The sequence below is a fragment of the Streptomyces erythrochromogenes genome (assembly GCF_036170895.1).
GTDB classification, from domain to species: domain Bacteria; phylum Actinomycetota; class Actinomycetes; order Streptomycetales; family Streptomycetaceae; genus Streptomyces; species Streptomyces erythrochromogenes.
This window is the reverse complement of the sequence record NZ_CP108036.1, coordinates 7,433,153-7,489,157: the sequence shown is the minus strand read 5'-3', so window position 1 is coordinate 7,489,157 and position 56,005 is coordinate 7,433,153. Positions and strand designations below refer to the sequence as shown.

At 73.2% G+C, this 56,005-nt stretch carries 48 protein-coding genes and 1 pseudogene (1 of these 49 only partly in view); 13 read left to right on the top strand and 36 right to left on the bottom strand.

Annotated features, from left to right (window positions below):
- Window positions 1-2,444 carry the 5' portion of a DNRLRE domain-containing protein gene (locus OHA91_RS34225; protein ID WP_328740642.1) on the bottom strand. The gene continues 295 nt to the left of window position 1, outside the view, so only the first 2,444 of its 2,739 coding nucleotides appear in the window; its start codon is at window positions 2,442-2,444; its stop codon lies off the left edge, out of view.
- A 193-nt stretch (window positions 2,445-2,637) separates the two neighbouring features.
- Window positions 2,638-2,771 (bottom strand): annotated as a pseudogene (locus OHA91_RS39930) (XRE family transcriptional regulator); the annotation flags it as partial.
- Between OHA91_RS39930 and OHA91_RS34220 the strand changes: the two are divergent.
- Complete coding sequence (locus OHA91_RS34220) at window positions 2,736-3,164, top strand: hypothetical protein (RefSeq protein ID WP_266504146.1); 429 nt, start codon at window positions 2,736-2,738, stop codon at window positions 3,162-3,164. The pseudogene OHA91_RS39930 and the gene OHA91_RS34220 sit on opposite strands and share 36 nt — an antisense overlap.
- Here the strand turns inward: OHA91_RS34220 and OHA91_RS34215 are convergent.
- Window positions 3,088-5,031 carry a glycoside hydrolase family 5 protein gene (locus tag OHA91_RS34215; RefSeq protein WP_328740641.1) on the bottom strand — a complete coding sequence of 648 codons (1,944 nt, stop codon included), beginning with the start codon at window positions 5,029-5,031 and terminating at the stop codon, window positions 3,088-3,090. The genes OHA91_RS34220 and OHA91_RS34215 overlap by 77 nt on opposite strands.
- 258 nt (window positions 5,032-5,289) lie before the next feature.
- Here OHA91_RS34215 and OHA91_RS34210 point away from each other — a divergent pair, with 258 nt between their 5' ends.
- Entirely contained in the window at window positions 5,290-5,592 is a 303-nt protein-coding gene (locus tag OHA91_RS34210; protein ID WP_030818290.1) for a hypothetical protein, read from the top strand.
- A 187-nt stretch (window positions 5,593-5,779) separates the two neighbouring features.
- Window positions 5,780-6,241 carry a Crp/Fnr family transcriptional regulator gene (locus OHA91_RS34205; protein WP_031157176.1) on the top strand — a complete coding sequence of 154 codons (462 nt, stop codon included), beginning with the start codon at window positions 5,780-5,782 and terminating at the stop codon, window positions 6,239-6,241.
- A gap of 32 nt (window positions 6,242-6,273) precedes the next feature.
- Here the strand turns inward: OHA91_RS34205 and OHA91_RS34200 are convergent, their stop codons facing one another.
- Window positions 6,274-8,724, bottom strand: coding sequence for an ABC transporter permease (locus OHA91_RS34200; protein WP_031157174.1), 2,451 nt, complete (start codon window positions 8,722-8,724; stop codon window positions 6,274-6,276).
- Window positions 8,718-9,455: an ABC transporter ATP-binding protein gene (locus OHA91_RS34195; protein ID WP_031157171.1), complete on the bottom strand. Its 738-nt coding sequence runs from the start codon at window positions 9,453-9,455 to the stop codon at window positions 8,718-8,720. The genes OHA91_RS34200 and OHA91_RS34195 overlap by 7 nt, the downstream gene beginning before the upstream one ends.
- A 327-nt stretch (window positions 9,456-9,782) precedes the next feature.
- Here OHA91_RS34195 and OHA91_RS34190 point away from each other — a divergent pair, with 327 nt between their 5' ends.
- On the top strand, window positions 9,783-10,226 hold the full coding sequence (locus OHA91_RS34190) for a subtilase-type protease inhibitor (protein ID WP_031157169.1): 444 nt from the start codon (window positions 9,783-9,785) through the stop codon (window positions 10,224-10,226).
- A 74-nt stretch (window positions 10,227-10,300) separates the two neighbouring features.
- Here OHA91_RS34190 and OHA91_RS34185 read toward each other — a convergent pair whose 3' ends face one another.
- Genes OHA91_RS34185 through OHA91_RS34175 form a run of 3 tightly spaced genes read right to left on the bottom strand, consistent with a single transcriptional unit; the run spans window position 10,301 to window position 12,587 of the window.
- Window positions 10,301-11,155, bottom strand: coding sequence for a GNAT family N-acetyltransferase (locus OHA91_RS34185; protein WP_328740639.1), 855 nt, complete (start codon window positions 11,153-11,155; stop codon window positions 10,301-10,303).
- On the bottom strand, window positions 11,152-12,126 hold the full coding sequence (locus OHA91_RS34180; RefSeq protein ID WP_328740638.1) for an ATP-grasp domain-containing protein: 975 nt from the start codon (window positions 12,124-12,126) through the stop codon (window positions 11,152-11,154). The genes OHA91_RS34185 and OHA91_RS34180 overlap by 4 nt, the downstream gene beginning before the upstream one ends.
- A 20-nt stretch (window positions 12,127-12,146) precedes the next feature.
- The gene (locus OHA91_RS34175; protein WP_107064821.1) at window positions 12,147-12,587 is read right to left on the bottom strand and encodes a hypothetical protein; all 441 of its coding nucleotides are present in this window, start codon (window positions 12,585-12,587) and stop codon (window positions 12,147-12,149) included.
- A gap of 162 nt (window positions 12,588-12,749) precedes the next feature.
- On the opposite strand from OHA91_RS34175, the gene OHA91_RS34170 reads away from it, so the two are divergent.
- Window positions 12,750-13,487 (top strand): SIR2 family NAD-dependent protein deacylase, encoded by a 738-nt coding sequence (locus OHA91_RS34170; RefSeq protein WP_266504125.1) that lies wholly within the window; start codon window positions 12,750-12,752, stop codon window positions 13,485-13,487.
- Here OHA91_RS34170 and OHA91_RS34165 read toward each other — a convergent pair.
- From OHA91_RS34165 to OHA91_RS34105, 13 genes are all read right to left on the bottom strand, one after another.
- Window positions 13,484-13,966, bottom strand: coding sequence for a VOC family protein (locus OHA91_RS34165; RefSeq protein ID WP_031157158.1), 483 nt, complete (start codon window positions 13,964-13,966; stop codon window positions 13,484-13,486). The genes OHA91_RS34170 and OHA91_RS34165 overlap by 4 nt on opposite strands.
- A 125-nt stretch (window positions 13,967-14,091) precedes the next feature.
- Window positions 14,092-17,667 carry a CDP-glycerol glycerophosphotransferase family protein gene (locus tag OHA91_RS34160; protein ID WP_328740637.1) on the bottom strand — a complete coding sequence of 1,192 codons (3,576 nt, stop codon included), beginning with the start codon at window positions 17,665-17,667 and terminating at the stop codon, window positions 14,092-14,094.
- A gap of 189 nt (window positions 17,668-17,856) precedes the next feature.
- The gene (locus OHA91_RS34155; RefSeq protein ID WP_031157154.1) at window positions 17,857-18,231 is read right to left on the bottom strand and encodes a hypothetical protein; all 375 of its coding nucleotides are present in this window, start codon (window positions 18,229-18,231) and stop codon (window positions 17,857-17,859) included.
- A 104-nt stretch (window positions 18,232-18,335) separates the two neighbouring features.
- Window positions 18,336-18,755 carry a roadblock/LC7 domain-containing protein gene (locus tag OHA91_RS34150; protein ID WP_030759670.1) on the bottom strand — a complete coding sequence of 140 codons (420 nt, stop codon included), beginning with the start codon at window positions 18,753-18,755 and terminating at the stop codon, window positions 18,336-18,338.
- Window positions 18,756-18,826: 71 nt separating this feature from the next.
- Complete coding sequence (locus tag OHA91_RS34145; protein ID WP_037633781.1) at window positions 18,827-19,618, bottom strand: hypothetical protein; 792 nt, start codon at window positions 19,616-19,618, stop codon at window positions 18,827-18,829.
- A complete protein-coding gene (locus OHA91_RS34140; RefSeq protein WP_031157149.1) occupies window positions 19,615-20,028 on the bottom strand; it encodes a hypothetical protein in 414 nt (137 codons plus the stop codon). The genes OHA91_RS34145 and OHA91_RS34140 overlap by 4 nt, the downstream gene beginning before the upstream one ends.
- A gap of 160 nt (window positions 20,029-20,188) precedes the next feature.
- The gene (locus tag OHA91_RS34135; protein ID WP_031157147.1) at window positions 20,189-20,431 is read right to left on the bottom strand and encodes a helix-turn-helix domain-containing protein; all 243 of its coding nucleotides are present in this window, start codon (window positions 20,429-20,431) and stop codon (window positions 20,189-20,191) included.
- Window positions 20,432-20,547: 116 nt separating this feature from the next.
- Window positions 20,548-21,168 carry a DUF6461 domain-containing protein gene (locus tag OHA91_RS34130; protein WP_031157145.1) on the bottom strand — a complete coding sequence of 207 codons (621 nt, stop codon included), beginning with the start codon at window positions 21,166-21,168 and terminating at the stop codon, window positions 20,548-20,550.
- Between the two features lie 57 nt (window positions 21,169-21,225).
- Entirely contained in the window at window positions 21,226-21,786 is a 561-nt protein-coding gene (locus OHA91_RS34125) for a TetR/AcrR family transcriptional regulator (RefSeq protein WP_328740635.1), read from the bottom strand.
- 147 nt (window positions 21,787-21,933) lie between these two features.
- Window positions 21,934-23,892, bottom strand: a complete 1,959-nt coding sequence (locus OHA91_RS34120) for an APC family permease (RefSeq protein ID WP_051893732.1) — start codon at window positions 23,890-23,892, stop codon at window positions 21,934-21,936.
- A gap of 51 nt (window positions 23,893-23,943) precedes the next feature.
- The gene (locus OHA91_RS34115; protein ID WP_328740633.1) at window positions 23,944-25,428 is read right to left on the bottom strand and encodes a helix-turn-helix domain-containing protein; all 1,485 of its coding nucleotides are present in this window, start codon (window positions 25,426-25,428) and stop codon (window positions 23,944-23,946) included.
- 170 nt (window positions 25,429-25,598) lie between these two features.
- Window positions 25,599-26,054, bottom strand: a complete 456-nt coding sequence (locus OHA91_RS34110; RefSeq protein ID WP_031157136.1) for a (2Fe-2S)-binding protein — start codon at window positions 26,052-26,054, stop codon at window positions 25,599-25,601.
- A 21-nt stretch (window positions 26,055-26,075) separates the two neighbouring features.
- Window positions 26,076-28,304, bottom strand: a complete 2,229-nt coding sequence (locus tag OHA91_RS34105; protein WP_328740632.1) for a xanthine dehydrogenase family protein molybdopterin-binding subunit — start codon at window positions 28,302-28,304, stop codon at window positions 26,076-26,078.
- 491 nt (window positions 28,305-28,795) lie between these two features.
- Between OHA91_RS34105 and OHA91_RS34100 the strand changes: the two genes are divergently transcribed.
- Window positions 28,796-30,217, top strand: coding sequence for a PP2C family protein-serine/threonine phosphatase (locus OHA91_RS34100; RefSeq protein WP_031157131.1), 1,422 nt, complete (start codon window positions 28,796-28,798; stop codon window positions 30,215-30,217).
- Between the two features lie 189 nt (window positions 30,218-30,406).
- On the opposite strand, the gene OHA91_RS34095 is transcribed toward OHA91_RS34100, so the two are convergent.
- Window positions 30,407-31,906, bottom strand: a complete 1,500-nt coding sequence (locus OHA91_RS34095; RefSeq protein WP_031157128.1) for a DNA-binding protein NsdB — start codon at window positions 31,904-31,906, stop codon at window positions 30,407-30,409.
- Between the two features lie 229 nt (window positions 31,907-32,135).
- Between OHA91_RS34095 and OHA91_RS34090 the strand changes: the two genes are divergently transcribed.
- From OHA91_RS34090 to kstD, 3 genes are all read left to right on the top strand, one after another.
- A complete protein-coding gene (locus OHA91_RS34090) occupies window positions 32,136-33,260 on the top strand; it encodes an aminoglycoside phosphotransferase family protein (RefSeq protein ID WP_031157126.1) in 1,125 nt (374 codons plus the stop codon).
- Window positions 33,261-33,392: 132 nt separating this feature from the next.
- Window positions 33,393-33,785 carry an MmcQ/YjbR family DNA-binding protein gene (locus OHA91_RS34085; protein ID WP_266504102.1) on the top strand — a complete coding sequence of 131 codons (393 nt, stop codon included), beginning with the start codon at window positions 33,393-33,395 and terminating at the stop codon, window positions 33,783-33,785.
- Between the two features lie 124 nt (window positions 33,786-33,909).
- Window positions 33,910-35,703 carry a 3-oxosteroid 1-dehydrogenase gene (kstD, locus tag OHA91_RS34080; RefSeq protein WP_328740631.1) on the top strand — a complete coding sequence of 598 codons (1,794 nt, stop codon included), beginning with the start codon at window positions 33,910-33,912 and terminating at the stop codon, window positions 35,701-35,703.
- Between the two features lie 69 nt (window positions 35,704-35,772).
- On the opposite strand, the gene OHA91_RS34075 is transcribed toward kstD, so the two are convergent.
- The 9 genes from OHA91_RS34075 to OHA91_RS34035 form a co-directional block, all read right to left on the bottom strand.
- Window positions 35,773-36,273 carry a hypothetical protein gene (locus OHA91_RS34075; RefSeq protein ID WP_030960903.1) on the bottom strand — a complete coding sequence of 167 codons (501 nt, stop codon included), beginning with the start codon at window positions 36,271-36,273 and terminating at the stop codon, window positions 35,773-35,775.
- Window positions 36,274-36,349: 76 nt separating this feature from the next.
- On the bottom strand, window positions 36,350-37,111 hold the full coding sequence (locus OHA91_RS34070) for a maleylpyruvate isomerase family mycothiol-dependent enzyme (protein WP_328740630.1): 762 nt from the start codon (window positions 37,109-37,111) through the stop codon (window positions 36,350-36,352).
- 31 nt (window positions 37,112-37,142) lie between these two features.
- A complete protein-coding gene (locus tag OHA91_RS34065) occupies window positions 37,143-39,998 on the bottom strand; it encodes an ATP-binding protein (RefSeq protein WP_031157117.1) in 2,856 nt (951 codons plus the stop codon).
- Between the two features lie 172 nt (window positions 39,999-40,170).
- Entirely contained in the window at window positions 40,171-40,587 is a 417-nt protein-coding gene (locus tag OHA91_RS34060) for an ACT domain-containing protein (protein ID WP_328740629.1), read from the bottom strand.
- A gap of 162 nt (window positions 40,588-40,749) precedes the next feature.
- Complete coding sequence (locus tag OHA91_RS34055; RefSeq protein WP_370466718.1) at window positions 40,750-40,977, bottom strand: DUF397 domain-containing protein; 228 nt, start codon at window positions 40,975-40,977, stop codon at window positions 40,750-40,752.
- Window positions 40,978-41,109: 132 nt separating this feature from the next.
- Window positions 41,110-42,321, bottom strand: coding sequence for a thiolase domain-containing protein (locus OHA91_RS34050; protein WP_328740628.1), 1,212 nt, complete (start codon window positions 42,319-42,321; stop codon window positions 41,110-41,112).
- Window positions 42,318-43,391 (bottom strand): thiolase domain-containing protein, encoded by a 1,074-nt coding sequence (locus OHA91_RS34045; RefSeq protein WP_031157110.1) that lies wholly within the window; start codon window positions 43,389-43,391, stop codon window positions 42,318-42,320. The genes OHA91_RS34050 and OHA91_RS34045 overlap by 4 nt, the downstream gene beginning before the upstream one ends.
- Window positions 43,391-44,371, bottom strand: coding sequence for a Zn-ribbon domain-containing OB-fold protein (locus OHA91_RS34040; protein ID WP_031157108.1), 981 nt, complete (start codon window positions 44,369-44,371; stop codon window positions 43,391-43,393). The genes OHA91_RS34045 and OHA91_RS34040 overlap by 1 nt, the downstream gene beginning before the upstream one ends.
- Before the next feature lie 337 nt (window positions 44,372-44,708).
- Window positions 44,709-45,509: a crotonase/enoyl-CoA hydratase family protein gene (locus OHA91_RS34035; RefSeq protein WP_266504079.1), complete on the bottom strand. Its 801-nt coding sequence runs from the start codon at window positions 45,507-45,509 to the stop codon at window positions 44,709-44,711.
- Between the two features lie 187 nt (window positions 45,510-45,696).
- On the opposite strand from OHA91_RS34035, the gene OHA91_RS34030 reads away from it, so the two are divergent.
- Window positions 45,697-47,349 carry an acyl-CoA synthetase gene (locus OHA91_RS34030; protein WP_328740627.1) on the top strand — a complete coding sequence of 551 codons (1,653 nt, stop codon included), beginning with the start codon at window positions 45,697-45,699 and terminating at the stop codon, window positions 47,347-47,349.
- 68 nt (window positions 47,350-47,417) lie between these two features.
- Here the strand turns inward: OHA91_RS34030 and OHA91_RS34025 are convergent, their stop codons facing one another.
- Window positions 47,418-48,266: an alpha/beta fold hydrolase gene (locus OHA91_RS34025; protein ID WP_328740626.1), complete on the bottom strand. Its 849-nt coding sequence runs from the start codon at window positions 48,264-48,266 to the stop codon at window positions 47,418-47,420.
- Between the two features lie 116 nt (window positions 48,267-48,382).
- Between OHA91_RS34025 and paaK the strand changes: the two genes are divergently transcribed.
- On the top strand, window positions 48,383-49,687 hold the full coding sequence (paaK, locus tag OHA91_RS34020) for a phenylacetate--CoA ligase PaaK (RefSeq protein ID WP_031157099.1): 1,305 nt from the start codon (window positions 48,383-48,385) through the stop codon (window positions 49,685-49,687).
- Window positions 49,688-50,135: 448 nt separating this feature from the next.
- Complete coding sequence (locus OHA91_RS34015; RefSeq protein WP_158714887.1) at window positions 50,136-50,672, top strand: hypothetical protein; 537 nt, start codon at window positions 50,136-50,138, stop codon at window positions 50,670-50,672.
- 397 nt (window positions 50,673-51,069) lie between these two features.
- On the opposite strand, the gene OHA91_RS34010 is transcribed toward OHA91_RS34015, so the two are convergent.
- The 3 genes from OHA91_RS34010 to OHA91_RS34000 form a co-directional block, all read right to left on the bottom strand.
- Window positions 51,070-52,302 (bottom strand): hypothetical protein, encoded by a 1,233-nt coding sequence (locus OHA91_RS34010; RefSeq protein WP_031157095.1) that lies wholly within the window; start codon window positions 52,300-52,302, stop codon window positions 51,070-51,072.
- On the bottom strand, window positions 52,299-53,210 hold the full coding sequence (locus OHA91_RS34005) for a hypothetical protein (RefSeq protein WP_266504065.1): 912 nt from the start codon (window positions 53,208-53,210) through the stop codon (window positions 52,299-52,301). Before OHA91_RS34005 ends, OHA91_RS34010 begins: the two co-directional genes overlap by 4 nt.
- Before the next feature lie 161 nt (window positions 53,211-53,371).
- Window positions 53,372-53,839: a hypothetical protein gene (locus OHA91_RS34000; RefSeq protein ID WP_031157091.1), complete on the bottom strand. Its 468-nt coding sequence runs from the start codon at window positions 53,837-53,839 to the stop codon at window positions 53,372-53,374.
- Window positions 53,840-54,078: 239 nt separating this feature from the next.
- On the opposite strand from OHA91_RS34000, the gene OHA91_RS33995 reads away from it, so the two are divergent.
- Window positions 54,079-54,267, top strand: a complete 189-nt coding sequence (locus tag OHA91_RS33995) for a DUF6381 family protein (protein ID WP_031157089.1) — start codon at window positions 54,079-54,081, stop codon at window positions 54,265-54,267.
- A 940-nt stretch (window positions 54,268-55,207) separates the two neighbouring features.
- Here the strand turns inward: OHA91_RS33995 and OHA91_RS33990 are convergent.
- On the bottom strand, window positions 55,208-55,753 hold the full coding sequence (locus tag OHA91_RS33990; protein WP_328740625.1) for a flavoprotein: 546 nt from the start codon (window positions 55,751-55,753) through the stop codon (window positions 55,208-55,210).
- Between the last annotated feature and the right edge of the window lie 252 nt (window positions 55,754-56,005).

The window sequence follows — 56,005 nt, the reverse complement described above, 5'->3', positions numbered from 1 at the left end:
CCGGCGCCGCTCATCGTGCTCGTCTTCACGCTGAGCACGGCCGACTTCAGCACCGTGCCCGCGGGCGCGGCCGGCAGGTCGAAGCGCAGGTAGCTCGCGTAGAAGGAGGTGCCGCGCACCGCGAGCGAGGAGGAGGTGCCGTAGTTGGTCGCGGGTGCGCCCGCGTTGGCGTAGGTGTCCTCCGCGGCGGTGACCTGGACCGCCGAGTCGGCCGGGGCGGTGGCCAGGGCGTAGTGGTTCTGCACCTGCGCCGCGCTCAGGACGGTCGGGTAGACGGCGCTCTCGTCGAGCTGTCCCGCCCACAGTTCGCTGGTCGGGCGGTCGGGCCAGCCGCCGAGGCTGTCGCCTCCCGCGTGCCAGTAGCCGGAGTAGTTCTCGTGCGTGGTGACGGCCAGGGTGCCCCGCTGGACGCCGTCCACGTAGAGGGTCATGCCGCCGGGGCCCTGGGTCGCGACGACGTGGTGCCACTGGTTGTCGTTGTACGCGCCGGTGGTGGCGATGGTGCGGGTGACCCCGGTGTAGGCGCCGAACACCACCCGGCCATCATTGGTCATGTAGATGTGCTTGTCGTACTGGTAGCTGCCGCGGTCCTGGTTGCTGCCGAAACCGAAGAGTTTGCCGCCGCGGGTGGTGCCCGTCTTGAACCAGGTCTCGACGGTGTACGCGCTGCCCACCGTCTGCCGCCTGTCCGCGTAGATCCGGGAGTCCGTGCCGTTGAAGCCGATCGCCGTGCTCGCGCCGGAGACCGCGCCCGGCGTCTGCCGCAGGGCGGGCGCGTTCATGTGCACGCCGTTCTGGTTGCCGCCGGCCGAGGAGTCGGCGGCATAGGGCAGGATCGCGTCGTCGTAGCGCCAGTAGAGCTGGGCCCCGTCGGCGCGGACCTGGTTCGGGTAGCTCTCGGGGGCCGTGGGGACGGTCACGCTCGCCGTGGCGGACAGGGCGCTGGTGTTGCCGGCAGCGTCGGTGGCCGTCACCCGGTAGGTGTACGACTGGCCCGCCGCGACGGTGGTGTCGGTCCAGGAGACCTGCGGGCGCTTGAAGAAGAGCGAGTCGGCAGCGACCGTGGCGACGGGTGCGGCCGCGCCGTTGCGGTAGACCCGGTAGGTCAGCGCGCTGTCGTCGAGGTCGAGGCTGGTGCGCCAGCGCACCTGGACCTCGCCCGGCTTGAAGCTCGCCGCACTCGCCACGGGAACGGTGGGTGCGCCGGTGTCGCCGGTGGAGGCGAACCGTGTCAGGCTCTGCTGCGCCGCGCCGTTGACGGTGGTGAACTCACCGCCGACCCACAGGTACTGCACCCCGTTCTTCGAACCGACCGCCATCACGCGCGGGCCGATGCCCTCGCCGATGCCGTCGTTGGTGTCGGGGGACCAGCCCAGCTTGCCGATGCCGGTGGTCGGCTGGGCGAGCAGGTGGTGGCGCTGGCCGTCGGGGAACTCCCCGACGCCGGCGCAGTCGTGCGCGTGCGAGGCGCTGTAGAGGACGTTCTGGTGGGGCAGGACGGCCTGGGTTGCGCCCAGGCAGGTGTCGCGCCAGCGCTGGCCGAAGCCCGGCAGGTCGAGCGCGATCCGGCCGTCGAAGACGCCGCCGCCCGTGCCCTCGTTGGCGGTGTAGAAGCCGGTGGCGTCGGTCGCGATGTCCTTGACGACGGAGTTGGTCTCGATGAAGCCGGGGTACGACTTGGTGAGCGCGCCGCTCGCCGCGTCGACGACGGCCAGCGCGTGGGTGTTCGTACCGTTGACAGTGAAGAAGTCCCCGCCGAGGACCACGTTCTCGCCGTCCGGGGTGACCTCGACGGCGCGTCCGGGCTCGTCGGCGTCGGCGGTGAAGGGCTTGAGGGCTCCGTCGGCGGCGCCGACGGCGGCGAAGCGCTGGCGGGGCTGGCCCGCGACGGTGAGGAAGTCGCCGCCCGCGTAGACCGTGTCGCCGGTGACGGCGAGGGCGCGGACGGTGGCCGCGAAGGCCGGGCGGAAGGCGGTCTTCACCGTGCAGCTCGCCACGTCGATCGCGGCGAGGCTGGAGACGGCGGTGCCGTTCACCGCGCCGAAGTACCCGCCGGCGTAGAGGGTCGTCTTGTCCGGTGAGAGGGCGAGCGCACGGACCGTCGCGGTGCCGGAGGCCACGGTGAAGGAGAGTTTGCAGGAGGTCGGCGCGCCCGTCGCGGCGTCCAGTGCCACGAAGTTCACGGCCTGTTGTTCGCTGCCGGCGCCGCCCGCGGGCGGGCGCACGCTGGAGAAGGTGCCGCCGGCGAATACCTGTCCGCCGGCCTCGGCGAGGGCCCATACGATGCCGTTGGGCTGCCAGGTGGACAGTGCGTCGGCGGTGAAGGCGACGGGCGGCGTGATGGCGGCCGCCTGCGGGGCGAGGACGAGGCCCAGCCCCGCTCCGGTTGCGGTCAGGGACAAGGACAGGGCGAGAGAGACCGCCGGCCTACGGGATCTGCGCATGAACCCCCCAGTTGAGTGTGCGGTGCGGCCGGAAGGCGCCACTGGTGAGGCATGGCCGGAAACCGCCGAACAGGTGTCCGCGACGATGCTTACGGGCGCACCTTAGATCGGTTCGGCGCTCCGTTCACCTCACTTGGCGCATTTCGGCGACGAGATCGCGCCAGAACCTGGGGCGGCCGGCACCTCCTCGGCATCATCCCCGCGGCTTGGCGCGGACGTGCATGCGCTCCCCTGGCGTCCGAACAGACTGAGGATCTCCACGGGACGTCCCTCGTCCGCGCTGGTGAACCAGTGGGGCAGCCGGGTGTCGAACTCGGCCGCCTCGCCGTGCTGACCGCCGGGTGCGCGGTGTTCCAGACGGCGAACAACACGGCCGTCATGGCGGAGGTGCCGCCGGACCGGCGGGGAGTCGTCTCCGGCGCCCTGGGCCTCGCACGCAACCTCGGGCTCGTCACCGGCGCCTCCGTCATGGGCGCGGTGTTCGCGCTCGCGGCGGCCGCGGGCGACGTCGCGACGGCCTCCCCCGCGGCCGTGGCCGCCGCCACCCGGATCACCTTCGCGGTGGCGGCGGCCCTGGTCCTCCTCGCTCTCGCCGTCGCCGCGGGCGGCCGGGGCCGGTCCGGCGCCGCCCGCACGACGGACCTCACCCCGCCTCGGGACCCGGCAGGGGACGGCACAGCAGCGCGGCCGGGGACGGGCGCGCAGCGACCCGGGTCGTGAAGGCGATGCCCGCCGCGTATTCCGTGGGCAGGCACTGGCCCTTGTAGTGGCCGAGGGCGTAGTCGCCGCCGGGGCCGCCGGGCGGGCGGTTGTCGCCGCGGTCGAACCAGAGCGTCCGGCCGGCCGCCGGGAGGGCGGTGCGGGCCGGGGCGCACAGCGCGGCCGAGACCCGCTCCCCGCGCAGGCTGTAGCCGGTGAGGAACTGCCCGGCCGGGCACTGGAACTTCGTGTATCCGCCGGCCCAGTCGCCGCCCGCAGGCACGTACCGCTCGTCGCGGACCACCGTGTGCCCGCCGGTCGGGGCGCGCAGGCCGGAGGTGGTGCACAGGCCGCGGCCGCCGGTGTGGGCGAGGCCGGTGAGGCGGGAGCCGTCGGGGCAGACCGCCTTGCGGGCCCCGCTGTCCCAGTCTCCGCCGGCCCGGGTGAGCAGTGAGGCGTTGTGGTCGCGGTGGTCGGTGGTCAGCTGGTACCAGGCGGTGGTGGCGGGGACGGGGCCGGTGCGGCCGGGGGCGGTGAGGAGGCCGGACCAGCGTGCAGTGCGCCAGTCCCCCGCGTCCAGGACTCCGGAGCGGCGGCCGGCCGCGTCGTAGCGGAGCATCGCCCAGGTGTCGCCGCCGGGGGCGCCCTGTGCGTCGGTGCTCCAGCCGACGAGGGGCCAGTACGCGAAGTCGGCGTCGTTGCGGGCCAGTTGTCCGGTGAGGCGGTCGAACCAGGTGCGCGGGGCGGCGCCGGTCTCGTCGGCCCCGATGCCGAACTCGCTGATCCAGACGGGGGCGGTGAAGTGCGCGCCGGTCTCCGCGGAGACGAAGAAGGCCTGATCGTAGAGGGTCTGTTCGAGCTGTGCCGCGCTCATGTCCTGGTAGCGCAGGTCGCTGGTCTCGCCGATGCCGGTGGCTCCGCTGTGGTGGGGGCCGGTGTACCCGTAGAAGTGGGCGGAGTAGACGAGCTTGCCGGAGGCGACCAGGGTGTGCGAGAGGGTCCGTACGGGGGTGAGGGTGGGGCGGCCGTGCGGGAAGCCGTCGATCGGCAGGCCGAACCAGTTGATGCCCTCGACCACGATCAGCAGGTTCGGGTTGGCCTCGGCGAGGATGCGGTCGGCGGCCTCCTGGGCCGCGGCGTGCCAGTCGTGGTTGTCGCCGAGGCCCCAGTTGGGGTCGTCCCAGACGTCTCGGCGGACCTCGTTGTAGAGGTCGGCGCCGACCACGCGCGGGTTGTCCCGGTAGCGGCGGGCGAGGAAGACCCAGTCGTCGGCCCACTGGGCCGTGGAGCGGCCGCTGTTCCAGCGCTCGTTGCCGTCGAGGCCGCAGCACCAACGGGTGGTGACGGTGTGGTTGTTGAGGATGACGGCGAAACCGCCGTCGGTGAGGGCGGCGACCACGGCGTCGAAGACCTGCAGGGGGGTGCGTCCGCGCAGGGCCGGGTTGGCGGCGACGGCCGCGTCCGGGACCGGGGCGGTGGTGCGCAGCATCTCGTTGGAGAAGGGCAGCCGGATGCTGTTGAGGCCCAGGGCGCGGAAGTCTGCGAGCAGGGTGGGCAGCGGGACCCGGTCGAGGCCGAGCGGGATGCCGTTGGCATTCTGGCCGCTGTGGTGGGTGGCGGGGTCGTTGCGGTCGCCCGAGCCGTTCCAGGAGCCCTGGGCTCCGTCCCAGTTGCCGGAGCGCAGGCGGAACCGGTCGCCCTGCGCGTCGACGACGTACCGGCCGCGCGTGGAGAGCGGAGGGGTCCAGGCCTCGGCGGCGTCGGCGGTGGTGACGGTCTCGGACGCCGGGCCGGCGGGCCCGGTCGGAGATGCCTGGGCGGCCTGGGCGGGCACGGCGCCGGCCGTGAGCAGGAGGGCGCACAGGGCAGCGCGTAACAGGCTCTTCATCTCGCTCCTACCGGGTTCGGCCGCCCGGCCGGGCGGTTGCCGCGGGTCAAGTTACCGGTGGGTCGCCGTCGGGGGAAGTCGAACGCCCGCACGCTTTCGGCGGTGCTGCGCCGCTGTGGCGGCCCGGTCCGGAACCGCCGGATCCGGCCGCCCGCGCCCGCTCACGCAGGGTCACCCTGCGGAAACCGCCCCGCGTCGGGCCGCGCCCCTCTACCGTGCCCTGAGGGAACGGGGGCTGGGCAGCGGAGGGCGGGGCGGATGAACGACGAAGAGGACATGCGGCTGGCGGGGATGACGCCTGAGATCTCCCGGCGCACCCTCGTCATGCTGCGCGGCCTCGCCGGCCTGGAGCCGCCGGAACAGGTCCCGGAGGAGGCCATGGTCGTGGCCGACGCGGTCCTGGCCGAGTACGGCACCGACGGGCTCCGGGTCCTGGTGATGACGCTGGCGGCCTGGGCCACGGCCCAGATCGAGAACGTCGCCGAGCTGAGCGGGCGCAGCCACGAGGCGGTGCTGGACGCGATGGAGCTGGCCTGCATGGAGGCGAACGCCGAGGACTAGGCCGTCTCTTTCGGATCTTGCCGGGCCCGCGCCGCCCGACAAGATCCGAAAGAGACGGCCCAGGGTGTCCCGCCGGTGCCGGCTCCCGGCGGGGAAGAAAGGGGCGTCGCGGCCCGGTCCCGATCGGGCCGCTTCGGCGACACTGGGAGCAGCAGGAGCGTCGCGGGGGGTCCGATCGGAGGCCGTCGTGAGCACACCTTCCCCCATCCGAATCGCCGCCGTGCTGTCCACGGAGCACCGTGGACGGCTGATGGCGCAGGCCCATGAGGTCAATTTCCCGGAGAACGCACGGATCTTCGACGAAGGCAACCGGGCGGAGTCCTTCTGGATCGTGCGCTCCGGCACGGTGACCTTGGAGGTCCCGGTGGCCGGCCGCCGGCCCGCGCAGGTGGAGAACCTCGGCCCCGGCGAGCTGGTCGGCTGGTCCTGGCTGTTCCCTCCGTACGTGTGGCAGCTCGGTGCGGAGGCGATGACGCCGGTGCGCGCGTACGAGTTCGACGCGGCGGCCGTGCGGATGCTGATGGACGCCGATCCCGCCTTCGGGTCCGCGGTCGGGCACTGGGTGGGCCGCGTGCTCGCGATGCGGCTCCAGCAGACCCGCACCCGTCTTCTGGACCTGTACGCCCCGCGCCTGGGCGCGACCGGCTAGGGGTGTCTTCCGGGCGGTGATCGGGCCTGCGCTCAGTCCCGCAGGCCGGCCGGGTCGACCGCCCGGCGGCGCAGGCCGAGGGCGGCCGGGACGACCGCGCAGACCAGCGCGACGGCCGCGCAGGAGGCCGTCGTCGCGCCGAGGGCGGCCCACGGGACCACGATCGCGCCGCCGGCGTCCAGGAGCCGCAGGGCGCCCTGGATCCCGGCCAGGTTCAGGGCGGCGACGAGGGTGCCCGTGGCGGCGCCGACGAGGACGACCGTGAGGGACTCCCCCGCCACCAACCGCAGCACCTGCCCCCTGGTGGCACCGGCCAACCGCAGGAGCGCGAGTTCGCGGGCCCGGTCGGAGGTGGCCGTCACGAGGGTGTTGGCGAGCGCGATGCCCGTGTAGAGCAGGGCGATGCCGAGCACCAGCAGGAAGCCGGTCCGCGTGGTGCGCTTGGTGCGCGGGGAACTGTCCGCCACCCACTGCTGCTTGGTGAGGAGCGTGCCCCCGGCCTGCCGGGCGGCATCGGCCAGCCCGGTGGCGGCCGTCGCGGTGTCGGCGCCCGGGGCGAGCCGTACGTCGATCCGGTCGACCGGCGCTCCGGGGGCGTTGGCCGGGGTGACGTAGGCGCCGTTGTTCCCGGTTCCGATGCTCATCACGGCGGCGATCCGCAGGGTCCTGGGGGTGCCGTCGCCGAGCCGGACGTCGACGGTCGAGCCGACGGTGTGCCGCTCCCACTCCTCGGTGACGATGACGGAGCCGTCGTCGAGGTCGGCGACCCGGCCCGCGACGAGGGGCAGGTCGGCGGTCCGGGCGAGGGCCCGCGGGTCGGCGGCGCGGGCTTCGGAGCGGATGAGGGCGACGCCCTCCTCCAGGACGTGGAGCTCGGTCGCCGAGGTGGCGGACACCTCGGTGCCGGGTACCGCCCGCACCCCTTCCACGGCGGCGGGGCCGAACCCGCCGGGACCGCCCGTGATCACGAAGTCGGCGGTGGTCCGCTGCCGGACCTCCTCGGCCCTGGCCTCCTCGAGGGTGGCGGTGGTGCCGAGCAGGGAGCCGGCGAGGGCCACGGTGACGAGCACGGGCGCGGCGACGGCGGCGGTACGGCGGACACCTGCGGCGGCGTTCTCCCGGACCAGCATCCCGCCGGCGCCCGACAGCCGGGCCGGGAGCCCGGCGACGAGCCGGACCAGCGGCCGGACCACGACCGGGGCCAGGAGTGCGAAGGCGACGACGAACAGCATCGGGCGGCTGGTGTACGTCTTGCGGTGGAGCAGGTCCGAGGGGTCGGTGAGCAGGGCGTGGGCGAGGGTGCCGAGCCCGGCCAGCAGCAGCCCGGCGCCGAGGACCCAGCGGGCCGGCGTCATGGCCTTCGTCTCCGCGGCGGCTTCGCGCAGGGCCTCCCCGGGGCGGACGCGTCCCGCCCGCCACGACGCGGCGACGGCTCCTGCGAGGGCGACGAGCAGGCCGGTCCAGAAGGCCAGGTGGTAGGGCCAGACGGCGTCGCCGATGGCGAACCAGTGCGGTGCGGTGCCGTCTTCGGCCAGCCGGCGGGCGAGCCGGGGCGCCCCGTACGCGCCGAGCAGGCAGCCGATGGCGGAGGCCACCGCTCCGAGGGCCAGTGCCTCGGTGTACACCATGCGCCGGACCTGGCCGGGGGTGGCGCCGACGGTGCGCAGCAGGGCGAACTCCTTGCGGCGCTGGGCGACGGCGAAGGCGAAGGCGGAGGCGACGACGAAGACGGACACGAAACCGGTGATCCCTCCGGCGGTGCCGAGCAGGGCGTTGACGGCGAGGAGGGCCTCGGCGTCGCGCTCGGGGTCGGGGTCGGCGTACCGGCGGTCCCGGCCGGTGAGGACCCGTACGCCGGGGTCCGGGCCCACGGCGGCCCGTACGGCGGCGGGGTCGGCGGCGACGACGAGCTGGTCGACGGCGGGTGAGAGTCGGGCCGCGCGGGTGTCGGTCCAGAACACGGCGTCTTCGAAGCCGCGGCCGGTGACGGTGCCGACCACGGTGACGGGGCCGCGGTCGGTGGCCAGCCGGGAGCCGGGGCGGGCCCAGCCGGTGGTGACCACTTCGTCGTCGGCGTTCGGGGCGCGGCCGGCGTCGAGGGTGTACGGGGCGAAGGCGGCGACCGACCAGGGGTGGCCGACCAGTTGCTGCGGTCCGCCGTGGGCGCGGACGGGGAAGGAGCGGTCCTGGGTGGTGGGTCCGAGGCCGGCGAGCCGGTGCACGAGTTCGGGGGTGAGGGGTCCCGGGTGGGCCAGGGTGCGGGTGCGGTCGCCGCTGGGGGTCGGGACGCGGAGGGTGTCGTTGCCCTTGACGACCACGGGCGCCAGGGCGAAGCGTTCCGGCCCGCGCTCGGGGGCGTCCAGGGTGGCGGCCAGCGCGAGGCCCATGGTGGCGATCAGGCCGACGCCGAGGGCCAGGGCGACGAAGCTCCCGACGAAGGCGGCCCAGCGGGTGCGTGCGGTGTGCAGGGCGGCGGTCAGCACGGGGCGGCCTCCAGTGTGGTCATGTGGGCGGCGATGTCCTGGGCGTTCGCACCGGCGAGTCCGCCGCTGAGGCGGCCGTCGGCGAGGAAGACGACGCGGTCGGCGTAGGAGGCGGCCACGGGGTCGTGGGTGACCATGACGACCGTCTGGTGTTCGGTGTCGGCCATGGCCCGGAGCAGGGTGAGCACGTCGCGGCCGGTCCGCGAGTCGAGGGCGCCGGTGGGTTCGTCGGCGAAGAGCACCTCGGGCCGGGTGATGAGGGCACGGGCCAGGGCGACGCGCTGCTGCTGGCCGCCGGACATCCGGGCGGGCCGGTGCCGGGCCCGGTCGGCGAGTCCCACCCGGGCCAGGGCCTCGCGGACCTCCGCGTCGGCGGGGCGGCGGCCTGCCAGCCGCAGCGGCAGGGCCACGTTCTGCTCGGCGGTCAGGGCGGGCAGCAGGTTGAAGGCCTGGAAGACGAAGCCGATCCGGTCGCGGCGCAGCAGGGTCAGGCGGGTCTCGCTCAGCCGGCCCAGGTCGGTACCGCCGAGGGTGACGGTGCCTGAGGTGGGCCGGTCGAGTCCGGCCGCGCACTGCAGGAGGGTGGACTTGCCGGAGCCGGAGGGGCCCATGACGGCGGTGAAGGTGCCGCGGGGGAAGTCGAGGGACACCCGGTCGAGGGCGGTGACCGGGTGTCCGCCGGCCGTGTGGACCCTGCTGACGTCCCTGAGTCGGATCGCATCGTTTTCCATGCTCTGAGCCAACCGGGCGGGGCGGCCCGGCACAGCGGGCCTGGAGGGTGTTCCGGGGGTGGGGCAGGCCCTACCCCGCGGCTCTCTCCAGGCTCCGTTTCGGGTGCATGACGGCGTGCCCGCGCATGTTTCGGAGACGTCTCCCGGTCGGTGTTCGGCCGATTAGGGCGCCCGCTCCCGTACAGGTCAACCCTTCGCCACGGCTGCGGTCTGCAGTCATTCGTACACGATCAGTGACGAAAAATGGGGGTGCGAACGGGCGTTCGCGGCCCGCGTCGGCAAGACTGCGTCCGCTATCCGAAACACCAACCCAAGGGAGTGTTCGAAATGCGGTCCATCGCAAGGGGTCTCGGACTCGGTTCCGCCGCCATGGCGCTCACCGCGCTCACCGCGCTGGCCTGGCCCGGCACGGCCGGCGCCGCGCCGGCCGGTGCGCAGAGTCTGTACGCGCCGTCCGCGCTGGTGCTCAGCGTGACGGCCGGCCCGGACGCCGACACCGGCACGGTGATGCGGGCGGTGACGCTCGTCTGCGCGCCCGGGCCCGGCGGGACCCACCCGAACCCGGTGGCCGCGTGCCGTGAGTTACGTGCGGCCGGCTCGCAGCTGGACCCGCTCACGGCGCCGGCCGCCGACGCCGTCTGTACCAGGGAGTGGGACCCGATGACGGTGACGGCCGACGGGGTCTGGCAGGGCCGTCGGCTCAACTACACGTACACCTTCGCCAATCCGTGCGGTCTGCGGAACACCGCGGGCGCCCTCTTCGGGTTCTGATCCCGCGTCACGAGACGGGCCGGGCGGCGCCGTGCGACCGCCGCCCGGCCCCCGCAGTGCAGGTCCGTGTCTCCTCAGCCCAGTTCGAGGCTGGTCACGCCGAACAGTTCGGACAGGGCGAGGTCCGGGACCGGGCCGGTGTACATCCGGGCGGTCTCGAAGGTCGGCACCAGACCGAGGCCCTTGAAGAGCGCGGTCGCGTCCGGGTTGGCGTCCGGGACGTCCACGGAGACCAGCCCGCCGGGCGCGTGCCGCGCGAGCCGCCGCAGCAACGCCGCCGCCACCGAGGGGGTGGCCGCGTACAGGGGGCCGATCCGGTGGGCGGCGCTGCAGGGGCGGATCACGCCCAGGCCCTCGATCCGGCCCCCGCGGACGGCCGCCAGGGCGGTCCGGCCGGGCAGCCCGGTCCAGGCGGACAGGAAGGCGTCCCGCGGTGCGGGGAAGAACCGCCGGTCGTAGGCGGCGAGCAGGCCGAAGGGGAGCGTGGCGGCGTCCACGATCTCGACCCCGCCGCCCCCGTCCGCGCCGTCGACACCCTGGGGCACCCCTTCGACGCGGATGTTGTTCCAGGCCGAACGGAATCCGGACTTGCGGTAGTTGTCCTGCTGCTCGACGACCCCGTCCAGGCCGACGAGCCGCCCGTCGAGGCGTTCCATCCCGGCGCGCCAGAGCCGGATCCCGTAGCCGCGGCCCCGGAAATCGGGGCGGGCGATGTAGAAGCCGATGAAGCCGAAGCCGGCCCCGTAGCGGACGGCGGAGATACAGGCGGCCGGTTCTCCGTCGAGCCGGCCGACGAGGAAGCCCTCGGGGTCGGCCACCGCGAAGGCGAAGCGGTCCGAGTCCCCCGGATTCCAGCCCTCCTCGTCGGCCCAGCCGCGGATCATCTCCATGTCGGCGGCGCTCGCCCCGGCGATCTCGAATCCCGTCATAGCCGTGTTGTACCAGATACGGACGGTGCGCGCAGGGGTGCCTGATCGGCCGCCAGAATCCGGACGAAGGCGTCGAGATCGGCCCCCTGCCGGAGGTCGCTGACCTGCCCGTCCCCCACTTCGACGACGCGCCAGACACCGTCCGCGCGCAGGGCCAGGTCGGTGGTCACGAAGGGGCAGCCGAGCGCTTCGACGGCCGCACGGACGGGCTCGAGGTCGGGTGTCACGACCTCGGCGACCGGGCTGTCGGGGTGGGCGGTCACCAGCCGGGGCGTCCCGTCGCGCCACCAGACCCGCACCTCCGCGGCGGCGGCCGTGCCCGCCCGTGTCGGCGGCGCGACGAAGTCCTCGAAGGCCCTCAGGACCACACCGCCCGCCAGGAACTCCTCCTGGAGTTCGACGAACCGGCCGACCACCCGGTGCAGGGCGTCGGCGTCGCCGAGGTCGGGTACGTGACAGGCCTCGTCCCACTCGTGCTTGCGGGACTTCACGTAGTCCTTGACCACACCGGCGCCGGGCGGCAGGCCCGCGGCGAGGGCCGTCAGCCGCTGCGGATCCGGCGTCCGCCCCGGTTCCGCCGGCAGCCAGGCGCTGACCGGGGTGAGGTCGGCGAAGGTCGCGTACCAGCCGGGGAGTTCGTGTGCCCGGCGGTACTGCTCCGCGGTGACGGCGAGTCGGCCGCCGCGGCGGCGCAAGGCGGCGTCCAGTGCGGCATACCGATCCGCCGGGAGCATCCAGCCCCGGTACCAGAGTGCTCCCGCGCGGTCGGGCACCCGGGCGACCGCGCGCTCGGCGTCGCCGGTGAGCAGCGCGTCGTGGTCGACGAGCAGGGTCCGACCCCCGGCCGCATGCAACTGCCGGGCCTCCGCGGCGAAGTGGCCGTCGACGCGGCGCTCGTTCAGCGGGTCGCAGCAGTACAGGACGGTGGCGGCCGCGTCCCCGGCCGCCGTCGTGGGCATGGGCATGGGCATGGGCCCAGCCTACGGGCGGGTCAGCCCGCGCAGATCACGTCGTCGATCCGGATCGGCCTGGAGTCGAGGCGTACGTACGCGGTGAAGGTGTCGGTCTTGTCCGAGCCCCAGTGCGTGGTGACCGTCGCCCAGCCGACACCGGCCGCCTGGGCGACGGTGACCGGGCCGATGGCGATGGCCTGCGGCTCGTTCTGAGCGCAGAGCAGGACGTCCGATTCCGCAGTCGTCTGCTGTCTTTCCAGGAGCACCTGCGAAACGTGGTGCCGGCGGTCGTGGTCGGACGGGCCGTGCTCCCCGTAGAAGCGAACGAGGAAGCGCCCGATCTGATCCGCGGTGTGCCCCTCCGGGGCGGCCGCGGGTGCGGCGGCGGGGGCGGCGACGGCGGCGGGGGCGCACGGCACGGCCGGCAGCGCCGACAAGGCCAGCAGCAGGGCACCAAGGCGGTGGGGCTTCAGCATCATGTCCGGTTTCTACCCGCCCGGCCGGTCCATCGGGAGGGCGCGGCGCGGATCTCACTCCTGTGGAGGGCGGGATTCACCGCAGGAACGCCCCTGCCTCCCCCGTGCGGTCGGCGCGCGGTAATGGGGTCGCGGGCGGGAGCCGGTCGTACGTAGGGTCGGCGCATGGGGAAGCCGCTCGTCGCAGTGTTCAGTGGGGCCGGGATGTCCACGGACTCCGGAATTCCGGACTATCGGGGGCCGCAGGGCCTGTGGCGCCGGGAGCCCGACGCCGAGAAGCTCGTGACCTACGAGTACTACATGGCCGATCCGGAGATCCGGCGGCGGTCCTGGCTGATGCGGGCCGAGATCGGCGCGCTCGGCGCGCGGCCGAACGCCGCGCATGTGGCCGTGGCCGAGTTGGAGCGCGGCGGCACCCCGGTCCGGGTCATCACCCAGAACGTCGACGGGCTGCACCAGCTCGCCGGGATGCCCGGGCGGAAGGTGTTCGAGCTGCACGGCACCGCCCGGTCGGTGGTCTGCACGGCGTGTCACTCGCGGTCGGGGATGGACGAGGCGCTGGCCCGCGTGGCCGCCGGGGAACCGGATCCCGCCTGCCTGGCGTGCGGCGGGATCCTCAAGGCGGCCACCGTGATGTTCGGCCAGCGGCTCGACCCCGTGGTGCTGGGGCAGGCGATGGCCGTGGCCAAGGGGTGCCAGGTCTTCGTCGCCGTCGGGTCGACGCTGCAGGTGCAGCCGGCCGCCTCGCTGGCGGGGATGGCCGCGGAGGCCGGGGCCCGGCTGATCATCGTGAACGCGGAGGAGACCCCGTACGACGCCCTCGCCGACGAGGTCGTCCGCGAACCGATCGGAACCGCCCTCCCGGCCCTGCTGACCAGAATCGCCGAGGGCGGCCTGGCCTAGGCCGCGTCGGCCGCCCGGCGCATCTCCGCGACGTCCAGCTTCTTCATCTTCATCATCGCGGCCATGGCCCGGGCGGCTCGCTTCGGGTCCGGGTCGCTGACCAGCTCGACGGCGCCCGGTGGGACGACCTGCCAGGACACCCCGAACCGGTCCTTGACCCAGCCGCATGCGGACTCCTGGCCGCCGTCCCTGGTCAGCGCGTCGTAGTAGTAGTCCGCCTCGGACTCGTCGGCGCAGTCGATCTGGAAGGAGATCGCCTCGGTGAAGCGGAACTGCGGGCCGCCGTTGAGGCCGACGAACCGCTGCCCGTTGATCTCGAACTCGACGGTCATCACCGAGCCCTCCTGCTCGGGGTTCGCCTCCGTGTAGCGCGCGATCCGGCCGAGCCTGCCGTCCTTGAACACGGACAGGTAGTAGTCGGCGGCCGCTTCCGCCTCGCCGTCGAACCACAGACACGTGGTGAATCCGTTGCCGCTCATTACTGCCTCCAGGCCGGTGCGTGGACGGTGGATACCGCTCCGCACATACAGACCGGCCCCGGGACCGAAATTAATCGGTGGGCCCGGGGCCGGTCCTCGTTCGGCCGGGAAATCGACCGTACGGCCTACTTCGCGGGCTCCGCGCCCATGGCGAGCATCCGGTCGACGACGCGCTCGGCGGCGTCGCCGTTGTCCAGGTCGCAGAACTCCTCGCGGAACGCCGCCCGCGCCCCCGCGTACTCGGCGCCGACCGCGTCCGCGTTGCGCACGGCCTCGATCAGGCTCGCCGAGTCGGCCAGCAGCGGTCCGGGCGCCTTCTCCTCCAGGTCGAAGTTGAAGCCGCGCAGCGTGCCGCGGTAGTGCTCCAGGTCGTACGTGAAGAGCAGGATCGGCCGGTCGGTGAGCGCGAAGTCGAAGATCGCGGAGGAGTAGTCCGAGATCAGCACGTCGGCGACCAGCAGCAGGTCGGCGGCGTCGGGCCAGCGGGACACGTCGACGACGAAACCGTCACGAACGCCCTCGCGGACCTGCTCGGTGACGTGGTGGTGGCCACGGATCAGCAGGACGTGGTCCTCGCCCAGCTCTCGGCGGGCCTGCTCAAGGTCGATCCGCTGGTCGAGCTTGTAACCACCGGACCAGCCCTCGCAGTTCTCGCGCCAGGTGGGCATGTAGAGGACGACCTTCTTGCCCTCGGGCAGGCCGAGCCGGCGCTTGACCTCGGCGATCCGCTCCGCGTCGGGCCGCACGAGCGCGTCGGTGCGCGGGCTGCCGGCCTCGATGACCTCGCCGTCGTAGCCGAGGGCGCGCTTGAGCACGGGCGTCGCGTACGAGCTCGGCGAGGCGAGCAGGGACCACTGGGCGCTGTCGTGCGCCAGGCCCTCCAGGATCTCCGGGCTCGTGTAGTAGTCGTGCACGAAGTCGTGGCCGATCTGCTTGATCGGCGTACCGTGCCAGGTCTGGACGACGACCTGGCCGGCGCGGCGCTGGAACAGGGCCGGCACGCTGTCGTTGGTCACGAAGTAGCGGGCGCGGGCCATGACCTCCCAGAACTCCACGCTGCCGTACTGCACGGCGCGGGCGGTCGCGGGGACCTCGGCGCGACCGTCCTTGACCAGCCAGATGTGCTCCAGCTTCTCGCCGCGGCGCAGCAGTTCCTCGTGGATGGCGCGCGGCGCGTCGCCGGCGCCGTGCCCCTGGAAGGTGTCGTAGACGACGATGTCCTTGACCGGCAGGGCGCGCTGCGCCGGGTAGGTCTCGAAGCGGGCGACGCGCTCGGCGTAGCGGGAGCGGTCGTGCGGGCTCAGCAGCGGGTCGGCGACGAGCGCCATGCGGTCGTGGAAGCGGGTCTCGACCCGCATCCGGCGGCCCTGCACGGTGACGGGGTGCGGGCCGGAGAAGAGGAGTCCCGGGGACAGCTGGACCGGGGCGCCGCGGTCGACGCCGAGCAGGCCGGCGGTGGTCCCGCCTTCGGCGGCCGGGCGCAGCGTGGGCCACCAGCGGCCTTCGGGCAGCGTGGTGCTGCCGGCGAACGGCTCGGGGAGCACGGGCCGGAAGGTGGCCTCGAAGGCTTCGCCGTCACGGGTGACGGGGTAGCTGAACTCCATGCCGTGCGCGTTGTGCAGGACGAGCTCGTAGGGCTCGTCGGTGGGCGCGACGAACCGGCCCCGCAGGGTCAGGGTGCCGTCCTCCGCCTCGACCTCGTCGACGAGCGGCGGGGAGGGCTGCACGGAGAGGGTGAGGTGGCCGGTGTTGCCGCGCTTGACGAACAGCGCACGGCCGGCGGTCCCGCCGGGCAGCGCCAGGACGAGGCCGTTGAAGCCGCCGCGCTCGTCGTGGGCCAGGCGGTGCTCGGTGCCGTCGGCGCCGATGACGGAGAGGCTCCACGGCTCGGGGGTCCACGCGCCGGGCTCGCACTCGGCGTCCGGTACGGCGGCCAGGTCGGCCAGCGCGACCCGGGCGGTGAAGGGGGTGCGGCCGGCGATGGCGGCGCCCGTCTCCAGCGGAAAGTCGAGGGCGGTGCCGGTGGTGACGTGGACGGCCTTCAGGCGGACGGCGTCGACCCCGGCGGAGAGCTCGCCGATGATCTCGACGGCGTCGTCACCGACGGGCCGGGCGTCCAGCCCGCGGGCCCGGGCGATCTCGACCTGGATGGTGAGGGCGCCGGAGACAGCCGGGACGATCCGGACGTCGGGGGCCACCCAGAACGGGGGCGGGTTCTGACCGGTGTCGTGCTCGCCGCCGCGGAGCCGGGCGCGGTGCAGGCCGCCGGCGCCGGTGACGGCGATCGAGGTGGTCCATATCCCTTCGTTCCACTTGCCGCCCGACTGGAAGATCGACGGGTCCACGACGGCGGTGAAGCCGGCCCAGTCGGCGTGCCGCAGCGCGAGGTGCGGGGACTTCACGGTGGCCATCGGGGAGGCGACCGTACGGGCGCTGACGACGGAGCGGCGGCGCTTGCCGCCCTCGCGGAAGATCAGCATCTTGCGGGAGCCGAGGCGGCTCTCCGCACCGAGGTGGCCGGGGAGGGCGTAACCGCGCAGCAGCAGCTTGCCGTCGGACCAGGCCGCCTGCTCCAGGCGGCTGACGACGCGGCGCTCGCGCGTGCCGAGGGTGAGGATCTTGGCGGGGACCGGCGGGCGGCCCTGCAGGAAGGGGTAGTCGGCCTGCGGGCGGGCGAGGCCCTTGACCGGGACGCTGTAGTGGTAGTCGCGCTGGTGGTTCAGGAGCGCGATGAAGTCCTCGACGCGGCCTTCGCCGGCGAGGTAGGCCTTGAGGCGGTCCGCGACGGTCAGGTCGGGCCAGGGGCCGGTGCCGATCTCGCGGACGAGGCCGCCGACCTCCTTGACGAACGCGGCGCGGAAGTCGGGGCCGCCCTCGGCGACGTACTTGTAGATGAGCGGGAGTTCCTCGCTCAGCACGTTGTAGTCGTAGTCGCGCAGGTAGCGGTCGTACTTGGCGCCCTGCTTGGCCTTGAGGGACTCGCGGACCAGCCGGACGGACTTCACGCGGTCGATGAGGGAGACCGGGTCGGTGGAGCGCTGGGTGATGGAGCGCTCTCCGGTCTCGCGGACGCGCCAGTGGTAGACGCAGTCGTGGAGGATGTCGACGCTGGAGGCGAAGTAGTGCGCGGGGATGCTGACCGGGGCGTCCTCGTAGAGGATGCCTTCCGGGTACTGGAAGCCGTGCTCGTCCCAGAAGGTGCGCCGGTAGACCTTGTTCCAGGCGGTGCGGTCGGTGACCAGCGCCGGGAACTTGGAGATGTGGGTCTTGAGCTGCGTCCGGGCGAAGGCGGCCCGGTGGCCCCACGACTGGTTCATGCCGACCGAGCGGAAGCGCTTGACGTTTCCGCCGGCGAAGTCCGAGCCCGTCTCGTCGAGGGCGTCGATCAGCCGCTGGTAGGCGTAGTCCGGCATCGTGTCGTCGCTGTCGACGAAGGCCAGGTACTCGCTGTCCGGGTGGATGTGGCGGGCGCCGGCGTTGCGGGCTGCGCCGAGGCCGGCGTTCTCCTGCATGACGACCCGGAAGCGCTTGTCACGCGCTGCGAAGGCCTTGGCTATGACGGCGCTGGTGTCCGTGGAGCCGTCGTCCACGAGGATGGCCTCGAAGTCGCCGAAGGTCTGAGCGGCGATGGATTCCAGGCACTCGTCGAGGTAGAGCTCGACGTTGTAGACGGGGACGACGATGCTCAGGCGCGGGGGCATGGGTGGCGGTTTCTCCAGCGTTTTTGCTTTTTCGATGATCAGCTCACAGCATCTTACTCTGTAACAGAGCTATAAACTCCACCCATATGGGGCATAGGGAGCTGATCGCCGGGGCGGACGGCAAAGAATTCAGCCGTCCGCCACTTGGACGCTGCGGTGGGACGCGGTCCGTCCCGGTTCGCGACCCGTTCAGATCTCCAGTTCTGCTTCGATCTTCTTCAGCTGATGGCGCGCCATGGCGAGGTTGGCCCGCTTCTTGTCGAGGGCCAGGTAGAGGAAGAAGCCCACGGAGCCCCGCCCCTTCATGAGCCGGATCAGGTGGTACTGGCTACCGAGGGTGATGAGGATGTCCTCGATCTCGTCCTTGAGGCCGAGGAGCTCCATCGTGCGCACCTTGGCGCGCACCACGTCCGTGTTGCCGGCCGCCGCGACCGCGAGGTCGAGGTCCTTGCCGCCGCCGATGGTGCCGAGGGCCATGCCGCTGCCGTAGTCCACCAGGGCCGCGCCGATCGCGCCCTCGATGACGGTGGTGGCTTCCTTGAGCGCGGTCTCCACGTTGACCATGAGAGGTACCTCTTCCGTTTTGGTGTAGCTGGTTGCGATTGAGATGTGACGATCTGTAGTTGTCCTGATTTCGACGGGCCCCCTGCGGTCGGCCCGGTCGCGGATCAGGCGGGCGCGGTGCCTGAGCCCCGGCGCGCGAGGGTGTGTTCGATCAGTTCGGCGATCCGCAGGCTGGAGCGCCGGGCCTCCAGATGGAGCCGCCCGACGTTGACGCGCGGCTCGGCGGTCAGGGTGAGGACGGCCGCCACGCCCGCGGCGTAGGTGGCCACGTACCCGTCGGCACCGCGCACGAGCAGCTCGCGGAACGCGCCCTGGCCGGTGCTGTCGCTGAGCCGCTGGGCCACGCCGAGGGCGGCGGCGGTCAGGGCCGCGACGGCCTCGGCCTCGGCGGCGGCGCTGTCCTGGGCGAGGACGAAGCCGTCGGCGCTCGCGGCCAGGGCGCCGGTGAGTTGGGGTACGCGGGCCCGCAGCCTGCGGAGCTCGGCGAGTATCTCGGCCTCCGCCTCGGGGGGCAGCGTACTCATGTCGGCCTTTCTCCTTTCGGGCTGCCTACGCTCGGAGCGGTCGGCGCGCAGGGCCGGTCGCAGCGGGAGCCTCACAGGCTTGCCTCCAGTGCGTCGCGTAACCGGCGGAGCAGCGCCACGTCCGGGGATTGGGCCTGGGTCATCCAGTCGGGCAGGGGTACCTCGACCGGCGGGGGGGCCGGGCTGTGCGGCGTCTCGACCAGTCCGGCGGCCGCGAGGCGGCGGACGTCGAGCAGTGTGTGGAAGGCGGGCCGGCCCAGGACCCAGGCCAGGTCGGCCGGGGTGCGTAAGCCGTCGGCCCGGTCCAGCAGGATCCGCTGGCGGGCGGTGACGGTCTGGCCCGGCGCGGCCGCCCGGGGCACCACCGGGGCGGTGTCGAGCAGCGGGTACGGCCAGACCGCGTCGAGCAGTTCGCGGCGGCGCCGGGTCTCCCGTTCCACGGCGGCCGCCGGAACGGAGCGGACGGAGCCGATCCAGTGGGTGGCCCCGCGGCGGAACCGGGAGGGGCCGCTGCCCGGGGACAGGGCGAAGAAGGCGGCGTCGAAGATGGCGGCGAGGTGGCATATCTCGAGCTCTCCGCCGGCGAGGCCGCCGCTGTCCACGAGGAAGCGGGCGACCTGGCGGCGGGCGCCGGCCCGGTCCACCGCCTCGCGCCATCGTTCGGGGGCGAGGCCGCCACCGGTGGTGAGGAGGACGTCGAGGCCGGGGGTGGCGGGGCTCTCCGCGTGGACTATTCGGCCGTCCTCCAGGAAGAGGGTGCCGCGGTCGCGGAGCAGGGCGCCGGTGGCCCGCTCCGCTGCGAGCCGGGTGAGGAGGGGGGAGACGGCCGCGAAGGCGTTCGGGGCCGTTGCCGGGGTGGTCACCGGAGCACCAGCCCTTCGGCCAGGGCCCTGAGTCTGAGTCGCGCCAGGGCGAGGTTGCCTTCGGCCCGGTCGAGCCAGACGTGGAGGAAGACACTGCTGTCGAAGCTCGTCTCGACGAACCGCAGGACGTGGTAGCCGCTGCGGGTCGTGACGATGAGGTCCTCGACGGGCGGACCGGCGGGGCCCACCACGTCACCGAGGGCCGGACCCGCCTCCGCGCGGGCAAAGGACTCGTACTCCGCGGCGGCACGGGCCAGCTCCGCGGTCTCGGCGGCGGTGGTCTCGTGATCCCCGACGGGTGATTCCCCGATGGTGCCGAGAGCCAGCCCGCTGCTCCAGTCGACCAGCGCGGCCCCCCGTGCGCCAGGCAGGGCCATGGCTTCGAGCAGGCATTCGTCGATCCCGGGCACGCGGGCTCCCCTCCCGGCCGGACGTGCGGTGTGCACGGTTGTGCGGCGCGACAGGAGGGAACTTACTCAAGTTCCGCAGTGCGAAAAGGCGTTCTGGCATTTTCCGCTGGAACATGCCATTCAGGGTGTAAGAGCTTGGCCGGAACGCGTCGGAATCTGATCACGAAGCCAGCGGAAGATCGTCCGCGAGACGGAACGAGCCGCCCTCGCGCTCGACGTAGCCCTCGTGGCTGAGGGTGCGGAGCAGGTGGTAGACGGTCGGCAGCGGGATCCCGGTGAGCCGCGCGAGCCGTTTGGCGGTCGCCCCGCCCTCCGCGTGCATCGCCTCCACGAGCCGCAGGGCCCGCTGCACGGAACCGATCAGGGTGGGTGTGCTGTCCTTCTGGATGCGGTCGGTTCCCATGAATGGTCCCCCTGCTCCGGTACGACGCCTGGCAGACCCATCAAAGTCCTTCACCGGCCCCAAAACCAGCGGACTCGCGTAAACCCGAGCATAAGATCACCGGACCCGGGGGCGGACTAGCGTGTGCGGGTGACGTAGGCCGGCAGCGGGGCGTCCGCGATCAGGTGGCGCGGCAGGGCCAGCCCGAAGCGGTGCTCCAGGACGGCGAGGGTGCGTCGCTCGCGGTCCCCGTCCGGCTCGCCGTCCGCTCCGGCGTTCGCGCCGTCCGGGCCGAGCACGCCCGCCGCGACCAGCTCCGGGAGCAGGAAGTCGGGCCGGTGGCCGCCCCGCCAGCATTCCTCGCCGAGCCCGAAGCAGCACACCAGCTCACCGTCGCGGGCGTACGAGAACTGCTTGGGCGGGTGGTCGGGCTGCGGGTCGAGGTGGACGGCCTCGACGCCGGCCCGGGAGACCTCGGCGAGGCGTTCGGCGCCGGCCGGCAGGCCGTGTTCGACGGCGAAGGACCAGCCGCCCCAGCTGCCGACCCGGGCCACGCCGTCGCCGTCCGCGGTCTCGGCGACCATGCCCCAGGCGGCCGTCGCCCCGAGCGGTCCGGGACGGACGCCCGGGACCGCGCCGAGCCGTGCGGCCAGCTCGTCGGGGCCTATGCCCCGGGCGAAGGTGAGGCCGGCGAACCATTCGCCCCAGTCCGCCAGCCACTGGATCCCGTAGGTCCTGCTCTCGGTGATGTCGGCCATCCTGCACTCCCCACGGTCTTTCCCGCGACGCCGGTGCTTCCCCCACCGGCACGATAGTCAGTCCGCGGACTTCTGTGGGAGGAGCCGCTCGACCATCGTCTCGATGAGCCCCTCCGCCGGGTGGGCCTCCAGCATCGCCGGCGCGGTCAGGTCGTCCACGATCAGGCCGAGCATCGCCAGGTAGATCAGGACCACGCCCTGCCGGTCGCCGGGCAGGCCGGCCTCCATGTGCCAGTCGATGTTCGCCTCCAGCTCCGCGCGCTGGAAGGCGGCAAGCTCGGCTTGGAGCTCCGGGCGCCGCAGGCCCTCCAGCCGCAGCTCCAGCATCGCGATGTGGACGCTGCGCTCGCGCCGCATCCGCTCCAGCCGGCCGAGCAGCACCTTCGTGTCGAGCGGGCCGGCCAGGTCCGCCGGGTCCGGGACCAGTCGCTCCCGGGTGCGGTGGAGGATCTGCACGAGCAGCTGGGCCCGGTTGGCGAAGTAGTTGGAGGCGGTGCCGGTGGGCACCGCCGCCTCCGCGTCCACCGCGCGCAGCGTCAGGCCGCGCGAGCCCTCGCGCGCCAGGACTTCGATGGCGGCGTCGAGCAGCGCGGCGCGGCGCTGCGGGTTCTGGCGCATGGGGCGGGTCCCTGGGTCGGTGGTCGGTGGTCGGTGGGGGCCGGCTTCCCGGCCGGCCTCCCGGCCGATGGGAGCACTGCAGACGCAGTGCTTTGCCCACGGTAGCGGACGCCCCGACTCCGGCCCGTCCCGAGCCCTGCCCCTCCCCTAGCCTTCCCGGCCCGCCGACTCGGCCGCCTCGGCCGCCTTCGCGCCCTTCGCCGACTCCAGCAGGTACGGCACGTCGATGACCGCGACGCCCGGCGTGAACAGCAGGCGCGCCTTGAGCCGCAGGGCGTTCTGATTGTGCAGGGGCTGCTCCCACCAGTGGCCGACGACGTACTCCGGGATCACCACGGACAGCATGTCCGTGGCCGGTTCGGCGGCCAGTTCCTCGACGTGCGCCAGGATCGGGCCCACCACCTCGCGGTAGGGCGAGTGGAGGATCTTCAGCGGCAGCCCGGGGTCGTGGTCCTCCCACGCCCCGCGCAGCCGGGCCGCCTCCGCCTCGTCGGCGGCGACCGTCACCGCCGTCAGGGTGTCGGGGCGCAGCCCCTGCGCGTAGCCGATGGCCTTGAGCGTCGGGGCGTGCACGGCGGCGACCAGGACGACCACGTGGTGGCGGGCCGGCCTGCGCGGTCTGGTGTCGGGGGCCACGTCGACCTGCCGGGCGACCTGGTCGTAGTGGCGGCGCACGCCCTTCATGCCGAGGAACAGCAGGGGCATGGCGATGACGACCAGCCAGGCCCCGTGCGTGAACTTGGTGAGCAGGACGATGACGAGGACCAGGGCGGTCATGGCGGCGCCGACCGCGTTGATGGCGAGCCTGCGGTGGATGTGGACCCGCTCCTCGCGCGGGGTGGCGGGCGAGGCGAGCGCTTTCCTCCAGTGCCGGACCATGCCCGACTGGGAGAGGGTGAAGGAGACGAACACGCCGATGATGTAGAGCTGGATCAGACGGGTCAGCTCGGCGTCGAAGGCCACGATGAGGGCGACGGCGGCGAGGGCGAGGAGCACGACGCCGTTGGAGTAGACGAGCCGGTCGCCGCGGTTGTAGAGCTGGCGGGGCGCGAACCGGTCCCGGGCGAGGATCGAGGCGAGCATCGGGAAGCCGTTGAAGGCGGTGTTCGCGGCGAGGATCAGCACCCCGGCGGTGACCGCCTGGAGCAGGTAGAAGAGGAAGTGCCAGCTGCCGAAGGTGGCCCGGCCGATCTGGGCGAGGGCGGTGGAGGTCGCGGTCCCCGGGGGCAGGCCCAGTTCGGTGGGGTCGGCCGCGACGTGCACCTCGTAGGTCATGGCGAGGGCGGTGATGCCGGCGAACATCGTCACCGAGAGGAAGCCCATCGCGGCGAGCGTGGTCGCCGCGTTCTTCGCCTTGGGCTTGCGGAAGGCGGGGACGCCGTTGCTGATCGCCTCGACGCCCGTGAGCGCGGTGCAGCCGGAGGCGAAGGCGCGCATCGCGAGGAACACGAGGGCCAGTCCGGTGTAGGTGCCCTCCGCGATGATCGGCAGGTCGGCGGATTCGGCGCGGATGGTCTGGCCGGTGCCGAGCCGTACGGCGGCGACGGCGAACATGAGGTAGATGACGAGGACGAAACCGTAGGTGGGGATGGCGAAGACGCGGCCCGACTCCCTGACGCCGCGCAGGTTCATCAGGGTCAGCAGCACCACGAAGGCGACCGACAGGACCACTTCGTGGTCGTTGAGGGCGGGGACGGCCGAGGTGATGGCGGAGACCCCGGAGACGACGGAGACGGCGACGGTCATCACGTAGTCGACGAGGAGGGCGCTGGCGGCCGTGAGCGCGGCGGTCTGGCCGAGGTTCTCGGAGCTGACGACGTACGCGCCGCCTCCGCCGGGGTAGGCGTGGCAGGTCTGGCGGTAGGAGGCGATGACGACGACGAGCAGGAAGACGATGGCGGCGGCCGCGTACCAGGTGAGGTGCAGCAGGGCGACGCCGCCGAGGGCCAGGATCAGCAGGATCTCCTCGGTCGCGTAGGCCACCGAGGAGAGAGGGTCGCTGCAGAAGATCGGCAGGGCGAGTCGTTTGGGAAGCAGGGTCTCGCCGAGCCGCGCGGTGTCGAGGGGTTCACCGACCAGCACGCGTTTCGCATTGATACGCCTCATTTGGGCATGATCGTGCATACTGTCCGGCGAACTTCCCTTTGGGGGCTTGTGTCACTCGGCGAGCTCTTCGGCCCGGTGGGCCAGCCACAGGTCGTACCGGACGCTCGGGGACTGCAGCAGCGAGCGTTCCAGCAGGGCCTCGATGCGGGCCAGCCGCTTGCGGGCGCCGGGGACGGAGACCCCGAGCGCGGCCGCGGCCGGTACGAGCCGGGCGTCGTGCGCCAGCCAGGTACGGACGGTGGCGCGGGCGCCGGCCGGGGCCTCCGGGCCGGTCAGCCTGCTCAGGTGGGACCGGGCCCACTCGGTCAGCCGCGGATCGCGCAGTACCGCGTCGAGCCCGGGGGCGGCCGCCGGGGCCGCGGCGCCGCTCCCCCGCCCCGCGCCCGGGGTCAGCCGCAGCGCCAGCGAGAGGGCCGCCTGGTCGCCCAGGCGTGCGAGGTCCAGTCCGAGCAGCGTCTCGACCAGCCGGATCCTGGCGGACAGGGTGTTGCGGTGGACCTTCAGGAGCCGGGTGGCGTGCGAGCCGAAGTTCAGCCAGGCCTGGGCGGTGGCGCGCAGTTCCTGCCCGCCGGGGTCCTGGGGGCGCCGGGGTTCGTACGCGTGCAGGGGCGCGAGCAGGGCTGCGGCCCAGTCGGCCCCGGCCTCGTGGGCCGCGAGCGCCAGCTCCGGGCCCGGGCCGAAGCGGGCGTGCCGTTCGCCGCGGCCGCGGGCGACGGCCAGGGCGTGGAAGGCCTGGGTGTAGGCGGTCGGGGCCTGGCTCAGGGCCAGCTCCCCGCTGACCCCGACCGCGCAGTCCGGGGCGACCGCCGACAGCGCCCCGGCCAAGGGGTCGTCGTCGGCGGACACCGCCGCCGCGTCGGCCGGGACCAGGATGATGAGGTGGCGCACGTAGACCGGGCAGCGCACGACCCATGCCCGTCCGCCGGTCAACTCATGGCACAGGCCCGCCACTTCGGCGCGCCGGCCGGTCCGGCACTCGGCGACGTACATCCGCATCGGGTCGGGCAGCGGCGGCCGCAGCGCCTCGGCGATCTGGTGGGCGGTGGAGAGCCGGCCGTTCATCAGCAGGTGGAGCACGGCCTCGCGGGCGCGGGCCTCGGCGATCGCAGCCCGCGCCTCCCGCCGTTCGGCCTCCTCGGCGCGCAGGACGAGGGCCAGCGGCACGGCCGCGTCCGCCAGCAGCGCGGGCGCGTCGGGCGGGTGCGGCAGCGGCAGTACGGCGGCCAGCGCGCGCCCGGCGTCCAGCGCGAACAGCAGGGTGGCTGATCCGGCGCCGTGCAGGACGGCCGACCTGACGCCCCGGGCGCTCATCTCTGCGGCGCCGCGCACGGCGGCCTCCGGCGGCCGCTGCCCCTGCTCCCGGCCCGCCACGGCTCCGGCGGGGGCTCCGGGTTCGGCACCGTCCTCGGCACCGGGATCGGCGTGCACCACTCCGGTCCAGCCGCCGAGGCGGGTGGCGAGCCAGTCCAGCAGCGCGGCCGACCCCCCGCCGTGGGCGAGTCGGTGGACCTTGAGTACGTCGTCGGACCGTGACACCGGCGCATTCAACCACCCGCCGCACACTGTGCGCTGTGATACCGGTCTCGCCCGGTCACTGGGCAGGGCGAACCCTGCGTACGGGCCCGCGCCCGCATAGGTTTGTCCACGAGCGGACGGGTCCCGGCGCCCATGGGAAGCGACACGGGGGAGGCACCGGGATCCGCCGCTCACATCCTGGCGGCCGCGCTGCGGATGGCCTCCCGGATGCGGAAGTAGGTGCCGCACCGGCAGATGTTGGCGATGGCGTCGATGTCCTCGTCCGTGGGCTCACCGTTGCGCTTCAGCAGCGCGACGGCGGCCATGATCTGACCGGGCTGGCAGAAACCGCACTGGGCGACGTCCTGTTCGAGCCAGGCCTCCTGCACCGGGTGCAGGTCGTCCCCGTTCGCGAGGCCCTCGATCGTGGTCACCTCCCGGCCCGCGCACGCCGATACGGGCACCACGCACGGTCGGACGTCCACCCCGTCGAGGTGGCTGGTGCAGGCCTTGCAAACGTCCACCCCGCAGCCGTACTTGGGGCCGCGCACGCCCAGCATGTCGCGGAGCACCCACAGCAGGGGCAGGTCGTCGGGCGCGTCCACGGTGACGCTCCGCCCGTTGACGGTGAAGGTGTGCGAGGGCACGGCGTACTCCTGGCTCTGCGGCTATCGGGGGTAGGGGGTGAAGTCGACGTCGAAGTCGAGGGGGAAGCTTCGCGGCTTCGAACCGGTCGCCCGGGCCCAGGCGTTGGCGATGGCGCCGACCGCGGCCGGCACGCCGAGCTCGCCCGCGCCGCCCGGCTCCGTACCGGTGGCCGGGAGCACGAAGACCCGTACGTCGCGCGGGGTGTCACGCTGCTGCGCCCAGTGGAACTGGCTGTAACTGCCCTCCAGCGGAAGCCCCTTGTCGATGTGGAGTCCGGCGCGCAGGGTGGTGGAGATCGCGTCGGTGAGGCCGCCGATCATCTGAGCCTGCAGTCCGCGCGGGTTGACGGGCAGGCCCACGTCCACGGCGATGACGGCCTTGGTGACGCGGACGCGCTGCGGGTCGCGGGTGTCGATCTCGACGAGGCAGGCGGTGCGGGACTTGTACTCCTCGTGAAAGGCGATGCCCTGCGCGCAGCCGGGCGCCATGGCCCGCCCCCAGTTCCCCTCCGTCGCGACCTTGTCCAGTACGGCGCGCTGCGCGTCGCTCTTGAGGAAGGTGCGCCGGAAGCGGTACGGGTCCCTGCCGGTGGCCGCGGCCAGTTCGTCGACCACGATCTCCTCGGCTCCGCGCGTGTTGGCGGAGTACACCGAGCGCCACGAGGCGGTGGGGATGCCGGTCGGCACCTCGGTGAGGGCCTGGGTGGTGAGTCCGAAGTGGTACGGGGACTTCACCGTGGTCAGGAACAGGGTCTGGGCGAGGGTGGCGTTGCCGATGCCGAGCGGCAGGTGCGCCGCGGTCGCGGTGATGATCTCGCCGAGACCGTGCCGGAAGTCGGTCTCGGCGGCGGCGACGCGGTGCTCGAAGCTGAGGATCTCGCCCAGCAGGTGCGTGGCGCGGATCTTGTGGTGGGTGGCGGGGCGCATCCGGCCGTGGCGCGTGTCGTCCACCCGGGTCCACATCAGCCTGACCGGGCGGCGGCAGGCCCTGGAGATGCGGGCGGCCTCCAGGGCGGCGTCGAAGAAGAGCCGCCGGCCGAAGGAGCCGCCGGCCTGGACGACGTGCACCGTCACCTTGTCCAGGGGCAGTCCGAGGTCGGCGGCGATGGTCTGGCGGGCCACGATGGGGGACTTGAGTCCCGACCAGATCTCGGCCCGGTCGTCGCGCACGTCGGCGATTGCGCAGTTGGTCTCCATCGGGGCGTGGCTGACGAAGGCGAAGTCGAACTCGGCGTCCACGTACGGGGTGAGCAGCGGCGGGACCAGCAGCGGCGGGGTGGCGGCGCGCAGCCTGGTGCGGATCTGCGCGTCGGAGAGCTGGTCGGCGGGGCCCGGGCCCCAGGCGACCTGGAGGGCTGACGTGGCGGTGATGGCCTGCCCGAAGGTCTCGGCGACGACGGCGGCCCCGGTGGGGACGGTGGCCACGTGCAGGACCCCGGGCATGGCCCGGACCTCTGCGAGGTTGGCGACGGTGCGGACGGTGCCGCCGAAGGTGGGCGGGCGGCGCACCACGCACGGCTTGGCGCCGGGCACGTCGAGGTCGAGGGTGTACTGCTGGGCGCCGGTGACCATGGCGCGGGCGTCGATCCGGCTCGTCGGCCGGCCGACGAGGGTGTGCTTCGCGGTCTTCTTGGGGGTGGCGCCGAGGACGACGAGGCCGGGGGCTGCGGCGGCCGCGGCGAGTTCGCCGTAGCGGGCGGTGCGTCCGTCGGGGGCCCGGACGGCCCCGTCCGCGGTCGTCAGCGACGCCGCGGAGAGGCTCCAGCGCTGGGCGGCGGCCGCGACGAGGCGGGCCCGCGCGGTGGCCGCGCACTGGCGGACCGGCCCGTAGAGGGAGCGGATGGAGTTGGAGGAGCCGGTGAGCTGGTTGAACAGCAGCTCGGGCCGGGCGTCGTCCAGTTCCACGCGTACGTCGGCCAGGGGCACGTCGAGTTCCTCGGCGACCAGCATGGCCACCGCGGTGGTGAGTCCCTGCCCGACCTCCTCGCGCGGCAGCCGGAAGCGGACGGTGCCGTCCGCCTCCACCGCGAGGGCGAGCAGGGCGGAGGTGGGCGCGCCGGCCAGGATGAAGAGGTCGCCGAGGTCGATCACGTCGGCGATGGCCGGCAGGGACGGCACCACGGCATGGGCGTCCTGCGGGGCCAGGGCGTCGGCTCCGGCGCGGGTGACCAGTGCGAGGGTCGGCGCCGCCACGAGGTGGGTGAGGAAGGAACGCCGGCTCCGGCCGGTGGCGTGGTGCTGCCCGCTCAATGTCGTCGTGTCCCCAGCGCTGCGCGGGCCCGCCCGCGCGGACCTCCCCCGGTTTATTACCGGCACGTAGGGTAGCGACCGGGCGCTCCGCTGGGAAGCCCCGATTCCGCCGCCGTACCCGGCCCGGGGGTCATCCGTTCGGGTGTATGGCCGTGCGCGCACTGAACCGGTTACCGCGCGAACGCGTCCGCGTGAACACCTCGTACACATCGGGCGTTTGATCGAGCCGCAGCGGCTGGATGGCCGGATTCCGGCCGTCTGCTCCGGACGTACCACCCGCCCCACCGGCTGTCATGCGCACCGGGCCGCCGAACCCCCGCTGACCGGATTCGTTCGTACGTCGCGGAGGGCCCGGCAGGACTGCGGCATATGCCGGAAGCAAGCACGTAGCGGATGTTGCCAAACGCCTTACACAGTGTCGCCGCCTGTGCAACAGTCGTTACCGGTCCTTCCTTCAGACTTGGCCGTGCCGCGCCTGTATCGGAGTTCTCATGCCGTCCCACCTGTTCGCGGACCGTCCCGCGCAGCCGCCCGAGCCGGGGTCGGTGGACGCACTGATCTCTCAGACCCGGCGCCTCCGTGGGGACGTGGACGCGGTCCGCCGCGACACCGTCGTGGACGACGACGACGCCCAGGGCCGCTGGCAGCGCGCACTGTGCGACCTCGCCGTGCACCACCTCGACGACCTCCGCGAACACCTCGGCCAGCTCAAGGAGGGCCTGCCCCCGGTCCCGGAGACCGTCGCGTTCCCGCAGGCCGCCCCGGAGATCGCGCCCGAGGCCCAGACCCGGGTCGGCAGCGCCGAATGGAACCTGCTGACCGACGAGGTCAGTTGGTCCGACGAACTGTTCCAGATCTTCGGCCGGTCCCCCGAGTCGGGTGCGCCTCCGCTGGACGAGCTGGGCTCCACCCTGTTCTCCGAGGACCAGCCGCTGCTCACCGCGTGGGTCACCGCCTGCCTGGTGGACGGCAGGCCGATCGACGGCGAGTTCCGCATCGTCCGCGCCGACGGCCGGGTCCGGACGTTGCACATGAGGGGCGAGCCGGTACTCGACGCCGACGGCTGCACGGCCTCCATGTGGGCCGTACTGCGGGACGTGAGTGAACTGCGCCGGAGCCAGCGGGCGGTGCGCGAGTCCCGTGACTCGCTGCAGCGCCAGCGGGAGATCGCGCAGACCGAGCACCGGCTTGCGGTCGAGCTGCAGGAAGCCGTGCTCCCCCCGTGGCGCGGCTCCCTGCGGTTCCCGCAGAGCGACGCCGGCACGCTGGACGTGGCCGCGCACTACCTGCCCTCCGCGACCAGCGCGCTGATCGGCGGGGACTGGTACGACGCACTCGAACTCCCCGACGGCTGCTCGATGCTGACGGTCGGCGACCTGACCGGGCACGGCGTGACCGCCACCTCCGGGATGGCGATGATGCTGGGCGCCCTGCGGGGCATGGCCATGGCCGGGATCGCGCCGGGGCCGCTGATGGGCTGGCTCAACCAGCTCCTCGAGACCTCCGTCCAGCCCGCGCTCGGCTCGGCCGTGTGCTGCCGCTACGACCCCGCGCGCCGGGTGCTGTCCTGGGCCCAGGCGGGCCACCCGGCCCCCCTGCTGTTCCGCCGCGGGTCGGGCCGCGCCCTGACGCCGCCGGAGGGCGTCCTGCTGGGCGCGACCTCCGGGGCCTCGTACGGGCAGGCCGAGGAGCGGCTGGAGGTGGGCGACCTGCTGGTCCTGCACACCGACGGTCTGACGCCCCGCAGCATCGAGTTCAGCCGGGCGGACGGCACCGAGCGGCTGCTGGCACTCGCGCCGCGGCTCTCGGCGGCGCGGTCGGCACAGGACTGCGTGCGGCTCGTGGTCGAGGAGTTCGGGGAGAGCGAGCGCGAGGACGACGCCTGCGTGCTCGTCGCCCGCGTCGGCGGATAGTCACGACGGTCACGGCCGGCCACAGGGCCGGTCGTACGGACTTCAGGGCCGCGCCGGAGGGCGCGGCCTTTCTCGTCTGCGTGCTGTCGTCGACGTACCCGTTCTCGACGTGCCGGTGCTCGTCCTCGTACCGGCCGTGGGGCGCGGAGGGATGCGGAACCCGTGGGGCGCGCGGGGGCCGGCCGGGGACTACACCCCCGTGGCCGGCCGGCCACTCGGTGCCGGGGAGTCGGGGAGGGCCAGCTTGATCTCCTGGCGCAGGTCCTCGATGCGCGCGTAACCGGCGTACTGGGCGGTGAGCCGGTACATCTCGCGCAGCCGGTCCCAGGTCCGGTGCGAGGAGGTCTCGTTCATCGAGACCAGGGCGAGGCGCGCGTAGCGGTCGGCCTGTTCCGGCTCGTCGGCGATGAAGCAGGCGGAGGCCATGGAGATGTAGTCGAAGATCTGCGAGCGCTGGTAGCCCTCGCCGCGCAGCCGCAGGGCCTCCTTGGCGTGGCGCGCGGCGATCGGCGCCGCCGTGGCGTCGTGGTCGGCGAGGGTCCGGTAGGCGAGGGCCTGCATGCCGTGCAGGTCCGCCTCGTCGAAGTGCTGCATCCAACTCGGCGGCGGTACGTCGCCCTTGTCGGAGACGAACAGCTCCTCCGCCTCGCCCAGGGTGCGGCGCATCGCCTGGCCCTTGCCCATGGCGGCCTGCGCCCAGGCCTCGATGGTGTGCAGCATGGCGCGGGTGCGCGGCAGGGTCTGCTCGCCGGACCCGGACTTGGCGAGCTTCATGAGGTCCAGGGCCTCGTGCGGCTTGCCGAGGTGCACCATCTGGCGGGCGGCGCGGGACAGCGCCTCACCCGCGCGGGGGCGGTCGCCGCCCTCGCGGGCCGCGTGCGCGGCGATGACGAAGTACTTCTGCGCGGTGGGTTCGAGGCCCACGTCGTGCGACATCCAGCCCGCGAGGACCGCCAGGTTGGCCGCCACGCCCCACAACCGCCGCTGGAGGTGGTCGGGGTGGTGGTAGGCCAGCATTCCGCCCACCTCGTTGAGCTGGCCGACCACGGCCTTGCGCTGCAGTCCGCCCCCTCTGGAGGCGTCCCAGGCCCGGAACACATCGACGGAGCGCTCCAGCGCCTCGATCTCCTGGGAGCCGATGGGGGCGGCCTCGTAGCGGTCGTATCCCGCCGGGTCGGCCTGGAAGGAGTCCCCGAAGCCCCCGGGAGTCTGCTTCGCCAGGGCGGGGTCGGTGTGCAGCCAGTCGTACATGGCGTTGGTGAGGGCGGAGCCGGCGGTGAGCACGGCGCCCGCGCCCATCAGACCGCGACGGTTGAGCATGAGGTCCATTCCCGTGAATTCGGTGAGGACCGCGGCTGTGCGTTCGGGCGCCCAGGGCATGCCGTCGGGGTTCTCACGAACCCCGTCCGGCTGCCGTCTGGAGGTGCGCCGCTGCCGTACGAACCCGAGGTCCTCGATGGTCACGACACGACCGAGCCGCTCGGTGAACAGTGCTGCCAGTACCGTGGGCACCGGTTCGCGGGGGCTCTCCCCCATGTCGATCCAGCGCCGCACCCGCGAGGTGTCGGTGGCCAGCTGGGGGTGGCCCATGGCCGCCGCCTGCCGGTTCACCATCCTCGCCAGTTCGCCCTTCGACCAGCCGGCCAGGCCGAACAGGTCGTTCAAGCGGGTGTTTGGACCTTTGCTCACGTCAAGCCCCCAGGTTCTCGGCTGAGTTGACAGTAGCCCCCCGTCAGATGCCCAGCGACTATTCGCCAGGCTTCGCCAGGGCACGCCCGATGGTTCGCCACCTTGCGCCGGGTGTCAGGTAGGAATGCGCCTCCCCGCCCCGGTCACCGGCGGAACTCCCCAGGGTGAAGCACGGGATCGGCGGGGTGGCGTACGCAACTCGTCGGCGCACGAAGGGATCCGTATCACCATGTACGCAGCAACGTCCTCCGTGTCCGCACCGGTCCGGTCGCACCGCACGCTCCCGGCGGGCGGCGGCCCCTACCTCGACCCCGGCCGCCAGTCGGCCCCGGCGCAGGGCACCGTCCGGGCGCGGCGCATGCCGAGTGCGGGATCGCAGCCCGTCAGCGGAAGAATCGATCTCTCGGGGCCGCAGGGAGCGCAACTGCGCACCGCGCTCGCCTCGGTGCAGCGGATCTGTCCCGAGTTCGCGCCGGTGCAGGTGCTGCGGCGCAGCGGCCGCTCGGTCCTCCTGGTGGGCACCACTGGACGCATGACCGCCGTCGCGAAGGTTTTACTGGACCACTCGCCGGAGTGGCGTGAGCGCTACCGGCACGAAATAGCGGCATACCGGGCGTTCGTCCGGCACCGCCCGCCGGTCCGGGTGCCGCGGCTGATCGCCGCCGACCCTGAGAACTGCACGCTGGTGGTGGAACGGATGGCGGGCCGGGTCGCGGCGCTCCAGCGGCACCCGGTGGAGCCGCCGCCGCGGGTGGACCTCCGCGCCGCGCTGGGCGCGGTGTGCCGGGTGAACCAGTGGCAGCCGCCGGCCGAGTTGTTCGGGACCCCGATGAACTACGCGCGGCGGATCGCCCGCGACTACGAGTTGGGTCTGCTCACCGACCGGGACCTCGGCGACCTGCAGAAGCTGCTGCACGGGGTCAAGGTGTCCGGGACGGCGCTCCAGTTCAACCACGGCGACGCGCTGCTGTCGAACCTGCTGCTCTCCCCCGCCGGTCCGGTGCTGCTGGACTGGGAGCACGCGGGCTGGTACCTGCCGGGCTACGACCTCGCCACGCTGTGGACGGTACTCGGCGACGCCCCCGCCGCCCGCGCCCAGATCAGCAGGCTCGCCCAGTCGGCCGGTCCGGTGGCCCGGGACGCCTTCCTGGTCAACCTGATGCTGGTGCTGACCCGGGAGATCCGGATGTCCGAGACGGCGGTGCAGCGCTCGATGCTGGCGACCACCCCGGCCCAGCCGCTGCCGGCGGGTGCGCTGTCCTCCGGGGAGGAGCAGCGGCTGCTGCTCCGCCGCCTGCACGACGACGCGGGTATGGCACGCAGGGCGGTCCGCGCGGCGGTGGGCACGCGCTGACGCTCTCCCCCGGACGCGAAGTCCCGTGGCTCCCACCGCCACGGGACTTCGCTCGTTCGCGGTCCGCCCAGCCCGACGCCCGGCTCCGCTAGCGTGGGAGCGACGTGGCGGCGGGTTCGGCAGGAGGCGCTGATGAAGTCCGGAGTGCGCAAGTGGGAGGCGGTACGGGAGTTCGCCCGCCGTCTCCCGGAGGCCGTCGAGGACCATCCGTGGGGTCCCGAGGACTGCGTGATGAAGGTGAACAAGAAGATCTTCGTCTTCCTGGGCAACACCGACGGGCCGGAACAGCCCGGGCTGTCCGTCAAGCTCAAGGACGAGGCGCTGCACGGGCACGCGATGGCCGCGCCGGGGGCGGAGCCCACCGGGTACGGTCTGGGCCGGTCGGGCTGGGTGTCCGTCCCGCTGGCGGAGAAGGGGGCGCCCTCGGTGCAGGTGCTGTGCGAGTGGGTGGAGGAGAGCTACCGCACGGTGGCGCTCAAGCGGCACGTGAGGGAGCTGGACGCCCGGATGCAGGCCGAGGGCTGAGCGGACGGTCGCGTGCTCGGGCGCCGGATAGCTTGACATCACATGATCCCCCGAACACCTTTTCTGACTCAGCATCAGACATGCTGGAGTCACCCTCTCCTCCCCACTCCGCTGGAGCCTGCCCATGTCCGCAAGCGCTTCACGCACGTCTCCCGCCCCCCTCCCGTCCAGACGCGCCGTTATCGCCGGTACGGGGGCAGGGGTGCTCGCCGCCACCGTGCTGCCGTCCGGCGGGGCACGGGCCGAGGCTGTCCAGGCCGGGCCGCCGCTCGGTGAGTACGACGTGGTCGTGGTCGGTTCCGGGGCGGCCGGGATGACGGCCGCGCTCACCGCCGCGAAGCGCGGGCTGAGCGTCCTGGTGATCGAGAAGGCCCCCACGTTCGGCGGGTCGGCCGCACGCTCGGGGGCCGGCATCTGGCTGCCCAACAATTCGGTGATCCTGGCCGCGGGGGTGCCCGACACCCCGCAGAAGGCGGCGACTTACCTGTCGGCCGTCGTCGGGCCCGAGGTCCCGGCCGACCGCCAGGCGGCGTTCCTCGCCAACGGCCCCCGCATGCTGGACTTCGTGATGGCGAACAGCCCGCTGAGGTTCCGCTTCATGGAGGGGTACAGCGACTATTACCCGAACCTGCCGGGCGGGCTGCCGAACGGCCGGTCCATCGAGCCGGACCAGATCGACGGGAACGTCCTGGGCGGCGAACTGGCCCGCCTGAACCCGGCGTACATGCCGGTGCCGGCCGGGATGGTGGTCTTCAGCCAGGACTACAAGTGGCTGAACCTCGCGGCGGTGAGCGCCAGGGGCCTGGCCGTGTCCACCGAGTGCCTGGCGCGCGGCACCAAGGCGGCGCTGCGCGGCGAGAAGCCGCTGACGATGGGGCAGGCGCTGGCGGCCGGGCTGCGGGCCGGACTGCAGCGGGCCGGGGTGCCGCTGTGGCTGAACAGCCCTCTGGTGGACCTGGTCCAGGAGGGCGGCGCCGTCACCGGCGTGGTGGTGGACAAGGAGGGTGTGCGGGGCGTCGTACGGGCCCGCAAGGGGGTGGTCGTCGGCTCGGGCGGTTTCGAGCACAACGCGGCGATGCGGGCGCAGTACCAGCAGCAGCCGATCGGCACCCAGTGGTCGGTGGGCGCGAAGGAGAACACGGGCGACGGCATCCTTGCCGGTCAGCGGGCCGGGGCGTCGCTGGCGTTGATGGACGACGCGTGGTGGGGGCCGTCGCTCCCGCTGCCCGGGGAGCCGTACTTCTGTCTGGCCGAACGGACCCTGCCGGGCGGGCTGATCGTGAACGCCCACGGGACGCGGTTCGTCAACGAGGCGGCACCGTACAGCGATGTGGTGCACGTGATGTACGAGAAGGACCGCGGCGCGGCCGGTTCGCACATTCCGGCGTGGCTGATCGTGGATCAGAACTACCGCAACAAGTACCTGTTCAAGGACATCCTGCCGACGCTGCCCTTCCCGGACTCGTGGTACCAGGCGGGCGCGGCGAAGAAGGCGTGGACGTGGGACGCGCTGGCGGGCCAGATCGGCGTACCGGCGGCCGCGCTGCGGGCGACGCTGGGCCGGTTCAACGCGCAGGCGTGGAGCGGTACGGACTCCGACTTCCACCGGGGCGACACCGCGTACGACCACTACTACACGGACCCGAACGTGCACCCGAACTCGTGCCTGGCCCCGATCTGGGTGCCTCCGTTCTACGCGTTCAAGATCGTGCCGGGGGATCTCGGTACGAAGGGCGGCATCGTCACGGACGCGCGGGCCCGGGCCCTGCGGGCGGACGGCTCGGTGATCCGCGGCCTGTACGCGGCGGGCAACGCCAGTGCCGCGGTGATGGGCCACAGCTACGCGGGGGCCGGGTCGACGATCGGCCCCGCGATGACGTTCGGCTACGTGGCGGCGAACGACATCGCGGACGCGTGAGCGGGCCGCACTGACCGCGCGGGGCGTCCCGGGGCGACCGGTCGGGTCGGTCCGGGTGACCCGGCGGGGTCAGCCCTGCTGGAAGAGCTCGGCGGGGAGCGGCTTCAGGAGGGCGTAGAGGTCATCGGTGATCGGGCGGTCCCAGCTGGCGATGGTGACCAGCACGTTGTCGCTGCGGTCGAACTGGACGCAGGAGATGCGGGACTCCGACAGCTTGATCTTCCGGACGATGAGGAGATTGTCGCCCTGCATGACGGGGCAGTCCTCGACGCCGGTGACCTCGACGTCCTCGTCGTTCTCCAGCGCGTCGAGGAGCTGGGCCACCTCGAAGGGGACCTGGCCGTCGGCGAGGTCCCGGGCCGGGGATCCCTCGGGAAGGTTGCCGATGATCATCGCGGGTCCGCGTCCGCCGAACAGGTCGTAGCGGAGGAAGACCCCCTGGCAGCTGCCGTCGGGCGCGGGCAGCAGCCCGGCCCCGAGATTGCCCGGCCAGTCCCCCGGGTCCATGGCCAGGACATCGAAGTCCGGGCCGGCGGGTGTGGCGGCGCGGTGGCGGCGGAGGAAGGACATGCGGCCATGGTACGTGGCCGCAGGAGTTTTACGGCCCGGGGGCCCCGCATCCCACCCCCGTGCGCGGGCGGGCCCGTCAGACGGGTGGGACCAGGGTGAACCAGTGTGGGAGCAGGCCGGTGTCGCCCGTGACGTGCAGGGCGGCGGGCGGGACCCGGCGCCAGAGGAAGAGCGCCAGGTCCGAGGCGGGTCCGGCGGCCTCGACGGCGACCGGCGCGGTGGAGCGGGTCTCCGGCAGCACCTGGTCACCCGAGAAGAGGACGGTCCAGGATTCCGGGCCGTCCGTACGCCGGAAGCGGTACCTCTCCCCCGTACCCGGCGGCGCCTGCTGCCAGGTACGGCGGGCGGGGGCCATGACGTCGACGGTCTGGGTGACGGCGTCCACCGCGACGACCGGGTCGAGGGGGCCGGGGACGCCGGTCGCGGATTCGGCGTCCCACCGGTGGACGGCCAGCTCGATCAGCTGCATCCGCAGCCAGAAGCCCGACGTCTGCTCCGTCGACCAGGTCCACACGGGGGTGTCCGGCCCCAGCCGGCGGAAGAGCTCCGCGAGCTCGCGGGCGCCCCGGGCGAACCAGTCGATCAGCGCTTCCGGGTCGTGGGGGATCTCGGGGAGGGCGAGGCCCGCGGGGTCGGGCGGGGTCGTGAGCCCTTCGCGCAGGACGTGTGCGAGGTAGCGGTGCACTCCGCCGAGGTGCCGGACGAGGTCGGTGACCGTCCAGCCGGGGCACGAAGGGACCTGCGGCACCGGATCACCCCGGTCGTACGCACGGCGGACCGCCTTCTCGAAGGCCGCCGCCTCGCTCCGGAACAGGGGGATTCTGTCGATGTGGTTCATGGGGGCACCCTGCCCGCCGGGAGGGCTGTGATCACGTTGAGCTGCGGGCGAACGACTCCAGTGCGGCGCGCAGCCCGGACCGGTCGGTGCCGAGCTTGCGGCAGGCTGCGGACAGCACCCAGTCCGGGGACGCCGGCTCGGGCTCCTTCTCGGAGCGCACGGCCAGGTCCGCGGCCCGGATCTCCTCCTCGGTGACCCAGTCCACCCGGGGCGAGCCGGCGGGCAGGGCGCCGCCCAGGCCCAGCAGGGTCTCGGTGGCCTCCTCCACCAGTGCGTCCGCACCGCATTCCCGGGCCGTGAGCACAGCCGCCCTGAGCAGGTCCGCGTCGCGCAGCCCGTAGCCGAGCGCATTCAGGGCGCGGGCGAGTTCGTAGCCGGCGGGTGACGCCGAGAGCAGGGTGACCGCTTCCCGGAGGAGCTCGGTGCGGTCCTGCGGCGCGGCGACCTCCGCCGCCACCCTGAGGGCCTGGCCGACGGCGGAGGGGGCGCCGAAGGCCCTGGCCCGTCGGACGGCGTCGGCGGCGAGGGCGCGGGCCCGCTGCGGATCGTCCGCGGCGACGGCCCGCGCGAGGTGCAGCTGCCAGGGGCACCAGGCCGGATTCTGGATCCCGCGCGGTGTCAGCCGCCGGTCGACCGCCTCCAGTTCGGCGACGGCCGCGCGTGCCTCGCCGCGGGCGAGCAGGAGTTCGGCGTAGACGGTCTGCGAGTCGGGGAAGACCACGGCGGCCGGGAAGGGGGCGCCGAACTCGTGCTCCTGTGCCAGCTCCCAGGCCTCGTCGGCGCGGCCGCGTGCGAGCAGCGTCGTGAGGAGGATCGCTATGGCGTACCAGTGGACGGGGGTGCGCCGGCCCACGCGTTCGGCGAGCCGCAGTCCGGAACGGGCCAGTTCCTCGGCCTCCACGAGCCGTCCGCGCCGGTAGCGGATGTAGGCGCGCAGGCTGTACGCGAAGGACAGGTGGGCTCCGCGCCAGCCCTGGCGCTCGAACTCGGCGGTGCCCGCCTCGAACAGCTCCTCGGCGCGGCCGGGCCGGTCGGCGTACATGTGGACCATGGCGGCCAGGACGGGGACCTCGAAGCCGCGGTCCTCGTGGGCCCAGCTGAAGGGCCGCTCCAGTACCCGGCCGGCGTGGTGGAGCACCACGTCGACCGGTTCGCCCCGCAGGCAGGCGTCCCAGGCGCGCAGTGCGATCACGTACCGCTCGGTGAGGTCGCGGCCGGCGAGGCGGTCGGCGAGCCGGGTGAGGCGCCGGGAGCGGGCCGGGGAGTCGGTCTCGGCCGCGTTGAAGGCGTCCCACATGAACTGCTCGGACTGCAAACGCAGTCGGGCCCGTACGTCCGGGGTCTGCGCGATCTCGCGCGCGAGGGATTCCGAGGCCTCGGCGAGGCGGTCGCTGTGTGCGAGGACCTGGGCGAGCCGGATGACGATGCCCTGGCGCAGGGCGGGGTCGTCGAAGGGTTCGGCGAGGGCCGCCCGCAGGTGGTTGACGGTGTTGGCGGGCTCGGTCAGCAGGGAGGCGCAGCCCAGTTCGTACAGTACGGCGGCTCGTTCGTCGAAGTCGGGTGGCTCGCGCAGGGCGCGGGCGAGCTGCCGGCGGGCGGCGTCGGGGGCTCCGGCGCGGAGGTTCTCGCCGGCCGCCTCGCGCAGGGTGCGCACGACCCAGGGGTCGTTCTCGGGGTGGGTCTCCAGGAGGTGGCGGGCGGCTGCGGAGGAGCCGAGGCCCGCGTCGACGACGGCCGCGGCGGCCTTCCCGTGCAGGGCGACGCGCAGCGCGTCGGGGATGGCGCGGTAGATGGCGGTGGCGATGAGGGGGTGGACGAACTCCAGCCCGGTGTCCGGTTCGTGGTCCGTCGTGGATCCGGCGGCCGACAGGATCCGGGCGTCCCGCAGGCGGGTGGTGGCGCCGGCGGCCTCCTCGGTGCCGAGGGCGGCGACGCGGGCGGCTATGTCCTGCGGGATGGCGGTGCCGAGGACGGCGCAGGCCCAGGCGAAGCGGACGGTGGAGGGGCCGAGGCGTTCGAGTCGGGCGACGAGGCCGCTGCCGCGCTGGGCGGCGGCGAGGTCGGCCAGCTGCGGGGCGTTCTCCTGGACGGGCCGCAGTCCCCTGCCCCGCACCTTGGCGGTGAGTTCGACGGCCTCGAAGGGGTTGCCGGCGGTGACGGTCCAGGCCTCGTGGCAGAAGGCGTCGTCGGCGTGTTCGCCGATGGCGTCGCGGACGAGCGCGGCGACGGCGGCCGGGGTGAGCGGGGCGAGGGGCAGCGGGCGCTGTCCCGCCCGGCCCGGCAGGGTGCGGAAGGCGTCGGCGTGCGCGGGCAGTTCGTCGGGGCGGTAGGCGACGACGAGGAGCAGCGGGAGGTGTTCGGCGCGCGGGGCGAAGGCGGCGAGCCAGCTCAGGGACTCGGGGTCGGCCCAGTGCGCGTCGTCGAGGACGAGGGCGACGGGGGCGCGTTTGACGACGAGGTGGGTGAGGACCCAGTCGAGGCCGTCGCGCAGGCCCTGGGGGTCGGGCGGGGCGCCCTGTTCGGGGGCGCAGAGTCCGAGGGCGGGGCCGACGATGGAGTACCAGCTCCCCAGGGCGGCGCGCAGTTCCTGTTCGGAGGTGCCGGCGAGCTGGGGCTGGATGAGCTGGCGGGCGACGTGGAAGGGCTGGCTCTGCTCCTGTTCGCCGCCGCGTGCGGCGAGGACGGTGCAGGAGCGGGCGTGGGCGCGGCGGCGCAGCTCGGCGAGCAGGGTGGTCTTGCCGAGGCCGGCGGGCCCGGAGAAGGCCAGCAGCGTGCCGCCGGCGTCCGGCCCGGGACCGGTGAGCTGGTCCAGGGCCTCGTCGACGATGGCGAGTTCGGCATCGCGTTCGACCATGGTGCGCCGTTTGCGCGTCCGGTGGTCCGTCATGGCTGGTACCCCCCAGGCCTGTTCCGGGAGATCAGCGTACGCCCGCGCACATCGCGGGGGATCCCACTGTCGGAAAGAATCCGATCTTCTTTTCCGACGGGATTCCGAGGGGGTTCCCGTGGGGTTTCCGAGGGGGTTTCGAGAAGGTTCCGATGAGGTTCCGATGAGGGCCCTAAGCCGATCGGTCCTGTCCGGAGCGTGCCGCGAGGCGTTCCAGGACGGCCACGGCCTCGGCGGCCCGGTCGGCGGCCACGAAGAGGTGGTCGTGGTGGTATCCGGCGATGACGTTGCAGCTCAGGCCGTGGGCGCCGAGCTCGGCGGCGAAGGCGGCGGTGAGGCCGACGGCGTCGAGCGCGGAGTGGATGCGCAGGGTGATCCAGCCTGCGGTGTAGTCGTAGGCGAGCCCGGCGGCGTCGGCGTCCTCCTGGCGCAGGACGAGGGTGAGGCCCTCGGCCTCCAGGACGGTGGCGACGGGCGCGGTCTCGGCGGGGACCGTGCCGCCGGGGACGGTGCAGAACACGTACACGCCCTCGTTCAGCTCGGGCCGCATGCCGCTCAGCAGTTTCCGCAGGTCGCTCTCTCCGCTCATGCCGCCACCCTACCGACCGGCGCCTCCACGACCTCGACCGTGAAGGGACCTCGCCGGTGTGCCCTGCGAGAGTGCCTCGGTTCCAGGGGGCGGGGCCGCCGGCCCGCGGCGGCCCCGGCCGGCGTCATCGGGCCGGCCGTGCCGCCGGGGCGGGGTGGGCGGTCAGGTGAGGTCGAACTCCCCGCCCCGGGCGTTCAGCACGAACTTGTGCCACTCGTCCGGCGAGAAGATCAGGGAGGGGCTCTCGGGGCGCTCGCTGTTGCGCATCGCGATGAAGCCCTCGACGAAGGCGATCTGGACGTCACCCGCTCCCCGGCTGCTCGACTGCCAGTCGGCCTCGGTGAGATCGAGGTCCGGCTTCCCCCAGCCTGCGAGGGGCTGTGAAGTCATGCTCTCGGCCACGTGCGTGCTCCTCCCGGTACGTCGTCCGGGGGCCAGGTTAACCATCGCAGCGGGTGCCGCACAGGCCACGGTGAGTCACTCGTGACCGGTCCGGCACCCGGGCGGGGCGGACGGTTCCGTTCAGGTGGTGGGTTCCTCTGCCCCCACCAGCCACATCGCGAAGAACTGCGCGCCGCCGCCGTACGCGTGGCCCAGCGCCCGGCGGGCTCCCGGGACCTGGTGCTCCCCGGCCTGGCCGCGTACTTGGAGGGCGGCCTCGGCGAAGCGGATCATGCCGGACGCGCCGATCGGGTTGGTGGACAGCACGCCGCCGGACGGGTTGACCGGAAGGTCGCCGTCGATCTCGGTGACGCCCGCCTCGGTGAGCTTCCAGCCCTCGCCCTCCTCGGCGAAGCCCAGGTTCTCCAGCCACATCGGCTCGTACCAGGAGAACGGCACGTACATCTCGACCGCGTCGATCTCCCGGCGCGGGTCGGTGATCCCGGCCTGCCGGTAGACGTCGGCCGCGCAGTCCTTGCCCGCCTGCGGGGAGACGAAGTCCTTGCCGGCGAAGAGCGTCGGCTCGCTGCGCATCGCCCCGCCGTGCACCCAGGCGGGCGGCTTCGGCGAACGGGCCGCGCCCGCCCGGTCGGTGAGGACCATCGCGCACGCGCCGTCGGAGGACGGGCAGGTCTCGGAGTACCGGATCGGGTCCCACAGCATCGGAGAGGCCTGGACCTTCTCCAGGGTGATGTCGTGCTCGTGCAGGTGCGCGTACGGGTTCTTCAGCGCGTTGCGCCGGTCCTTGTACGCCACCAGCGAGCCGACCCCGTCGGGCGCGCCGGTGCGCCGCATGTACGCGCGCACGTGCGGGGCGAAGAAGCCTCCGGCGCCGGCGAGCAGGGGCTGCTGGAAGGGGACGGGGAGCGAGAGCCCCCACATGGCGTTCGATTCGGACTGTTTCTCGAAGGCGAGGGTGAGGACGGTGCGGTGGACGCGGGCGGCGACGAGGTTGGCGGCGACGAGCGCGGTGGACCCGCCGACCGAGCCGGCCGTGTGCACGCGCAGCATCGGCTTGCCGACGGCTCCGAGCGCGTCCGCCAGGTACAGCTCGGGCATCATCACGCCCTCGAAGAAGTCGGGGGCCTTGCCGATGACGACCGCGTCGATGTCCGCCCAGGTCAGTTCGGCGTCGGCGAGGGCGCGGGTGGCGGCCTCGCGGACCAGTCCGGCGATGGAGACGTCGTGGCGGGCGGCGACGTGCTTGGTCTGGCCGATGCCGACGACGGCGACCGGTTCCTTGCCGGTCGCGCCCGGTGCGCCGGTGGTGCCGGAGGTGCCGGAGGTGCTCATGCGCGGTCCCCTTCCAGGACGGCGACCAGGTTCTGCTGGAGGCAGGGGCCGGAGGTGGCGTGGGCGACGGCCCGGTCGGATGCGCCGCGGTGGATGCGGGCGGCCGCCTCGCCGATGCGGATCAGGCCGGCGGCCATCATCGGATTGGCGGCGAGCGCCCCGCCGGACGGGTTGACGGCGACGGTGTCGCCGAGCCCGAGGGCCTTGCGGAGGACCACCTCCTGGGAGGAGAACGGCGCGTGCAGTTCCGCCGTGTCCACGGGGGCGTCGAAGAATCCGGCGTGCTGCGCCGCGGTCCGGGTGGACGGGGAGTCGGTGAGGTCGCGCAGGCCCAGGCCGTGCGCCTCGATGCGGTGATCGATGCCGGTGATCCAGGCGGGGCGTTCGCACAGCTGCCGCGCGAGATCGCCGGCGGCCAGGACGACGGCGGCCACGCCGTCGCCGACGGGCGGGCAGTCGCCGGTCCGCAGGGGCCGGACCTGGTAGTCGCCCTGCGGGACGGCGCCGCGCAGCTGGGCGTGCGGGTTGGTCCCGGCGTCGGCCCGGCTGCGCGCCGCGATGGCGGCCAGGGCGGGCTCGTCGGTCTCGCCCGCGTCGATGAGGGCCTGGGCCTGGAGGGCGGCCAGGGCCACCGAGTCGGGCCAGAGCGGGGCGAGGTAGTAGGGGTCGAGCTGGCGGGTGAGCACGTCGCGTACGGATCCGGGCGAGGACTTCCCGTACGAGTAGACGAGCGCGGTGTCCGCCTCGCCGGTCTGGATCTTGACCCAGGCCTCGTACAGGGCCCAGGCGCCGTCCATCTCGACGTGGGACTCGGAGATCGGCGGCCAGGCGCCGACCCCGTCGAGCGTCATCGTGAAGGAGAAGGCGCGGCCCGCCAGGTAGTCGCTGGAGCCGGAGCAGGTGAAGCCGATCTCGCCGGCCTTCAGTCCGGTGGCGGCCAGCACCTCGTGGAGGACCGGCATGACCATCTCGACTTCGCTGAGTTCGTCGGTGCGGCGCAGGTGGTCGCTCTGCGCGAAGGCGACGACGGCCACGTCGCGTGCGTACCTGCTCGTCCTGGGCCCGGTCATCAGATGAGCTCCTTGTACGCGTCGTAGTCCGCGTCCGGTTCGCCGGTGGGGCGGTAGTGGTCGGGGTAGCGGCCGCCTTCGGTCCAGACGGGCTCGACGCGCAGGCCCATGCGGACCTGGTCGTACGGGATGCCGCCGATCCGGCCGTGGAGGGCGAGGCCGGCGCCGTCGAGGGCGATGTGGGCGTAGACGTAGGGGACCTCGATGTCGAGGTTCTTGGCCTTGATGTTGACGATGCAGAAGGTGGTGACGGTGCCGGCCGGGCCGACCTCGACCTGGTCGGTGGTGGCGACACCGCAGGTGGGGCAGGCGCCGCGCGGCGGGACGTACACCTTGTGGCAGGAGGGGCAGCGCTCGCCGACGGTCCGCTGCTCGGAGAGGGCGTTGATGTAGGCGGTCTGGGCGCGGCCGGGGCTGTAGACGTAGTCCAGGCGGGCCTCGGCCACGATGCCGGTGACGGCGTCCTCGAAGACGCCGTCATGCGGGGCGGGTCCGGCTCCGGGTGCGGGGGCGGGGGCGTCGGGGGCGTCCTCGTACGGTTCGAAGCAGGCGATGTCGGTGATGGCGCCGGTGCGTTCGGCGGCCCAGCGGACGCGGACGCGCATGCCGGTGCGCACGGCGTCGGGGCCGGGGGCGTCGAGGGCGTGCAGCAGGGCGGTGTCCGCGCCGTCGAGCTTGACCAGCGCCCAGGCGAAGGGGGTGCCGAGGGGCTGGTTCGGGCGGGGCCGGTCGTTCCAGGCCCAGGTGGTGACGGTGCCGGTGGCGGCGACCTCGACGAGGTCGCGGATCTCCTCGGAGGTGACGGGGTCGTACTCGACGGGCGGGACCACCACCCTGCCGTCGGAGGTCTTCACGCCGAGGACGACGCTCTCGCGCAGGCCGGTGAGGAAGGCGCTCTGGACGGGCCCGAGGGACCGGGTGAAGGGGAACTCGACGACGAGAGGCGCGCGGAGCACCTCCGGTGGGGAGGCAGCTGTCATGGTGGCTCTCCGATGCGATTGATTCCGGGTGCGGGCGGGATCCGGCGGCCCGGCCGGCGGCTCCGGGGCGATTGGTCCCGCCCTGCTGGTGAGACCTTTGGGCTTCGCGGACGTCCGCGGCCCGGGGCCGGGCGGGGCCCCGGCCCTCGGCTCTCCGCCGCTTCGGGCGCGGGATCCGGGCGGAGCCCGGCCCTTCGCCCCTGTCGGGTTCGGGACACGGTTCGCGCCCCTGGCCGGGGACCCGGCCCCGCCGGCGTGCGGGGCGCGGGGTCCGGGGCCGCGTCCCGGAGGGCGGATCCGCCCACACCTGCGGGGCGCGACGCGGCACCGGGGGCGGCTACTCCCGGCGGTACACCGCGGGCCGCTTCTCCGCGAAGGCGCGCGCCCCCTCCTTCGCATCGGCCGTGTCGAAGATCGGCCACCCCCGCAGGAGTTCCGAGGCCAGACCCTCCCGCTCCGTCAGCCCGGCGGTCTCGTAGACCGACGCCTTGACCGCCTCGACCGCCAGCGGCCCGCACGCGTTGATCTGCTCGGCGATCTCCAGGGCCGCGTCGAGCGCCGTACCGTCCGGGACGACCCGCCCCACGAGCCCGATCCGCGCCGCCTCGTCCGCCGAGTACGGGCGTCCGGTCAGCAGCATCTCCAGGGCGTGCGTGCGCGGGATCTGCCGGGGCAGCCGCACCGTGGAGCCGCCGATCGGGAAGAGCCCCCGCTTGACCTCGAAGAGCCCGAAGGTGGCGCCCGCGGCGGCCACCCGGATGTCGGTTCCCTGGAGGATCTCGGTGCCGCCGGCCACGCAGTAGCCCTCCACCGCCGCGATCACCGGCTTGCGCGGCCGGTGGTGACGGAGCATCGCCTTCCAGTGCAGGTCGGGGTCGGCCTTGAGGCGGTCGCGGTAGTGGTCGCCGGCCATGCCCTTGCCGGCCAGCGCCTTGAGGTCCATGCCGGCGCAGAAGTCGCCGCCCGCGCCGGTCAGGACCACGGAGCGGATCTCGTGGTCGGCGTCCGCCTCCAGCCAGCCGTCGTACAGCCCCACCAGCAGCGGCAGCGAGAGCGCGTTCTTCGCCTCGGGCCTGTTCATGGTGAGCACCAGCGTGGCGCCGCGGCGTTCCACGGTCAGGTGTTCCGTCCCACCCATTGCCGTCCTCCCGTCTCAAGACCTAGAACAGGTTGCAGTAGGGGAGGGTGCAGTTCAATAGTTTTCTGACACCCAGTCAGATTTCTTGGGCGGCGCCCTTCCCAGTTGCCCGCCCCGGCGCTCTAATGACCGCCGGAGCAGCCGGCCGCGGGGCCAGTCATCGGGAACAACGGGGTCAGGAGGAACGGTGGAGTACAACCTTGCCGACCTGTTCGAGTCGGTCGTGGACGTGGTCCCGGACCGCGAGGCCCTCGTGTACGTGGACCACCCCGGGACGGGCGCCGAGCGCCGCCTCACCTACGCGGAGCTGGACGCGGCGGCGAACCGGATCGCGCACCACCTGCTGGACAGCGGCCTGACGGCCGGTGAGCACCTGGGGCTGCACCTCTACAACGGGATCGAGTACCTCCAGACCGTCCTGGCCTGCCTGAAGGCCCGGCTGGTCCCGGTGAACGTCAACTACCGGTACGTGGAGGAGGAACTGGTCTACCTCTACAACGACGCCGATCTCGCCGCGCTCGTCTTCGAGGGCGAGTTCACCGGGCGGGTGGCGGCCGCGCTGCCGCAGACGCCGAGGCTGCGGCACCTGATCCGGGTCGGCGAGGTGCCCGAGGGGGCGCCGGAGCCGTCGATCGCCCCGGTCGCGTACGCGGACGCGGAGGCGGCCGGGTCGCCCGGGCGCGGGTTCCCGCCGCGCAGCGCCGACGACCTGTTCATCATCTACACCGGCGGGACCACGGGCATGCCGAAGGGCGTGATGTGGCGGGCGGAGGACCTCTTCTTCGCGGGTCTCTTCGGCGGCGAGCCCTCGGGCGAGCCGGTGAAGCGGCCGGAGGAGCTGGCCGAGCGGGTGGCGGCGCGCGGCGCCGGGCTGACCTTCTTCCCGGCTCCCCCGCTGATGCACGGGACGTCGACGCTGACCTCGTTCATCGCCTTCAACTACGGCCAGCGGGTGGTCATCCACCGCAAGTACGCGCCCGAGGAGGTGCTGCGCACGATCGAGAAGGAGAAGGTGTCGAGCGTGTCGCTGGTCGGCGACGCGATGCTCAGGCCGCTCATCGACGCCCTGAACGGTCCGCTGAAGGGCACCGACCTGTCGTCGCTGTTCAGCGTCTCCTCCTCCGGGGCGATCATGTCCGAGACGGTGCGCGCCGAGTTCCAGAGGCTGGTGCCGAACGTCCTGCTCCTGAACAACTTCGGGTCCTCCGAGTCCGGATCCAACGGCCGGGCGACCGACGACTCCGGCCCGGAGAAGGGCTTCCGCCTGGAGGTCAACGACCGTACGCAGGTGGTGGACCCGGTGACGCACGAGCCGGTGGCGGTCGGCGAGCCGGGGCGGCTCGCGCAGCGCGGACACGTGCCGCTCGGCTACTACAACGACCCGGAGAAGACCGCCGACACCTTCTTCCAGAAGGGCGGGGAGCGCTGGGTGCTGCTGGGCGACATGGCGACCGTCGACGAGCAGGGCATCGTCACGGTGCTGGGCCGCGGCTCGCAGTGCATCAACACCGGCGGCGAGAAGGTCTATCCGGAAGAGGTCGAACAGGCACTGAAGTCGCACCCCGACGTGTACGACGCCCTGGTGGCCGGGGTCTCGGACCCGACCTGGGGCAGCCACGTGGCCGCGGTGGTCCAGGTGCGCCCGGGAGCCGAGGCGCCGACGCTGGACGAGATCCAGAGCCACTGCCGCACCAGGCTCGCGGGCTACAAGATCCCGCGGCAGCTCGTCATCACGCCTGCCATACAGCGGTCGCCGAGCGGCAAGGCGGACTACCGCTGGGCGAAGACGGTCGCGACGGAGGCGGACACCGGCGGCACGGGCACCCGTACCGCGCGCTGAGAACCGGCGGGTCCGGTTCGGCGCCGTGTCGCACGTGACGCGGCGCCGAACCGGGCCCGTTGCCCCGGTCAGGCCCCGGTGGCCAGGAAGCGCCCGACGCGCTCCGCGAAGCCGGCGGGGTCGTCCAGCCACGGGAAGTGCGCGGCGGCGGGCTGGACGTGGAGGATCCCGGCGGGGAACGCCGCCGCGATCTGCTCGGCGAGGCCGGGCGGCGGGTTGCCGTCCAGTTCGCCCGCCAGTACCAGCACCTCCCCCGCGACCCGGCGCAGGGCCGCGCGGACGGCGGGCGGGTCGCAGGCGCCGGGGCCGGCGAAGGCCGCGGCCGCCTTCTCGTTCTGCTCGTGCTCGCCCGCGGCGTAGTGCGCCTGCGCGACACCGTCCCAGCGTCCGTAGAAGAGGGGCGCCGCACGGTCCCATTCCTCGTCCGTGTCGGCGCCGCCGAGGATGCGGCCGTACGCCTCCGCGGCCGTGTCGTACAGCTCGGCCCCCGCCCTGAGGCGGGCCGCCGCCAGCCGGTCCTGCGCGGTGCTCACCAGGTCCAGGGCCCACGCGGTGGGGGTGACCAGGACGGTCCGGCCCAGCCGCTCCGGGTGGGCGGCCGCGTACAGCAGGGCGAGGTTGCCGGCGGCCGAGTGGGCCAGGACGTCCATGCGCTCCAGGCCCAGGTGGGCGCGGAGCGCCTCGACGTCGGCGACCTGGTGGTCCGCGCGGTACGTCGACTCGTCCGCCGGCACGGCGGAGTCGCCTGTGCCGCGCAGGTCGAGCAGGATCAGAGTGCGGCCGGTGGCCAGTCCGCCGAGGTCGCCCAGGTAGCGGGAGGCGCGCATGGCGCCGCCCGGGAGGCACACCAGCGGCGGCCCTTCACCCAGGGTGCGGTAGGCCAGTTCGGTTCCGTCGTACGCGGCGAAGATCGGCATGGAGGCCATCAGATCAGACGATCACTCGTTCGAGTCATTGATTTAACCTGCGGGGTCCTGGCAATCTACCGAATGATCGGTCGGGCTCTTGGGCCTTCTCACGATGGGGTGACGACATGGCGGTGCAGGCGGGATTCCACGACGAAGGCGAGCGGCTGGGCCGCGACGAGCTGGCCGCCCTCCAGCTCACGCGGCTGCGGGCGACCCTGCACCGCGCCTATGAGCGGGTGCCCTTCTACCGGCAGGCCTTCGACAAGGCCGGCGTGCATCCCGACGACTGCCGCTCACTCGGCGATCTCGCCCTGTTCCCCCTCACCACCAAGGCCGATCTGCGCGACCAGTACCCCTTCGGGATGTTCGCGGTCCCGCGTTCAGAGGTGCGCCGCATCCATGCCTCCAGCGGCACCACCGGGCGTCCGACCGTCGTCGGCTACACCGACGGGGACCTCTCCACCTGGTCCGATGTCGTGGCTCGTTCGATACGCGCGGCCGGCGGCCGGCCCGGACAGATCGTCCACATCGCCTACGGCTACGGCCTGTTCACGGGCGGCCTGGGCGCGCACTACGGCGCCGAGCGCCTCGGCTGCACGGTCGTGCCCGCGTCGGGCGGGATGACGGACCGCCAGGTCCGGCTCATCGAGGACTTCCGGCCGGAGGTCATCATGGTGACCCCCTCCTACATGCTGACCCTGCTGGACGAGATGGAGCGCCAGGGCATCGATCCGCGCGCCACCTCGCTGCGGACGGGAATCTTCGGCGCGGAGCCGTGGACCGAGGAGATGCGGCGGGAGATCGAGGAGCGCCTCGACATGGACGCGGTGGACATCTACGGCCTGTCGGAGGTCATCGGGCCGGGTGTGGCGCAGGAGTGCGTCGAGACCAAGGACGGCCTGCACATCTGGGAGGACCACTTCTATCCCGAGGTGGTGGACCCCCTGACGGGTGCGGTGCTGCCGGAGGGCGAGCTCGGGGAACTGGTGTTCACCTCCCTGACCAAGGAGGCCATGCCGGTCGTCCGCTACCGCACCCGGGACCTGACGCGGCTGCTCCCCGGCACGGCCCGGCCGGCCTTCCGCCGGATGGAGAAGATCACGGGCCGCAGCGACGACATGATCATCCTGCGCGGGGTCAACTTGTACCCGACCCAGATCGAGGAGATCCTCCTGCGGACGCCGGGGCTGGCGCCCCACTTCCAGCTGCGGCTGGCCCGCGAGGGCCGGATGGACACCCTGACGGTCCGGGTGGAGGCCCGGCGGGAGTCGGACGCCGCCCTGCGGGAGGCCGCGGCCGCCGGTGTGGTCCAGGCGGTCAAGGCGGGGATCGGCGTGTCCGTCCGGGTCGAGGTGGTCGATCCGGAGACCCTGGAGCGCTCGGTCGGCAAGATCAAAAGACTCGTGGACCTCCGCACCGCCGACCGGTGACAGGGCTGCCACGGCAGCCCCGCGAGCGCCAGGCTCCGGCCGGCCTGGCTCGATGCGCACAGACCACACCGCCGGTACCCCCGCGCTAACCGCCCCACTCGCCCTCGCCTGCTGCGCAGACCCTGATGCCGACCACGCGGGGCATGGGCGACGAAGGCAATCCCACGCCCGCCCACAGTGTCGTCAAGGACAGCGGCCGCGAAGCCGAGTTGTCGGCGCCCGCGGGCCGAACGGATCGGAGAGCCTGACCGACGCCCGCCGTCAGTACGCGCAATACGCGGCCGGCGCTCGATCCGCAGACCGACGATCGGTGGCCCGCGGCGGCGACGGCGCATGGTGGAGCGCGGCCCGGCACTTCCTGCCCGGACCGGTGAACCAGCGGCCGGGTGAAGCCTGTCCGACCGGACCCGTCGGAGGGACGACCTCAGGGCAAGGTCATAATCTCGCCATGAACATGCTTGTCGTGCGGGCATTCTTGGCGGCTCTGCTCATGGGAACCAGCCTGAGCGGGTGTTCCCTTCCCCACTTCGAGACCTGCGGGGGAACCGAGGCAGCCGTGGCCGCGCTCGACCAGCTGCCCGTGCTGGAACTGCATCCGAAGGGGGCCGTGGTCGTCGACGGCGTTCCATCGTCCGGCGCCCACTGCGTCGACGACACGGCGGGCGCCTGGCTCACCGCGGAGCGGTTCTACGCGTACGGCGGGACCAGGAAGGACGTGCTGGAGTACTACGGCCGGGAGGCGTCGGCGGCGGGATGGCGTCCGGTGGACGGCCTGGACATCGGGCTCGACCGCGGGTTCGCCGTCTTCTGCTTCGAATCCGCCGACCGACCGAGCATCACCCTCTCCTTCACCTCACCCGAGGAGCTCCGCGAGTTCTCCGGGACGGAACCGCACCCGGCGGAGCTGCTCGGCGTGGACGCCCGGACCTGGTACACGTGGTCCGCCGAGGCGGAACCCGACGGTTCACGCATGGACTGCTACTAGGCCGTCTCTTCCGGGTCCTGTCGGACGAGCCCGGGTCGTCCGGTGCCACGGGGTCTCCCCAGGCCCGCAGGGCCTGGGGAGACAACGGACGTACTGCGGTGCTCCGACAACGCGGCAACGTGCGGTGGCGGGCGGCGCCGGCGCGGCAAGACCGGAAGAGACGGCCTCGTAGTGCTGTGCTGGCCGCTCTTGTCGCTTTGCATATCGGGGAGTTCGCTGGCTGAATGAGGGCTGGGGAGCTTGCGGCGGTGCGGGTTCGGCAGGTTCCCGACAGCGATCTCCCTTTCGCGGCGAACAGCGTCTTATCCGCAGCGCGACGCCACCGCCACGGTCCGCCTTACGGTTCGCGAGCTGGCGACGGCCAACGCCCTTGCATCCGAGTCTGGTTGGTGCGCGGTCAGGAAGCAGTGGCCGGGGCGGAGAGCGACAGCACATCGTCCGCGACCTTCGTCCGCTTCCCGGCCTCCTCGCGGTACAGGGAACCGGTGTTGCAGTAGGTGATGCCGTCGGCCCGTTCCACGGGGCCGTTGCAGTCGGGGATGACCAGCACCATCCTGGTGTCTCGGTCCAGCGGGCGGACGACGGTCGCCGGTTGGTCGCCCGCGCTCACCCACCGGTCACCGTCCAGCCGGAACAGTGTGGCCGGGCGGTGCGGCCGCTTCTTGCCGTCCCGCGCACCCTGGCTCTTGTCACACGTCCAGGCGGAGATGGTGGCGTACAGGTGCTGGTCGGGTCCCCACCACAGGTCGCTCACGTCGATCCCGCCAGTGACGCCGGCGATGTAGCCGGGCGGCAGAGCGGCCGACTGGTCGCTGCCGCCGACCTCGCCCTTCGGCCCGAGGACGTGGATCGGGAAGGGCGCGGCGCAGCCGCCGGGGTTGTGGCGGGCCGCCACCGCGATCCGCTGGCCGCCCCCGACGGCGGCGAGCGCGGCCGGCATGTAGGCGTTGGATTCGAAGCGCGGGTAGACGGTGATCCCGGCGGTCTTCAAGTCGTTCAGGCGCAGCTCCATACCGGGGTCGCCGCCGGACATCTCGTACTGCCCGGTGAGCACGTGGGTGGGGGTGGCGCCGAGGAGCTGCGGCTGCCAGTAGCTGCCGTTGTCGAGCTCCGTCCGAGGGGCGGTGGGCCTGTCCAGGTCGATGCGGAACGCGCTGGTGGGGCCGGGTTCGTAGGACAGCACCATGACGTCGTGGTCGCCGACCGGGGCGAGGTCGTGGCAGCCGGGACAGGGCAGCCTGTGCACCTCACCGGTGCGGGCGTCGACGGTGATCAGCCGGGTGTCCTCGCGCCGGTCGAGCAGCTCGTCGTCGGAGAAGAACGCCACCCGGTGCCCGTCGTGGGTCCACACCACCGTGTTCCGATGCGGGTCTGCAAGGTCGAAGACGCGCGGAACACGGGTCGGCGGCCGGTCACCGCGCACGAGGACCAGTTCCTGCTCGGTGGTGTACGCGTACGGTGTCCCGCCCGCGGGTCCGGGCGTGGCTGCCTTGTCTTCCCCGCCTCTGCCGCTTGTGCCACTCCCGTCCGTGGCACGGGTGATCAGCAGGGTGGCGGCGATGGCGACGGCCAGGACGACCACCACGAGGGCGGCGAGCCGGCCCACCGTGATCCCGCGCGCCCCGGTCATCGGCCCGCCCCCTTTGCGGCTGCGGCGGCCGGGTCGGCGGGGTGCCAGCCGTCGCGGTCCTGCGCGTAGGCCGCGCGGTATCCGGCGGGCGGGCGGCTGCCCTGGGCGGCCGGGGCGCGGGCCGTGAGCTCGAAGGGCTTGCCCTGCCGGTCGATCTGCTGGGTGAGAACCCCGTCCCGGGTGGCCACCACCAGTTCCAGGGTGAACGAGCAGCGGTGGCGGGCGCTGATGACACCGACGCTGAGGGTCTCCCGTTCGCCCGGCTTGAGGGTGAGGGTCTGCTCGTCGAAGTAGTGGCGCTCCGTCCACTTCAGGCCCGCGCCGGTGCGGGCCCGCAGCTGCGGATACGGGTCGGCCGCGTCCAGGTCGAAACCGACCGCCACCGTGTCGCCGCCGCCCTGTGAGTGCCCCTCGAAATGCGTGCCGTCCAGGGGCGGTCCGCACTTCTTGTGCACGTTGATGTCGGTGACCTGGACCTCCTCCGCCGCGTTGCCGCGCAGCGCCACGGTGATCGTGCCGGACTCGGTCACCACCGCGCCGTGCCGCTCGTACCAGGAGGCGAACGCCGCCGAGTCGGGCACGATCTCGGAGCCGAAGCGCGCCAGCTCGGCCTCGCTCATGCGCAGGGCGTCCGGCAGCGCGAAGTCCCGTCCGGGCAGGTCGCTCACCGGCCCGGTGACGGAGGCGACCAGCACGGGCGGACTACCGGACGGGGCGGGACGGGGCCGGGTGCCCGCCGGGGGCCGGGCCCGGTCGGCGCCGCCGTCCGCGTCACGGCTCTGCCACCACAGAGTTCCGCCGACGGCAGCACCGGTGGCCAGCAGCAGGCAGAGCACGGCGGCGAGCGGACCGACGGCACGGGCTCTGCGATCGGGGCCGTGGTAGAAGACGTTGTGCGCCGAGCCCACCGCGAGCACTCCGTCGCCGGAGGCGTGCGCGCTGCCGGGTGTCCGGCCCGCGCCTCCGGAGACGACGGAAGAGCGGGAAGAGCGGGAAGTGCCGGGGGTGTCGGGGGTGTCGCGTGCGTCAGGGGCATCGCCGGCGGGGGTGCCGCCGGAGGCCGGTCCGGTCAGCCCTCGGGCCGGACCGGCGGGGGAGGGGGGCTGAAGGTGACGTTCCCGTTGATCAGGGCCGCGGCGAGCGAGCCCTGCTCGGCGTGGACGCGGATGTCGCCCCGGACGTTCTGGGCACCGCCGGGGGCCGGTGCGGGCGCCGTCTCCCCGGTCACCAGCCGGCGCAGCTCACGGGCGGCGTCCTCGCGGTCGGGTCCGTCCAGCTGCTCCAGAGCGGCGGCCACCCGGTCCCGCCAGGCCGCACCGTACCGTTCCAGCTCGGCGCCGTTCGGCGTACCGGCGTCCAGCAGCCGGTCGGCGCTGCTGTCCAGCTCGGCGAGCACGCTCTCCTCGAGCCGGGCGTCGCCCCGGCCGAACCAGCCGCCGAGGCGGGCGCGCAGCCCCTCCCAGGCGTCGGTGCCCGCGGCGGTCGCCACCGCGGCGCCCGCCGCGGCGGCGAGCGTCAGCAGTTCTTCGGTCAGCATGGCGTGGCCCTCCTGCCCCGTGACCGGGCCTGGTCACCGGGGCTCGCTGCCGCCCGGCGCCCGGGACGCGTCCCCGGCCCCCTCGTACGTCGACATACGCACCGTAACCGGCCGGGCCCGCGCCGTCAGGGAAACGCCCGCATCGAGGTCGCGGGAGCCGCGTGTCGCACGGCGCTGCGGTGAATGCCCTTCGCATGCTGGGGTAGGGGGATCCCACCAGCCCGACCGAGGAGGTCGAAGTGAGTATCGAGGACCCGTCTGCCAAGCGAGCTCAGGAGATGCGCGACAAGGCGCAGCAGCTGGAGCAGTCTGCCCAGCACGCCACCGATCCCGCAGAACGGCAGCGGCTGACGGAAAAGGCGCTGCACATCCGCGAGAAGAGCGAGCAAATGTACGGCCCGGGCGCCGGAAGCATGGACCCCATGTAGCCCGGCGCCGGGCAGCCCGCCGGTCCCGACTCCCTGCGGGCGACGAGCTGGGCCCGCTCCTCGCTGCGTTTCTTCGTCCGGCGACACCAGGTTCGCTACCTGGAACGCGAACGTGAGTAACGCACGGCTGATGTGGAGGCCGGGGCCGTGCTCCGGCTGATGTCCGGGTCCAGCGCCGGGACGGCCCTGCTGCACCAACGCCGTGCCGAACGCGACGGAGCGGTCCAGCGTACCGAGCGCGCACGCGAACGCATGGGGTTCGCGATGCCTCCGCGCTCCTGGACCGCTTTGAAGACATGGTCTGCGGACATCCGGCCTGGAGGAGGGTGCGGATGGCTTCCGCAACCAGCGGGCCGAAGACGGCCAGGAAGTGCGGGTTGAGCCAGGACGGGAAGGACAGCATCCGTTCGCCGCAGCCCTCCCGTCCTCGCACAGGGCGGTGGCCATCGCCCCCGCTAGCGCGCCCAGCTCACAGGAGCGGATCTTCCCTCAGCCTCCGCCGTCAGCCGTGGAACCGCGGAAAGGTCGCCCTCCATCGCGGTGGCCTGGGCCGAGAGAGCCGCCTGCTCGCCGGCAGTCAAGGCTTCGGCCCGCTGCGCACCGTTCCGCTCACCGTAGTCCCGTGCCATGGTCGAGGAGTACGGGGCCCCCGACGCCTTCAAGAAAGTCCGACGGACAGCGAGAGCAGCACGGTCAGTACAGTCGCCAGCCCTACGGGTACCCGCAGGTGCACGTCTTCCACGCCGCGCGGAGCGTACGGGGTCGGGGTGGCCGGCGGACCGGCCGGGGCTGCGGACATGCTGAAGGACTCTCCCCCGGGGGTGATGCACCTTTTTCAGCTGCGGAACCAGCCGAGCCAGCCGTCCTGACGGCCTGGCCGGAGTTCGCTCGCCGGTACGTGCGGCGGTGGGAAGGGCTGCACCCTGGCCCCGCCAAAGCCCTAGAAGTCCGCTCGGGCCAGGTCGTCCACGGCGTCCAGGGCACGGGTCCACGGGTACGGTTCCATGCCGCCCTGGCCCGGCGGGTCGGGGGTGAAGCCGTCTTCGCCGTACAACACCCGCACGCCCGCGCTGCGGAGGACGGCGATGCTCTGCTCGAACTGCGGGTGCCGTACGAACGCCGCGTTCACGCACGGCATGACGGCCAGCGGGGTGCCCTTTCCGATGGCCTCGGCCGCCACGCCGACGACGAACCGGTCGGTGAGTCCGAGCGCCCATGCGTTGACCGTGTTGAACGTGGCCGGAGCGACGAGGATCGCGTCCGCCACGGGCCAGACGTCCGGGTCGGCCGGCTGCTTGTACCGGCTGCGGACCGGGTGGCCGGTGAGCGCGGCCAGGCCGTCGGTGCCTTCCGCGAGCCAGTGGGCCGCTGTCGGGGTCAGGCCGAGGCACACGTCCCAGCCGCGGGCCTGCGCGTCCTCGATCACGCGGGCGACGTCGAAGACCGGTGGGGCGGCCGAACTGAGGAGGTACAGGGTGCGCGTCATGCGCCACAGTTGACCAGACGGCGGGGGCAGCGCGTCAGCGGGGGCCCTGCGGGACCAGGCCCGCCTCGCACGCGGCGATGGCCGCCTCCACCCTGTTGCGCGCGCCCAACTGCCCCGGCCCGGACCTGCGGGCGGCCGTAACCGGGACCGGGCGCGGTCACCGGAGCGGGAGCAGGAAGAGGCACCGGTACTCCACTGGAGTCCGCCCGGCGGCTCGCCGCCGTCCGGCGCACCGCCCGCCGCCGCTCGGCG

Excerpts from the sequence above, each read along its gene's own strand:
- OHA91_RS34215 (WP_328740641.1), bottom strand. The coding sequence starts at position 5,031 with ATGAAGAGCCTGTTACGCGCTGCCCTGTGCGCCCTCCTGCTCACGGCC.
- OHA91_RS34210 (WP_030818290.1), top strand. The coding sequence starts at position 5,290 with ATGAACGACGAAGAGGACATGCGGCTGGCGGGGATGACGCCTGAGATC.
- OHA91_RS34195 (WP_031157171.1), bottom strand. The coding sequence starts at position 9,455 with ATGGAAAACGATGCGATCCGACTCAGGGACGTCAGCAGGGTCCACACG.
- OHA91_RS34190 (WP_031157169.1), top strand. The coding sequence starts at position 9,783 with ATGCGGTCCATCGCAAGGGGTCTCGGACTCGGTTCCGCCGCCATGGCG.
- OHA91_RS34185 (WP_328740639.1), bottom strand. The coding sequence starts at position 11,155 with ATGACGGGATTCGAGATCGCCGGGGCGAGCGCCGCCGACATGGAGATG.
- OHA91_RS34180 (WP_328740638.1), bottom strand. The coding sequence starts at position 12,126 with ATGCCCATGCCCATGCCCACGACGGCGGCCGGGGACGCGGCCGCCACC.
- OHA91_RS34175 (WP_107064821.1), bottom strand. The coding sequence starts at position 12,587 with ATGATGCTGAAGCCCCACCGCCTTGGTGCCCTGCTGCTGGCCTTGTCG.
- OHA91_RS34170 (WP_266504125.1), top strand. The coding sequence starts at position 12,750 with ATGGGGAAGCCGCTCGTCGCAGTGTTCAGTGGGGCCGGGATGTCCACG.
- OHA91_RS34165 (WP_031157158.1), bottom strand. The coding sequence starts at position 13,966 with ATGAGCGGCAACGGATTCACCACGTGTCTGTGGTTCGACGGCGAGGCG.
- OHA91_RS34160 (WP_328740637.1), bottom strand. The coding sequence starts at position 17,667 with ATGCCCCCGCGCCTGAGCATCGTCGTCCCCGTCTACAACGTCGAGCTC.
- OHA91_RS34155 (WP_031157154.1), bottom strand. The coding sequence starts at position 18,231 with ATGGTCAACGTGGAGACCGCGCTCAAGGAAGCCACCACCGTCATCGAG.
- OHA91_RS34150 (WP_030759670.1), bottom strand. The coding sequence starts at position 18,755 with ATGAGTACGCTGCCCCCCGAGGCGGAGGCCGAGATACTCGCCGAGCTC.
- OHA91_RS34135 (WP_031157147.1), bottom strand. The coding sequence starts at position 20,431 with ATGGGAACCGACCGCATCCAGAAGGACAGCACACCCACCCTGATCGGT.
- OHA91_RS34130 (WP_031157145.1), bottom strand. The coding sequence starts at position 21,168 with ATGGCCGACATCACCGAGAGCAGGACCTACGGGATCCAGTGGCTGGCG.
- OHA91_RS34125 (WP_328740635.1), bottom strand. The coding sequence starts at position 21,786 with ATGCGCCAGAACCCGCAGCGCCGCGCCGCGCTGCTCGACGCCGCCATC.
- OHA91_RS34120 (WP_051893732.1), bottom strand. The coding sequence starts at position 23,892 with ATGAGGCGTATCAATGCGAAACGCGTGCTGGTCGGTGAACCCCTCGAC.
- OHA91_RS34100 (WP_031157131.1), top strand. The coding sequence starts at position 28,796 with ATGCCGTCCCACCTGTTCGCGGACCGTCCCGCGCAGCCGCCCGAGCCG.
- OHA91_RS34090 (WP_031157126.1), top strand. The coding sequence starts at position 32,136 with ATGTACGCAGCAACGTCCTCCGTGTCCGCACCGGTCCGGTCGCACCGC.
- OHA91_RS34085 (WP_266504102.1), top strand. The coding sequence starts at position 33,393 with ATGAAGTCCGGAGTGCGCAAGTGGGAGGCGGTACGGGAGTTCGCCCGC.
- kstD (WP_328740631.1), top strand. The coding sequence starts at position 33,910 with ATGTCCGCAAGCGCTTCACGCACGTCTCCCGCCCCCCTCCCGTCCAGA.
- OHA91_RS34075 (WP_030960903.1), bottom strand. The coding sequence starts at position 36,273 with ATGTCCTTCCTCCGCCGCCACCGCGCCGCCACACCCGCCGGCCCGGAC.
- OHA91_RS34070 (WP_328740630.1), bottom strand. The coding sequence starts at position 37,111 with ATGAACCACATCGACAGAATCCCCCTGTTCCGGAGCGAGGCGGCGGCC.
- OHA91_RS34065 (WP_031157117.1), bottom strand. The coding sequence starts at position 39,998 with ATGACGGACCACCGGACGCGCAAACGGCGCACCATGGTCGAACGCGAT.
- OHA91_RS34060 (WP_328740629.1), bottom strand. The coding sequence starts at position 40,587 with ATGAGCGGAGAGAGCGACCTGCGGAAACTGCTGAGCGGCATGCGGCCC.
- OHA91_RS34055 (WP_370466718.1), bottom strand. The coding sequence starts at position 40,977 with ATGACTTCACAGCCCCTCGCAGGCTGGGGGAAGCCGGACCTCGATCTC.
- OHA91_RS34050 (WP_328740628.1), bottom strand. The coding sequence starts at position 42,321 with ATGAGCACCTCCGGCACCTCCGGCACCACCGGCGCACCGGGCGCGACC.
- OHA91_RS34045 (WP_031157110.1), bottom strand. The coding sequence starts at position 43,391 with ATGACCGGGCCCAGGACGAGCAGGTACGCACGCGACGTGGCCGTCGTC.
- OHA91_RS34040 (WP_031157108.1), bottom strand. The coding sequence starts at position 44,371 with ATGACAGCTGCCTCCCCACCGGAGGTGCTCCGCGCGCCTCTCGTCGTC.
- OHA91_RS34035 (WP_266504079.1), bottom strand. The coding sequence starts at position 45,509 with ATGGGTGGGACGGAACACCTGACCGTGGAACGCCGCGGCGCCACGCTG.
- OHA91_RS34025 (WP_328740626.1), bottom strand. The coding sequence starts at position 48,266 with ATGCCGATCTTCGCCGCGTACGACGGAACCGAACTGGCCTACCGCACC.
- paaK (WP_031157099.1), top strand. The coding sequence starts at position 48,383 with ATGGCGGTGCAGGCGGGATTCCACGACGAAGGCGAGCGGCTGGGCCGC.
- OHA91_RS34015 (WP_158714887.1), top strand. The coding sequence starts at position 50,136 with ATGAACATGCTTGTCGTGCGGGCATTCTTGGCGGCTCTGCTCATGGGA.
- OHA91_RS34010 (WP_031157095.1), bottom strand. The coding sequence starts at position 52,302 with ATGACCGGGGCGCGCGGGATCACGGTGGGCCGGCTCGCCGCCCTCGTG.
- OHA91_RS34000 (WP_031157091.1), bottom strand. The coding sequence starts at position 53,839 with ATGCTGACCGAAGAACTGCTGACGCTCGCCGCCGCGGCGGGCGCCGCG.
- OHA91_RS33990 (WP_328740625.1), bottom strand. The coding sequence starts at position 55,753 with ATGACGCGCACCCTGTACCTCCTCAGTTCGGCCGCCCCACCGGTCTTC.